38 protein-coding genes, 1 pseudogene and 1 riboswitch are annotated in these 40,627 nt (G+C 72.5%); of the genes and pseudogenes, 17 read left to right on the top strand and 22 right to left on the bottom strand.

What is annotated here, in order from left to right; all coding sequences use genetic code 11:
- A riboswitch (cobalamin riboswitch) is annotated at positions 1-129 on the bottom strand. This riboswitch is flagged as partial in the annotation.
- 128 nt (positions 130-257) lie between these two features.
- The 13 genes and pseudogenes from ACZJYS_RS05740 to ACZJYS_RS05680 all read right to left on the bottom strand — a co-directional run.
- Positions 258-494, bottom strand: a pseudogene (locus ACZJYS_RS05740) (DUF6525 family protein); the annotation flags it as partial.
- Between the two features lie 81 nt (positions 495-575).
- Positions 576-1,964 (bottom strand): FAD-dependent oxidoreductase, encoded by a 1,389-nt coding sequence (locus tag ACZJYS_RS05735; protein ID WP_493176412.1) that lies wholly within the window; start codon positions 1,962-1,964, stop codon positions 576-578.
- Positions 1,961-2,575 (bottom strand): cysteine hydrolase family protein, encoded by a 615-nt coding sequence (locus ACZJYS_RS05730; RefSeq protein ID WP_493176410.1) that lies wholly within the window; start codon positions 2,573-2,575, stop codon positions 1,961-1,963. The genes ACZJYS_RS05735 and ACZJYS_RS05730 overlap by 4 nt, the downstream gene beginning before the upstream one ends.
- 22 nt (positions 2,576-2,597) lie before the next feature.
- Complete coding sequence (locus tag ACZJYS_RS05725) at positions 2,598-4,652, bottom strand: hydantoinase/oxoprolinase family protein (protein WP_493176408.1); 2,055 nt, start codon at positions 4,650-4,652, stop codon at positions 2,598-2,600.
- On the bottom strand, positions 4,649-6,301 hold the full coding sequence (locus tag ACZJYS_RS05720; RefSeq protein ID WP_493176407.1) for a hydantoinase B/oxoprolinase family protein: 1,653 nt from the start codon (positions 6,299-6,301) through the stop codon (positions 4,649-4,651). The genes ACZJYS_RS05725 and ACZJYS_RS05720 overlap by 4 nt, the downstream gene beginning before the upstream one ends.
- A complete protein-coding gene (locus ACZJYS_RS05715) occupies positions 6,298-7,179 on the bottom strand; it encodes an isocitrate lyase/PEP mutase family protein (protein ID WP_109517446.1) in 882 nt (293 codons plus the stop codon). Before ACZJYS_RS05715 ends, ACZJYS_RS05720 begins: the two co-directional genes overlap by 4 nt.
- The gene (locus tag ACZJYS_RS05710; RefSeq protein ID WP_493176404.1) at positions 7,179-8,585 is read right to left on the bottom strand and encodes an MmgE/PrpD family protein; all 1,407 of its coding nucleotides are present in this window, start codon (positions 8,583-8,585) and stop codon (positions 7,179-7,181) included. Before ACZJYS_RS05710 ends, ACZJYS_RS05715 begins: the two co-directional genes overlap by 1 nt.
- A 7-nt stretch (positions 8,586-8,592) precedes the next feature.
- Positions 8,593-9,294, bottom strand: a complete 702-nt coding sequence (locus tag ACZJYS_RS05705) for an ABC transporter ATP-binding protein (RefSeq protein ID WP_493176402.1) — start codon at positions 9,292-9,294, stop codon at positions 8,593-8,595.
- On the bottom strand, positions 9,287-10,039 hold the full coding sequence (locus tag ACZJYS_RS05700) for an ABC transporter ATP-binding protein (protein ID WP_109517449.1): 753 nt from the start codon (positions 10,037-10,039) through the stop codon (positions 9,287-9,289). Before ACZJYS_RS05700 ends, ACZJYS_RS05705 begins: the two co-directional genes overlap by 8 nt.
- Positions 10,036-10,992, bottom strand: coding sequence for a branched-chain amino acid ABC transporter permease (locus tag ACZJYS_RS05695; RefSeq protein ID WP_493176399.1), 957 nt, complete (start codon positions 10,990-10,992; stop codon positions 10,036-10,038). The genes ACZJYS_RS05700 and ACZJYS_RS05695 overlap by 4 nt, the downstream gene beginning before the upstream one ends.
- Complete coding sequence (locus ACZJYS_RS05690; RefSeq protein ID WP_379651806.1) at positions 10,989-11,861, bottom strand: branched-chain amino acid ABC transporter permease; 873 nt, start codon at positions 11,859-11,861, stop codon at positions 10,989-10,991. The genes ACZJYS_RS05695 and ACZJYS_RS05690 overlap by 4 nt, the downstream gene beginning before the upstream one ends.
- 10 nt (positions 11,862-11,871) lie before the next feature.
- Complete coding sequence (locus ACZJYS_RS05685; protein WP_493176397.1) at positions 11,872-13,089, bottom strand: ABC transporter substrate-binding protein; 1,218 nt, start codon at positions 13,087-13,089, stop codon at positions 11,872-11,874.
- Entirely contained in the window at positions 13,086-13,916 is an 831-nt protein-coding gene (locus tag ACZJYS_RS05680; RefSeq protein WP_493176395.1) for a GntR family transcriptional regulator, read from the bottom strand. Before ACZJYS_RS05680 ends, ACZJYS_RS05685 begins: the two co-directional genes overlap by 4 nt.
- 130 nt (positions 13,917-14,046) lie before the next feature.
- Here ACZJYS_RS05680 and leuC point away from each other — a divergent pair, with 130 nt between their 5' ends.
- From leuC to mnhG, 16 genes are all read left to right on the top strand, one after another.
- Positions 14,047-15,465, top strand: a complete 1,419-nt coding sequence (leuC, locus tag ACZJYS_RS05675) for a 3-isopropylmalate dehydratase large subunit (protein WP_493176393.1) — start codon at positions 14,047-14,049, stop codon at positions 15,463-15,465.
- On the top strand, positions 15,465-16,094 hold the full coding sequence (gene leuD, locus ACZJYS_RS05670) for a 3-isopropylmalate dehydratase small subunit (RefSeq protein WP_493176391.1): 630 nt from the start codon (positions 15,465-15,467) through the stop codon (positions 16,092-16,094). The genes leuC and leuD overlap by 1 nt, the downstream gene beginning before the upstream one ends.
- 80 nt (positions 16,095-16,174) lie before the next feature.
- Complete coding sequence (locus tag ACZJYS_RS05665; RefSeq protein WP_379651804.1) at positions 16,175-17,041, top strand: HpcH/HpaI aldolase/citrate lyase family protein; 867 nt, start codon at positions 16,175-16,177, stop codon at positions 17,039-17,041.
- 216 nt (positions 17,042-17,257) lie between these two features.
- Complete coding sequence (locus ACZJYS_RS05660; RefSeq protein ID WP_109517457.1) at positions 17,258-18,193, top strand: branched-chain amino acid ABC transporter permease; 936 nt, start codon at positions 17,258-17,260, stop codon at positions 18,191-18,193.
- A complete protein-coding gene (locus ACZJYS_RS05655; protein ID WP_493176388.1) occupies positions 18,190-19,131 on the top strand; it encodes a branched-chain amino acid ABC transporter permease in 942 nt (313 codons plus the stop codon). Before ACZJYS_RS05660 ends, ACZJYS_RS05655 begins: the two co-directional genes overlap by 4 nt.
- A complete protein-coding gene (locus ACZJYS_RS05650) occupies positions 19,128-19,898 on the top strand; it encodes an ABC transporter ATP-binding protein (RefSeq protein ID WP_109517459.1) in 771 nt (256 codons plus the stop codon). Before ACZJYS_RS05655 ends, ACZJYS_RS05650 begins: the two co-directional genes overlap by 4 nt.
- Positions 19,885-20,559, top strand: a complete 675-nt coding sequence (locus tag ACZJYS_RS05645; protein ID WP_379640994.1) for an ABC transporter ATP-binding protein — start codon at positions 19,885-19,887, stop codon at positions 20,557-20,559. The genes ACZJYS_RS05650 and ACZJYS_RS05645 overlap by 14 nt, the downstream gene beginning before the upstream one ends.
- Complete coding sequence (locus tag ACZJYS_RS05640) at positions 20,556-21,014, top strand: carboxymuconolactone decarboxylase family protein (protein WP_245906389.1); 459 nt, start codon at positions 20,556-20,558, stop codon at positions 21,012-21,014. The genes ACZJYS_RS05645 and ACZJYS_RS05640 overlap by 4 nt, the downstream gene beginning before the upstream one ends.
- The gene (locus ACZJYS_RS05635) at positions 21,011-21,931 is read left to right on the top strand and encodes an NAD(P)-dependent oxidoreductase (protein WP_493176385.1); all 921 of its coding nucleotides are present in this window, start codon (positions 21,011-21,013) and stop codon (positions 21,929-21,931) included. The genes ACZJYS_RS05640 and ACZJYS_RS05635 overlap by 4 nt, the downstream gene beginning before the upstream one ends.
- A 316-nt stretch (positions 21,932-22,247) precedes the next feature.
- Positions 22,248-22,721, top strand: coding sequence for a PTS sugar transporter subunit IIA (locus tag ACZJYS_RS05630; protein WP_493176384.1), 474 nt, complete (start codon positions 22,248-22,250; stop codon positions 22,719-22,721).
- 76 nt (positions 22,722-22,797) lie between these two features.
- Positions 22,798-25,671 carry a monovalent cation/H+ antiporter subunit A gene (locus ACZJYS_RS05625; RefSeq protein WP_379651800.1) on the top strand — a complete coding sequence of 958 codons (2,874 nt, stop codon included), beginning with the start codon at positions 22,798-22,800 and terminating at the stop codon, positions 25,669-25,671.
- Positions 25,671-26,015: a Na+/H+ antiporter subunit C gene (locus ACZJYS_RS05620; protein ID WP_379641004.1), complete on the top strand. Its 345-nt coding sequence runs from the start codon at positions 25,671-25,673 to the stop codon at positions 26,013-26,015. The genes ACZJYS_RS05625 and ACZJYS_RS05620 overlap by 1 nt, the downstream gene beginning before the upstream one ends.
- 8 nt (positions 26,016-26,023) lie before the next feature.
- The gene (locus tag ACZJYS_RS05615) at positions 26,024-27,637 is read left to right on the top strand and encodes a monovalent cation/H+ antiporter subunit D (protein WP_379651799.1); all 1,614 of its coding nucleotides are present in this window, start codon (positions 26,024-26,026) and stop codon (positions 27,635-27,637) included.
- The gene (locus ACZJYS_RS05610; RefSeq protein ID WP_493176381.1) at positions 27,634-28,119 is read left to right on the top strand and encodes a Na+/H+ antiporter subunit E; all 486 of its coding nucleotides are present in this window, start codon (positions 27,634-27,636) and stop codon (positions 28,117-28,119) included. Before ACZJYS_RS05615 ends, ACZJYS_RS05610 begins: the two co-directional genes overlap by 4 nt.
- Positions 28,116-28,397, top strand: coding sequence for a K+/H+ antiporter subunit F (locus tag ACZJYS_RS05605; protein WP_109517466.1), 282 nt, complete (start codon positions 28,116-28,118; stop codon positions 28,395-28,397). Before ACZJYS_RS05610 ends, ACZJYS_RS05605 begins: the two co-directional genes overlap by 4 nt.
- Complete coding sequence (gene mnhG, locus ACZJYS_RS05600) at positions 28,394-28,795, top strand: monovalent cation/H(+) antiporter subunit G (protein ID WP_109517467.1); 402 nt, start codon at positions 28,394-28,396, stop codon at positions 28,793-28,795. The genes ACZJYS_RS05605 and mnhG overlap by 4 nt, the downstream gene beginning before the upstream one ends.
- Before the next feature lie 15 nt (positions 28,796-28,810).
- Here the strand turns inward: mnhG and ACZJYS_RS05595 are convergent, their stop codons facing one another.
- Both ACZJYS_RS05595 and ACZJYS_RS05590 read right to left on the bottom strand, forming a co-directional pair.
- Positions 28,811-29,521, bottom strand: a complete 711-nt coding sequence (locus ACZJYS_RS05595) for a metallophosphoesterase (protein WP_379651798.1) — start codon at positions 29,519-29,521, stop codon at positions 28,811-28,813.
- Entirely contained in the window at positions 29,518-30,213 is a 696-nt protein-coding gene (locus ACZJYS_RS05590; RefSeq protein WP_493176378.1) for a GntR family transcriptional regulator, read from the bottom strand. Before ACZJYS_RS05590 ends, ACZJYS_RS05595 begins: the two co-directional genes overlap by 4 nt.
- Positions 30,214-30,325: 112 nt before the next feature.
- Between ACZJYS_RS05590 and ACZJYS_RS05585 the strand changes: the two genes are divergently transcribed.
- Complete coding sequence (locus tag ACZJYS_RS05585; protein ID WP_493176376.1) at positions 30,326-31,189, top strand: fumarylacetoacetate hydrolase family protein; 864 nt, start codon at positions 30,326-30,328, stop codon at positions 31,187-31,189.
- A gap of 40 nt (positions 31,190-31,229) precedes the next feature.
- Here the strand turns inward: ACZJYS_RS05585 and ACZJYS_RS05580 are convergent, their stop codons facing one another.
- From ACZJYS_RS05580 to fliN, 7 genes are all read right to left on the bottom strand, one after another.
- On the bottom strand, positions 31,230-32,231 hold the full coding sequence (locus ACZJYS_RS05580; RefSeq protein ID WP_493176374.1) for a Bug family tripartite tricarboxylate transporter substrate binding protein: 1,002 nt from the start codon (positions 32,229-32,231) through the stop codon (positions 31,230-31,232).
- Between the two features lie 124 nt (positions 32,232-32,355).
- A complete protein-coding gene (locus tag ACZJYS_RS05575; protein WP_379652394.1) occupies positions 32,356-34,674 on the bottom strand; it encodes a methyl-accepting chemotaxis protein in 2,319 nt (772 codons plus the stop codon).
- 131 nt (positions 34,675-34,805) lie between these two features.
- A complete protein-coding gene (locus ACZJYS_RS05570) occupies positions 34,806-35,660 on the bottom strand; it encodes a nucleotide-binding protein (RefSeq protein WP_379652393.1) in 855 nt (284 codons plus the stop codon).
- Complete coding sequence (locus tag ACZJYS_RS05565; protein ID WP_493176371.1) at positions 35,657-36,766, bottom strand: flagellar biosynthesis protein FlhF; 1,110 nt, start codon at positions 36,764-36,766, stop codon at positions 35,657-35,659. Before ACZJYS_RS05565 ends, ACZJYS_RS05570 begins: the two co-directional genes overlap by 4 nt.
- Before the next feature lie 11 nt (positions 36,767-36,777).
- On the bottom strand, positions 36,778-38,859 hold the full coding sequence (flhA, locus tag ACZJYS_RS05560; RefSeq protein ID WP_109517474.1) for a flagellar biosynthesis protein FlhA: 2,082 nt from the start codon (positions 38,857-38,859) through the stop codon (positions 36,778-36,780).
- Positions 38,860-38,865: 6 nt separating this feature from the next.
- Entirely contained in the window at positions 38,866-40,266 is a 1,401-nt protein-coding gene (locus ACZJYS_RS05555; RefSeq protein WP_493176369.1) for a sigma-54-dependent transcriptional regulator, read from the bottom strand.
- Between the two features lie 4 nt (positions 40,267-40,270).
- The gene (gene fliN, locus ACZJYS_RS05550; protein ID WP_245906413.1) at positions 40,271-40,531 is read right to left on the bottom strand and encodes a flagellar motor switch protein FliN; all 261 of its coding nucleotides are present in this window, start codon (positions 40,529-40,531) and stop codon (positions 40,271-40,273) included.
- Positions 40,532-40,627 lie beyond the last annotated feature (96 nt).

The following is a 40,627-nucleotide window of genomic DNA, read 5'->3' as shown; positions in this document are numbered from 1 at the left end:
TGGCGGGCGCCGGAATGCCGCCTACAGTTGCGGGATCAGCCACCGACTTGCCCCCGGATCGGCTCCGGTGCGGGCGCACGGTGTTCCCTTTTCACCCGCTCGCGCGGGACCGTCGAAGCCTCAGCATAGGCAGGCGCGGCGGCGGCGGCAATTCGCCCGCCTGCATCCCGCAGCACCGAGGCCGCCGCCGCCTCGTGCGGCAGCGGCACGCCATGCGCCCGCCGGTAGGCGGCGGCGAACTCGGCCCGCTCCATCGCCTCGCACAGGTCGAGGTGCCGCAGCAGCCGCCGCTCCGCCCGCGCCGAGGAGCCGAGCTGGCGGCGGAACATGCGCCACAGCAGATGCGCGTTCACCGCCCAGGGGTCGTAGGCGTGTTCCTGCATCCGGCGGCGCACGGCGGGGGGCAGGGCGTCGAAGCAGGCCCACTCATCGCCGCGCCAGCGGCGCCAGCGGCCTTCGCGGGCGGTGATGTCGTTGGGGGAGGGAGATGCCATATCCGGCGTTTATGTTATGGTATAACATAACGCAAGGGGGCAGGTGCGAGGCGGGGAGGGGCGCTGCCCTCCCCGTTCCCGTCAGGCCCGGGCGGCGGCCTCGCCGGCGGCGTGGCCGAGCGCCACAGCGGTCAGCAGGCCATTGCCGGAGAGATAGCCTTCGGCCCGGCTGCCGGAGACGCCGCAGGCGGCGCCGCCCGCCGCGTAGAGGTTGGGAAAGGGCGTGCCATCGGGGCGCAGCACGCGGGCGGCCTCGTCCACCACCAGCCCGCCCTGGGTGTGGAACAGCGCGCCCGTGACCCGCACGGCGCGGTAGGGCGGCACCAGCGGCGGCTGATGGGCGAAGCTGCGGCCGAAGCCATCCGTGGCGCCGGCCTGCTTGAGCGCCTCCACCTCTTCCAGCGTGGCGCGGAGCGCCGCCCCGGGCAGCTTCGTGGCGGCGGCGAGGGCGGCCACGTCCGGCGCGCTCAGCACCACGCCGGCCGCCTCGGCCTGGCGGAAATCCTCGAACTGGCGGGCGATGGCGGCGATGCGCTCGTCGAACACGCTCCAGGCGATGCCCTCGGGCTGGCGCAGCACCACCGCCGCCTGCTCGGAATAGCCATGGCTCTCGTCGGAGAAGCGGCGGCCCTCCAGGTTCACCTGCACGCCGCCCTGGGTGATGGTGGCCCAGGAGATCAGGATGCCGATGGGGTGGGCGACCGAGCCATGCCCCTGGTGACCGGAGAGGTGCCGCGTGGCCGCCCCCAGCGCCTCACCCCAGAGCAGCGCCTCGCCCTGGTTGCCGGCATGGCCGAAATACAGCGCACCGGCCAGTTGCGGCACATGCTCGGCCACCAGCGCCGGATTGCCGCCATAGCCGTTGCAGGCCAGGATCAGCGCGCCGCAGCCGAGGCGCTCCCCGCTGCCATCCGGGCGGCGGAAGGCGAGGCCGTGGATGCGGCCTTCCGCATCGGCGTAGAGATCCGTCACCTGCGCCTCGCACAGGATCTCGGTGCCGGCGGCCTCGGTCGCCTCGCGCAGCCGGTTGACCAGCTCCTCGCCGGAGCGGCTGGGCAGGCCGTGCATGCGGCAGGCGGAATGGCCGGGGTAGCGGAAATCGGTGATGACCGAGAAATCCAGCCCGTGCCGGTCCGCCAGCCATTCCAGCACCGGGCCGATGCGCGTGGCGATGGCGCGCACCATCGCCGCATCCGGCTCGCCGCCGGCCTTGGCGAGGATGTCGGCGGCGAAGCGCTCCGGGCTGTCCGCCTCCCCCGCCGCCTGCTGCCAGCGCGTGCCGGGGGCGGGAATCAGCCCGGCGGAGAGGGCGGTGGAGCCGCGCGGCACCGGGTCGCGCTCCAGCACCAGCACCTCCTGCCCCGCCGCGCGCAGCGCCAGGGCGGCGGTGAGGCCGGCGGCGCCGGCGCCCACCACCACCACGGGCAGGCTCAGCTCGAAGGTGACGCCCTCGGCCGGAAGCACCCTCATGCCCCGCGCACCTCCGCCAGTGCCTCGGCGATGCTGGCGACGCGGCAGACGGGTCGCAGCGCGGCGATGGCCGTTGCATGAGTCTCGGCGCCGAAGGCGGCGCAGCCATCCTCCAGCACCGTCACGTCGATATCCCGCACATGCGCGTCCCGCACCGTGGAGGCGACGCCGCCATTGGTGACGATGCCGCCCACCAGCAGCCGCCGGATGCCGGCCTTGCGCAGCACCCATTCCAGCCGCGTCATGTAGAAGGCGGAATAGGCCAGCTTCTCCACCGAGAGATCGGCCGGCTGCAATGCGTCGACGAGCTGGTGGCCCCAGGCGCCGGGGCAGAAATCGCCCTTCCGCAGGAAGGGGCGCAGCGCCTTCAGGTGCGGCGAGATCATCGGCTCGCCGCCCTTGCCCGGCACCAGGGTGAACTGGGTGGAGACCACCCAGCCGCCCTTCGCGCGCAGCGCCTCGGCCAGCGGCTTCAGCCTGCCCGGCAAGGCGGCGATGGCGGGGTCGCCCTGGCCGCCCCGCGCATAGGCGCCCTCGGGGTGGATGAAGTCGTTCTGCAGATCGACGATCAGCAGGGCGGTCTCGGTGACCGGGACAGGCTCGTGGCTCATGCCGCGCGCTCCACGTCGCGGCTCATGCCGCGCGTTCCACAATGACGTTGCCGAGGCGATCGACCCGCGCCACCAGGCCGGGATCGACCACGGTGGTGGCGTCCGGCTGCTCCAGGATGGCCGGGCCGGGGATGGTGGCGCCCTCCGGCAGTTCCAGCCGGGCGTAGATGGCGGTCTCGTGCCAGGCGCCGCCGAACCAGACGGGGCGGCTGCCACGCCGTGCGCCCTCCACCGTGGCCTCCTTCTCCGGCGCCAGCAGGCCGAGGTCGAAGCGCGGCCGCCGGCCGATCGCCGCCGTGCGGAGATTGACGATGCGCACGCCGAGGCCGGGCAGCAGGCGGGAGAAGCTGGTCTGGTAGGCACGCTCGAAGGCCTCGCGCACGATGGCGCGGGTCAGCCCCGTGCTGCCGCCCTGCACCGCGACCGGCAGCGGCACGGCGACGGTGTGGGTCTGGCCGGCATAGTGCATGTCCAGTTCGAACACCGTGTCGATCCGCTCGACGGCGAGGCCGGCGGCCTCCACCACGGCGCGGGCGGCAGCGGCCTCCGCCACCATGCGGCGGTCGAGCGCCGCCTCGTCCAGCGCCTCCAGCGTCAGGTTCACCGTCTGCACCTGATCATGGCGAATGTCGGCGATGACGCAGCCCAGCGCCGAGGTGACGCCGGGGAAGCGCGGCACCAGCGCCGCCTTCAGCCCGACCTCGCGGATCAGCGCGCCCGTGTGCAGCGCGCCGCCGCCGCCGAAGGGCACGACCGCGAAGCGCGATGGATCATGCCCCCGCTCGATGGAGACGAGCCGGATGGCGCCCGCCATGCGCGCATTGGCCACCCGAAGGATCGCCTCCGCCGCCGCCATGGCACCAAGGCCGAGCGGGGTGCCCACATGCGCCAGGATGGCCGCCTTCGCCGCCTCCACATCCAGGCGCGCGAGCTTGCCGCCAATCGGCCGCTCGGCGTTGATGCGGCCGAGCACGACATTGGCATCCGTCAGCGTGGGCCGGGTGTTGCCCTGGCCGTAGCAGACCGGGCCGGGGCGGGAGCCGGCGCTCTCCGGCCCCACCTGCAACAGCCCGCCGGCATCGACATGGGCGATGGAGCCGCCGCCGGCGCCGATGGTGCTGATCTCGATCATCGGCGTGCGGATGACCAGGCCGAAATCGATGGTGGTCTGCGCCGCCAGCGCCGTGCCGCCCCCCACCACCAGCGAGACGTCGAAGGAGGTGCCGCCGAGATCGCCGGTGATGACATCGGGGAAGCCGGCCTCGCGCGCGATGGCGGCGGCGGCGATGACGCCCGCCGCCGGCCCGGAGAGCGCCGTGCGCACCGGTAGCCGCCGCGCCGTGGCGGTGGACATGACGCCGCCATTGGATTGCACGATGTGGAACCGGCCGCCAAAGCCCTCGCCCGCCAGCGCCGCGTCCAGCTTGCCGAGATAGCTGCCGACGACGGGCTGAAGGTAGGCGTTCAGCGCCGTGGTCGAGGTGCGCTCAAACTCGCGGATCTCTGGCAGGATCTGGCTCGAGCAGGCGATGGCCTCGCCGGGCCAGATGGCGTGCGCCGCCTCCAGCGCCGCCTGCTCGTTGGCCGGGTTGGCATAGGCGTTGATGAAGACGATGGCCAGCGCCTCGGCGCCCTTTTCTATCAGTTGCCGCACCGCCGCCTGCACCTCGGCCGGATCGACCGCCGCGCGGATGGAGCCATCGGCCAGGGTTCGCTCGGCCACCTCCAGCCGCATGTCCCGATCCACAACTGGAAGAAAATCGCCCCAGAGGCCCCAGGTGTGCAGGCGGTCGCGGCGGCGCATCTCCAGCACGTCGCGGAAGCCGCGCGTGGTGATGAGGCCGACCTTCGCGCCCTTGCGCTCCAGCAGCGCATTGGTGCCGACGGTGGTGCCATGCACCACCGAGGCCAGCTGCGCCACGGGGCCGAAGCTCTTCAGACCCTCGAGGAAGCCCACCGCCTCGTCGCCGCGGTTGGAGGGCACCTTGGCGGTGCGGAAGCGGCCCGCCGCCTCGTCGTAGCAGAACAGGTCGGTGAAGGTGCCGCCGACATCGACGCCGACAATGGTCGCGCTCATGCCGCGCCTCCCTCCGTCACGTAGCCAAGCCGGCGGTCGCGCGCGGCCTTTCGCGGGTCGCGCCGCGCCGGGTCGCCCCAGCCGCCGCCGCCAGGGGTTTCGAGCGTCACGCTGTGCCCCGCCTTCAGCGCGATATCGGTGATCTTGGAGACCATGGGCGGGTTGTGCGCGCCCTGCTCGTCCGTCCAGGTGAAGCGGTTCAGCGCGGCGGGCGTGCCGCCGGTGACGCCGAAGGGCGCCGCCTTGCCGCGCTCGCCCAGCAGCGAGACCCGCGCATCGGTCAGCGGCTCGATCTCGTAGACCGCACCGAGGCCGCCGCGATGCTCGCCCTGGCCGGCGGAATCCGGCCGCAGCGCCCATTGCCGGAACAGCACCGGATAGGCGGCCTCGAGGATCTCCACCGGCGGGATGGTGGCGGTGGAGATGGGGTTGTTGGCGTGGCTCAGGCCATCGCTCTCCGGGTTGCCGCCGAGGCCGCCGCCAAAGAACGAAAACATCACCCAGCGCGAGCCATCCTGGCGGTGCCCGGCGAGCGAGAGCGCGTTGATGGTGCCGAAGGGCGCCGCCGTGGCGCGGGCGGGATCGGCCTTGGCGAGCGCGCCGAAGATGACGCCGATCAGGCGCAGGATGGTCTCGGTGTAGCCGGCCACCGGGCGCGGCGCCGTGGCGCCGAGCAGCGTCGTCTCCGGCACGGTGAAGGCGATGGGGCGCAGGCACCCCGCATTGGCCGGCACCTCGGTGAAGACATGCTTCAGCGCCACGTAGCAGGCGGCGATGGCGGTGGAGCGGGCGATGTTCACCGGCCCCTGCACCGGCGGCGAGGAGCGCGAGAAATCCAGCGCCATCGTCTCGCCCTCGATGGTGAGGTCGAGCGCGATGGTCAGCGTCTCGTCGGTGATGCCGTCATTGTCCAGCACATCCTCGAAGCTGTAGCGCCCATCCGGCAGGGCACGGATGGCGGCGCGCATCAGCGCCTCGGCGCGCTCCGAGAAGGCGGCGAAGGCCTGGGCGACCGTGGCCTCGCCATACTCGTCGAGCAGCGCGGCGAAGCGCCGCCCGCCGAGGTCGAGCGCGTTGATCTGGCCGTTCAGGTCGCCCCAGTTGGAGTCCGGCACGCGGGAATTGGCGGCGAGGATGTCCAGCAGGTCCTGGTTCATCCGCCCCTCGGTCATCAGCCGCACGGGGGGGATGCGGACGCCTTCCTGGAAGCTCTCCGTGGCCTTGGGGTTGTAGCCGCCGGGCACGTTGCCGCCGATATCCAGCCAGTGGCCGACCGAGGCCATCCAGCAGAACAGCCGCCCCTCGCGGAAGACCGGCCGCACCAGGCGGAAATCGTTGAGATGCGTGCCGCCGTCATAGGGGTCGTTGAACAGGAAGGTGTCGCCCTCCCGCACGCCGCCGGAGGCCGCCACCTTGTCGATCACCGCCTTCACCGCGAAGGCCATGGCGCCGACGAAGATGGGCAGGCCATTGGCACCCTGCACCAGCGTCTCGCCCGTCTCGGCATGGTAGAAACCGTGGCAGGCGTCGCGCGCCTCGGCGATGATCGGGTTGAAGGCGGAGCGGTAGAGGGTCGCGTCCATCTCGTCCGCGATCTGCTCCAGCCGTCCCTTCAGGATGGCGAGGGTGACGGGGTCGATCGCGCTCACGCCGCGCCCTCCTTGCCTTCGAACTTCGCGTAGGTCTCGCCCAGGGCCAGCATCTCCGGCGTGCCGATCAACCCGTTCAGCGCGCCGAAATCGAACATGCGGCCGGCGAAGGGCTGGTTGCTGCCATGCGCCGCCAGCGAGGCGTAGTAGTCGCGCGCCGTGTGGGCGAGGGCGCGCACGATGCCGCCGGGGAAGATGACGAGGCGGAAGCCCATCCCGCCCAGCTCACCGGCGGTGGAGATCGGCGTGTCGCCACCCTCGACCATATTGGCCAGCAGCGGCCGGACGCCGCCCAGCTCGGCAGCGATGCGGCCGAGCTGCTCGCGCGAGCGCGGCGCCTCGACAAAGAGCACATCGGCCCCGGCCTCGGCGTAGAGGCGGGCGCGCTCCAGCGCGGCCTCCATGCCCTCCACCGCCACGGCGTCGGTGCGGGCGATGATCAGCGTCTCGCGGCTGTGGCGGGCATCGACGGCGGCCTTGATCTTGCCGGCCATCTCGCCCGCGCCGATCAGCGACTTGCCCTGCAGGTGGCCGCAGCGCTTGGGCAGGGTCTGGTCCTCGAGCTGCAGCGCCGTGGCGCCGGCGCGCTCGAACAGCCGCACCGTGCGCTGCGTGTTCAGCGCGTTGCCATAGCCATTGTCGGCATCGACGACGAGCGGCACATCCACGCGGTCGCGGATCAGCCCAACCGTCTCGGCCACCTCGGTCATCGAGACCAGGCCGATATCGGGCCGGCCGAGGCGCGTATAGGCGATGGCCGCGCCGGAGACGTAGAGCGCCTGGAAGCCGGCCATCACGGCCAGGCTCGCGGTCAGCGCGTCATAGACGCCGGGCGCCACCACGGCGGCGGGGCCGGCCAGTTCTTCTCGCAGGCTCATCAGGAAGCGCTCCGCGGCGGGGCCGCCAGCAAGGGCAGCAGGCGGGAAAGCCCACCGGGCTCCTCCACCGCCTCGACCGCCGTGATCAGGGTCTCCGCCGCGGCCTCGCCCCAGACGGGCGCGGCCATCTCGCGGAACTTGGCGAGGATGTCCTCGCGCGCATAGGGGTCCTCGGTGTCGCCCCGGTTGGTCAGCACCTCGGCGCGGTGGGTGCTGCCGTCGCGCAGCGTCACCGTCAGGCGCGCCGGGCGCAGGCCGGGGAGCTGCGCGGTCAGCGCCGCATCCTCCCGCACCGTGACGCGCGCGGCGAGGTCGCGCACCGCCTCGTCCCGCAGGGCGGGCGGGCGGAAGGCGGGCACGCTGGCGCCGCCATGCACCAGCGCCGTGGCGAGCGCGAAGGGGATGGAGAACTTGGCCGAGAGCATGTTGCGCGGCTGGGGCAGATCAAGCTGCGCGGCCCAGACATAGGTCTCCACCGCGATGGCCGCCACATCCGCGGCGCGCAGCCCGGGCAGCCTGGCGCTGATCTCGCCCAGCGCGTCCAGCGCGCCATGGGTGTAGCGGCAGGCGGCATGGCGCTTGAAGTAGTTGCGGGCGATCTCCCAGCGCGTGCCGAGCTGCTCGGTCATGGCGGCGGGCGAGAACTCCTCGGCGATGATGCCGCCATAGACGGCGCCGATGCCGTCCGTCTCGCCGGTGAAGCCGGCGGCGGCCAGGTCCCAGGCCATCAGCCCGAGCTGGTTGGAGAAGCCGGCATAGGCGTTGCGCACCGTGGCCCCCTCCAGCATCGTCCGGCGGCTGGTGGAGAGGCCGAGGCTGGAGGCGATGTTCAGCCCCTGGATGATGGTCTCCGCATCTGCGCCATGCAGATGCGCGGCCGAGAGGAAGGCGCCGACCGTGCCCCAGGTGCCGTGCGGATGCATTGTCACGCGCAGCTTGCTGGCGATGCCGATGCGCGCGCCCATCTCGTAGCCGAGGATGATGGCGCCGAGCAGGGCCCGCCCATCCTTCGGCGCGGCGGCCAGCGCCGCCGGCACCACATGGATGGCGGGGTGGCCGCGCGCATACTGGTTGCCCTCGTCCAGCTCCAGCATGACGCCGGCGGTGCCGTTGGCGAAGGCGGCGAGCAGCGGCGGCAAGGCGCGGCCGGCGCCGATGACGGCGGCCGTGCCGCCGCCCGCATAGTTCGGCCGCGCCAGCAATGCGCGCAGCTCCGGCTCCTGCATGCCGGCGGCGATGACGCCGATGCTGTCCAGCAGCACCAGCCGGGCGCGGGCGAGCACCTCGGGCGGCAGGCCAGCGGGATCGAAGCCGGCGGCGAAACGGCCCCATTCGGCCAGCCATGCGGGGCGTTCCTGGCGCAGCAGCACGGAAGCCGGCTGCACGCCGGGCGTGACAATGCTCATCGTGACCTCACATGCCGAGATAGGCGCGGCGCAGCTCAGGGTTGTCGCGCACCGCATCCGCCGTGCCGGAGAGGGCGAACTGCCCGTTCTCCAGGATGTAGGCGCGGGCGGCGACCTCGAGCGACTGCACCACATTCTGCTCGACCAGCAGGATGGGAAGCCCGTCGGCGTTGAGCCGGCGGATCAGGGCGAACATCTCCTCGACGAGCAGCGGCGAGAGGCCGAGCGAGGGCTCGTCGAGGATGAGGAGGCGGGGCTCGGCCATCATGCCGCGGCCGATGGCGAGCATCTGCTGCTCGCCGCCCGAGAGGGTGCCGGCGACCTGGGCCATGCGCTCGCGCAGGCGGGGGAAGGTGACGAAGACGCGCTCCAGGTTCCGCGCGCGGCGCGGCTTGCCACGCCGGTAGCTGCCAAGCTCCAGATTCTCGCGCACGCTCATGTTGGGGAAGATCTTGCGCCCCTCGGGCACATGGATCAGCCCGGCGGCGACGATGGCATCCGGCGCGGCGCGGTCGATGCGCTGGCCGTCGAACAGGATCTCGCCGGCGCGCACCGGCACCACGCCAGAGAGCACCTTGTTCAGCGTCGTCTTGCCGACGCCATTGGCGCCGAGCACGGCGACGATCTCGCCGGCGGAGACCGCCATGTCGAGGCCGCGCAGGACCTCGACGCCGCCATAGCCGGCGCGCAGGCCACGGATCTCAAGCATGGGCGCCTCCCTCGGCGCGCATCCGCGCCGCCGCGCCATGGCCGAGATAGGCCTCGATCACCGCCGCGTCGTTGCAGACCGCGCGCGGCGGCCCCTCGGCGATCATGCGGCCCTGCGCCAGCACATGCACATGGTCGCACAGGTTCATCACCGCCTGCATCACATGCTCGATCATCAGGATGGTCACGCCCCGCGCGCGGATGGCGCGCAGCACCGGCAGGATGTCCCGCACCTCGGAGGGGTTGAGGCCGGCCAGAACCTCGTCCAGCAGCAGCAGGCGCGGCGCGGTGGCCAGGGCGCGGGCCAGCTCCAGCCGCTTGCGGCCGGCCACCGTCAGCGCGGCGGCGGGCGTCTCCAGCAGCGGCGCGAGGCCGACCTCCTCCGCCACGGCGCGGGCCGCGTCCAGCGCCGCCTGGCGCCCGGCATGGCGAAGATAGGCGCCCACCGCGATGTTCTCGTGCACCGTCAGCCCCTGGAAGGGCTGCACGATCTGGAAGGTACGGGCGATGCCGCGGCGCGCCCGCCGATGCGGCGGCTCGGCCGTCACATCCTCCCCGGCGAACAGCACGCGCCCGGCGCTGGGCTCCAGGAAGCCGGAGGCCAGGGCGAAGAGCGTCGTCTTGCCCGCGCCGTTCGGGCCGATCAGCCCGGTGATGGAGCCTTCCGGCACCGCCATGCTGGCCTTGTCCACCGCCAGCAGGCCGCCGAAGCGCTTGCTCAACCCCTCGACCGAGAGAAGGATCATGGCGTGGCCCTCCGCATCCGCAGGCGGCGCAGCGCGCCGACCAGCCCCGCCGGCACGAAGGCGACGGCGGCGATCAGGATGACGCCGAACAGCATCAGGTCCACCCCCGTCATCCAGCCCAGCAGGCCCTTGGTGATCTCGCCCACGCCGTGCAGCGCCAGCGCGCCGACCACCGGCCCCAGCACCGTGCCGAGGCCGCCGACGATGGCGGCGATCAGCACCTCCACCGAGATCCAGGTGCCATAGGCGATGTTGGCGTCGAGATAGAGGAAGTTCTGCGCGTAGAGCCCGCCCGCGGCGCCGGTGATGGCGCCGGAAAGGGCGATGGCGCGCAGCTTGGTGGCCAGCACATCGACGCCGAGCGCGCGCGCCGCGTCCTCGTTCTCCCGCACGGCGACGAGCTGCGCGCCGAAGCGGCCGCGGTCGATCCAGAGCGTGAGCAGCGAGACGCCGAGGATGCAGGCCAGCACCACCCACAGCATGCCGGCGCGGCTGGCGAACTGGAAGTTGGCGAAGGATGGCTCCAGCTTGATCAGCAGCCCCGCCGCGCCGCCGGTGAAGCCGGCCGCATTGGCGAGGATGCGCAGCACCTCGGCGAAGGCCAGCGTCACGAGGGCGAAATAGGAGCCGCGCAGCCGGGCGCGGAAGCTGAGGAAGCCGATCATCCAGCCGGTCAGCGCGGCCAGGGCGATGCCGCAGGCGAAGCCCACCCAGGCATTCACGCCGAAGCTGGTCTGCAGGATGGCGGTGGCATAGGCGCCCGTGCCGAACAGCGCGGCGTGGCCGAAGGAGAGTTGCCCGCCATAGCCGCCGAGCAGGTTCCAGCCCTGCGCGCCGAGCGCGATGATCAGCGCCGAGACGAGGAAGTTCAGCAGCAGGTTGCTGGCGAAGAGCGGCGTCAGCGCCAGCGCGCCGAGCAGCAGCGCGAGGGGGAGGATGTCGCGCGGCTTCATGCGCGGGCTCCGAACAGGCCTGTGGGCCGGAACAGCAGCACCAGGATGAAGATGAGAAAGATGCCGAGCTGGCCCAGGCTCTCGCCCAGCAGCAACCCGCCCAGGCTCTCCACCACGCCCACGATGAGGCCGCCGAGCAGCGCGCCCGTCACCGAGCCCATGCCGCCCAGCACCACGATGGTGAAGGCCACCAGCACGAAGGCGTTGCCGACGCGGGGATTGACGTAGAAGGTGGGCAGCAGCAGGCAGGCCGCGACCGCCAGGCAGGCACAGCCGATGCCGAAGGTGACGGCGAAGATGTGCCGCGGGTCGATGCCGCTGAGCTGCGCGCCGAAGCGCTCCTTGGCCACGGCGCGGATGGCGCGCCCCGTATCGGTGCGGGCCAGCAGCAGCCAGAGCAGCGCCGCCACCAGCAGCGCCACGGCGCAGCCCACCAGCCGCGGGCGGGAGAGCAGCATGGGGCCGAGCTCCACCACGTCGAACCCCATCTCGCCGCCGAGGCTGCGCGTGTCGGAGCGGAAGGCGGCGAGCAAGGCGTTCTCCAGGATGATGGAGAGGCCGAGCGTGACCAGCAGCGTGTTGCGGTCCTCGCCATGGCTGGAGGGGCCGATGACGAAGCGCTGCAGCCCATAGCCCAGCCCGTAAAACAGCAGCGCCAGCGGCAGGATGGCGGCGTAGGGGCCGATGCCGAGCAGCTGCTCCATGCCCAGCACGGCGAACATGGCGCAGGTCAGCAGCGCGCCATGTGCGAAGTTGACGATGTGCAGCACGCCATAGACCAGGGTGAGGCCGAGCGCGACCAGGGCGTAGGCCGCCCCGGTCATCAGCCCGTTCACCACCGCCTCGGCGATGATCGCGGGGGAGTACATGAGCCCGCGGTCAGCCCTGCACCGGGAAGACCGGCTTGGCGTCGGCGAAGGCGTCGGGGAAGATCACCTTGATGTCGCCGCCCTGCACCTGGGTGTTGACCGGCGCGGCGCCCTGGTTCTGGCCGTTGACGAACTTCGTCGGGCCGTAGGGGAGGATATGTCCGGAGAAGTCGGAGGCGGCGAGAGCCTCGATCACCTTGTTGCGGTCGGCGGCGCCGGCGCGGCCCACCGCATCCGCCACCAGCTTCACGCAGGAATAGTTCAGCGGCACGTTGTAGGCCCAGAGGCGGCCATCGGCATCGACCTTGGCCTTCAGCGCCTTCGCCTCCTCGCTGCGCGGGTCGTGCCAGTGGTTGCAATCCATCACCGCTTCGGCCGCGTCCGGGAACTCCTTGACGAAGCGGTAGTTGGAGGCGGCGCCGTTCAGCACGGCATAGATGCCCTTGGGCCGGATGCGCTGCTGCCGCATGGTGCGCGCCAGCAGCACGAACTCGCCATAGTAGCTGGAGGGAATGACAAGGTCGGGCCGCAGCGAGCGGATGCGCAGCGCCACGTTGGACATGTCGCGCGCCGGCGTCGGGTGGGCGATGGTCTCCAGCACCTCGAAGCCGCGCTTCGGCAGCTCCGCCTGCAGCAGCCTGGCGAGGCCGGAGCCGAACAGCCCGTCCTCGTGTACCAGCACCACCGTCTTGCAGGGCTTGCCGGCGGCGTCGTTGAGGCGGACGAGGTTCTCGAGCGCCGTGCCCGTCACCATGCCGAAGCCGGGGGCGAAGCGGAAGGTGTTGCGCAGGCCGCGCGCGGTGATCTGGTCGGAGACGCCGACATCGACGATGTAGGGCAGGTCGTAGCGCGCCGCCGCCTGGCTGGCGGCCAGGCAGATCGGGCTGGCGAAGCCGCCGACGATGGCGACGACGCCCTCCGCCTGCAGCTTCTCCACTTCCTGCACCGCCGCTTCCGGGTTGGAGCGGGCATCGGCCACCACCAGTTCCACCTTCGCGCCGCCGAGGGCCTGGATGCCGCCCGCGCCGTTGATCGCCGCCGCTGCCAGGGTGGCGCCGAGGCGGCCGAGGTCGCCATCCTGCGCCAGCGCGCCGGTCAGCGGCTGCAGGATGCCGATCTTCACGGCGGCGGGCTGCGCGCGCAGCAGGCCCGGCATGGCGAGGGTCGGCAGCAGCGCCCCGGCCCGCAGGGCCGTGCGGCGGGTGATGGTCAGGCGGGATGTGCTCATGATGACGACTTCCTCTTGCTGCGCGGGGGCCGTGGCGTGGCGTTCTTTTCAGTGTTGGCCGCGAGCGGCGGCAATGGGCTCCAGCGCCGGGCGCCATCGGCCCCCGTGCGCTGGAGCTGCATCTCGAAGCTGAAGCGGTCGGGCCGGTAGAGCGCGTGCAGGTGCTCGACCGCGCTCCCCGCCTCGTCCTCGACAAGGCGGGTGAGGGAGAGCAGCGGCGCGCCGATCTCCACCTGCAGCGCCTGCGCCACCTCCGGCCCGGCCAGCGTGGCGCCGATGGATTGCCGCGCCCGCGCCACGCGCAGGCCGGAACGCTCGAGCAGCGCCAGCAGCGGCTGCGAGGCCATCTCCGCCTCGGAATAGGTGGTGCCGATGCGCTCGGGCACATGGGTGGTGAGGTGGGAGAAGGGCTCGCCGCCCATCAGCCGCACGCGCACCGCGCGCTGCGCGCGCTCCGCCGGCGCGAGGCCCAGCGTGGCGGCCACCGGCGCGGGCGGCAGCACATAGCCGAAGGAGAGCAGCCGCACCTCGGTGCGCCGCCCCATCTCCTTCAGATGCGTGAATACATCAGCGAAATCGACCACGGTCGGCGCCAGCACGCCGCCGCCGCGCACGAAGGTGCCGACGCCGGGGCGCCGCTCGACCAGCCCTTCATTGGATAGCTGGTCCAGCGCACGGCGGATGGTGACGCGGGAGACGCCGTGCTCGGCCGCGAGGTCCGGCTCGCCCGGCAGCCGCGTGCCGGCGGGCAGCGTGCCGCCGGTGATGCGGTCCCGCAGCAGCAGGTAGATCCGGCGCGCCTTGAAGGTCTCGACGGCGGCGTCCACGCGGTTCCTCTCCCCTTTTCCCTGTCTGGTTTTCCAGACCGGCTGCTGTCTAGCCTACGAGACAGCAGCATTGCGTCAACGGTTTTTCTGCGGCATCGTCCTGGCCACAACGCCGGGGGGAGGGCAGGGCATGGCCGAAGCGCCGCCGCGACGCACGCTGTTCGACAAGCTGTGGGACGCGCATGTCGTCCTCACGCGGGAGGACGGGCAGAGCCTGCTCTGGATCGACCGGCATTTCTTCCACGAAGGCTCGCACCACGCCTTCGCGCAGCTCCGCGCGCGCGGCGCGAAGGTGGCGCATCCCGCGCTCAATATCGGTGTCGCCGACCATTACGTGCCGACGCGAACACCGCAGCGCAGCATTGCCGATTCCGGCATCGCCGGCATGGTGCAGGGGCTGGAGGCCAATGCGCGCGCCCATGGCACGCGCCTCTATGGCCTGCACGACCCGCGCCAGGGCATCGTGCATGTGGTGGGGCCGGAGCAGGGGCTGACCCTGCCGGGCCTCACCATCGTCTGCGGCGACAGCCACACCTCGACGCATGGCGCCTTCGGCGCGTTGGCCTTCGGCATCGGCGCCTCGGAAGTGGCGCATGTGCTGATGACGCAGACGCTGTGGCAGCGGAAGCCGAAGCGCATGCGCGTCACGGTGGAGGGGAGGCTCCCCGCCGGTACCGGCGCCAAGGATCTGGCGCTCGCCATCATCGCCCGCATCGGCGCCGATGGCGCGCAGGGCCATGCGGTGGAATATGCCGGAAGCGCGGTGCGCGGCCTCTCGATGGAGGGGCGGCTGACGCTGTGCAACATGGCCATCGAGAGCGGTGCGCGCTGCGGCATGGTCGCGCCCGATGCCACCACGGTCGGGTTCCTGCGCGGCCGGCCGCTGGCGCCGCAGGGTGCCGCCTTCGAGCAGGCCGCCGAGGCCTGGCTCGCCCTGCCGGGCGATGCGGGCGCGGAATTCGACCGCGAGGTATCGCTGCAGGCCGGGGAGATCGCGCCCATCGTCACCTGGGGCGTCAGCCCCGAGGATGCGCTGCCCGTCACCGCCGCCATCCCCGACCCCGACCGCGCCAATGACCCCTCCCGCGCCGCGCAGATCCGCGACGCGCTGGACTATATGGGCCTCCGTCCCGGCCAGCGGCTCGAGGAGGTGCCGATCGACCGCGTCTTCATCGGCTCCTGCACCAACAGCCGCATCGAGGATCTGCGCGCGGCCGCGGCGGTGCTGGCGGGGCGGAAGGCGCGGGTGCCGGGGCTGGTCTCGCCCGGCTCCTCGCTGGTCAAGCGGCAGGCCGAGCAGGAGGGGCTGGACCGCATCTTCCGCGAGGCCGGGCTGGAATGGGTGGAATCCGGCTGCTCCATGTGCGTCGGCATGAATGGCGACCTGGTGCCGGCGGGCGAGCGCTGCGCCTCCACCACCAACCGCAACTTCAAGGGCCGCCAGGGGAAGGGGGCGCGGACGCATCTGATGTCCCCCGCCATGGTCGCCGCCGCCGCGCTGGCGGGGCACATCGCCGATGTGCGGCCGATGCTGGAGGGCCGGAGCTGATGCAGCCCTTCACCACCCTGGCGGCCCCGGCCTGCCCGCTGCCGCTGGCCAATGTGGACACGGACCAGCTCATCCCCGCCCGCTTCATGAAGCGGCCGCGCAGCGAGGGCTACGGGCGGTTCCTGCTGCACGACCTCCGCTTCGCCGAGGATGGCGCGGCGCGGCCGGATTCGCCGCTCGACCGGCCGGAGCGGGAGGGCGCGCGGGTGCTCGTCGCCCGGCGCAACTTCGGCAGCGGCTCCTCGCGCGAGGCGGCAGTCTACGCGCTGGTCGATGCCGGCTTCCGTTGCGTCCTGGCGCCGAGCTTCGGCGACATCTTTGCCAGCAACGCCGTCAACAACGGGCTGCTGCCGGCGCGGCTGGAGGAGCGCGAGATCGAGCAACTGCTCGCCTGGCTGGAACAGGGCGGCCGCGACCTCACGGTGGACCTGGAAGCCTGCGCGGTGCGGGCGGGCAACCACCGCTTCGGCTTCGCCATCGATCCGGTCTGGCGCACCAAGCTGCTGAACGGCTGGAACGACCTCGACCTGACGCTGAGCCATGCGGAGGCCATCGCCGCCTTCGCGGAGGCCGATGCACGTCGTCGCCCCTGGGCCGGGCTGCCGTCCCTGGGGCCGGAAGCCGGATAGACACTCCGGCACGGGGCGCGCACAAGGGACGGGTTCGGCAACCAGGATGGCGGCGAAGCACCGCCCCCGCAGGAGGATCCATGAGCCTGACCCCGCCCCGCTGGCGTTCCCTGCTCTTCGTGCCCGCCCATGTGCAGCGCTTCATCGCCCGCGCGCATGAGCGGGGGGCGGATGGCATCATCCTCGACCTGGAGGACGCCGTGCCGGCGGCCGAGAAGCCCGCCGCCCGCGCCTCCCTCGCCGGCTCCATCGCCGCCATCGGCGCGCACGGGCCGGCGGTGCTGGTGCGGGTGAACCGGGGCCTGCGCGCCCTGGCGGCCGATCTGGAGGCGGCGGTGGTGCCGGGCCTGGCCGGCCTCGTGCTGCCCAAGGTGGAGGAGCCGGGCTATGTGCGGGACGTCTCCGCCGCCGTGGCCGAGCTGGAGGCGGAGCGCGGCATTGCCCCCGGCACGGTGCGGCTGCTGCTGCAGATCGAGACGCCCGCCGCCCTCTACGCCCTGCCCGCCATTGCGGGGGCCGACCCGCGCAGCGTGGCGATGATGCTGGGGCCGGAGGATTTCTGTGCGGCGCTCGGCGCCATCCCCGGCCCGGCGGCGCTGCTCGGCCCCAACCTCGCCGTGCTGATGGCCGCCCGCGCGGCGGGGCTGATGCCGATGGGCTTCGTCGGCAGCATCGGCCAGTTCCAGGACCTCGAGGCCTTCCGCCGCACCATCGCCGAGGCGCGGCAGCTCGGCTTCCGCGGCGCGCTGGCGGTGCACCCGGCGCAGGTGGCCATCATGAACGAGGTCTTCGCGCCCGATGCCGCCGAGATCGACTGGGCGCGCCGCGTGGTGGCGGGCGACGCGGAGGCGCGCGCCGCGGGCCGTGGCGCCTTCCAGATCGACGGCAAGATGATCGACCCGCCGGTGGTGCGCCGCGCCGAGGAGATCCTGGCGCTGGCCGGATGAGGCCGCCCGGGCGGTGTCCTGGCGGCGAGGCCAAATCCTCGACCGCAAAGGCGGCCCGGCAGTAACCTAGGATTGTATGACAATATGCTGATTTGTTGACGGGCTTGGAGGCCCATGGAACAGTAGCGCAACGCTGGCAGCACATGTCAGGAAAAGGGGAGAGAGAATGAACGAGAAAGCGTGGGCCATGCTCGCGCGGCCGGAGGCGTGCCGCGCATGATGGAATGGCTTTCCGATAACGGGCTGCTGCTGGGGCTCGCGGTGCTGGACGGGCTGGCCTCGGCCGCCGCCATCTTCATGGTGGCGGTGGGGCTGAACCTGGTGTTCGGCGTGCTGCGCATCCTCAACGTGGCGCATGGCAGCCTCTACGCCATCGGCGCCTACACCGCCGCCTCGCTCACCGCCGCGATGGTCGCCGCCGGGCTGCCGGCCTGGCTCTCCTACCCGATGCTGGTCATCGCCGCGGCGCTGGTGGGCGTCATCCTCGGCCCGCTGATCGAGCGCGTGCTGCTCAAGCGGGTGGAGACGCAGGAGCCGGTGCTGCAGCTCCTCGTCACCTTCGCGCTGTTCATGATCCTGGAGGATGTGCAGAAGCTCATCTGGGGGGTGCAGCCCGTCTCCAACGAGACGCCGATGCAGCTGCTCGGCACGGTGGACGTGCCCTTCGGCGCCGATGTCATCCCCTTCACCGCCTATCAGCTCTTCGTGCTGCCGGGCATCGCGCTGCTGACCCTGGTGGGGCTCGCCTGGTTCATGCGCCGCACGCTGACGGGGCGCGTCATCGTCGCCGTCACCACAGACCGCGAGGCGGCCACCTCCCAGGGCATCGACGCGGCGAAGGTGACGATGCTCACCTTCACCTTCGGCGCCGCACTGGCGGCGCTGGGCGGCGCGCTGGCCTCGCCCATGACCTCCATGGTGCCGGGCATCGGCGCCTCCACCATCGTGCTCTCCTTCGCCGTGGTGGCGACCGCCGGCCTCGGCCAGATCGAGGGCGCGGCGCTGGCGGCGGTGATGATCGGCCTCGGCCGCTCCATCGCCGTCTATCTGGAGCCGGAGCTGGAGGTGGTGATCCCCTACCTGATCATGGTGCTGGTGCTGCTGGTGCGGCCGCAGGGCCTGTTCGGCGTGACGGAGACGCGGCGCATATGAGCAGGTCCCGCCTCGAAATTCTCGCCGGCCTGGCCGGCGCGCTGCTGCTGGTGCTGATCGCCTGGGGCGTGCCCTGGCTGCGCTTCGTGCTGACCATCGCGCTCGCCAAGGGCATCACGGTGCTCGGCATCCTGCTGCTGCTGCGCGCGGGGCAGGTGAGCTTCGGCCATGCCATGTATGTCGCCATCGCCGCCTACACCGTGGCCTTCGTGGCGCCCCGCATGCCGGAGGTGCTGCTGCTGCTGCCGCTGGCGGCGCTGGCCTCCACCGCGGTGGGGCTGGTGGTCGGCCTGTTCGTCATGCGCTACCGCGAGATCTTCTTCGGCATGCTGAACCTGGCGCTCAGCATGGTGTTCTACTCGCTGCTGGAGAAGCTCTACACCATCACCCACGGCACCGACGGCATCCGCCTGCCGGTGCCCACCTTCCTCGGCCAGACCCTGTCCGGCCCCACCTACGAATGGGCGGTGTTCGGCATCGCGCTGGCGCTGGCGGTGGGCTTCGCGGTGCTGGTGCGCACCTACCTGAACGCGCCGCTCGGCCAGGCGCTGGCCGGGATCAAGACGCGCGAGGCGCGGCTGGAGTTCATGGGCGTGCCGGCGCGCTACGTGCTGCTCTCCGCCTACGCGCTCTCGGCGCTGATGGCGGGCTGCGGCGGCACCATCATCGCGCTCACCTCCCGCCACGTGACGCCGGCGCTGGCCTACTGGACCGCCTCGGGCGAGCTGGTGTTCATCGCCATCCTGGGCGGCGCGGGCAGCGTGCTGGGCGCCTTCCTCGGCGCCGTCGTCTATGAGCTGACGCGGGTCTACGCGGCGGCCAACCTGGCCGATGCCTGGCAGCTCATCCTCGGCACGGTGCTGCTGCTGGTCATCCTGTTCGCGCCGGGCGGGCTGGTCGGCATGGCGCAGGGGCTGCGGCGGAGGAAATCGGCATGAGCGTGCTGCTCTCGGCGCAGGATCTGCGCCTTGCCTTCGGCGGCGTGAAGGCCGCCGACGGCATCAACCTCGACGTGATGGAGCGCGAGTTCCTGGCCATCATCGGCCCCAACGGCGCGGGCAAGACCACCTTCATCAACATGAGCACCGGCCACCTGCGGCCGCAGGGCGGCTCCATCACCTACCAGGGCCGGCAGGTGCTGGGGATGAAGCCGCGCGACATCGTCCGCATGGGCATCGCCCGCTCCTTCCAGCTGCCGCAGCTCTTCACCGAGCACACGGTGCTGGAGAACGCGGCCATGGCGGTGGCCGCGCGGGAGGGCACCTTCTCGCCCTTCCGCCCGCTGCTGCGCCCGGCCTTCCGGGCGGAGGCGGAGGCGCTGCTGGAGCGCTTCGGCCTTACCGCCGCCGCGCACCAGCGGGCGGATGCGCTGAACGAGGGCACCCGCAAGCTCACCGACATCGCCATGGCGGTGGCCATGAAGCCGCGGCTGCTGCTGATGGACGAGCCGACCAGCGGCGTCGCCGCCGCCGACAAGATGGCGGTGGTGGAGACGCTGGCGCGGGTGCTGCGCGAGGCCGGCGTGACGGCGGTGTTCGTCGAGCACGACATGGACGTGGTGGCGCGCATCGCCGACCGCGTGGCGGTGTGGGGGCAGGGCCGGATCGCGGCGCTCGGCCCGCCGGAGCAGGTCCTGTCCGACCCCATGGTGCAGCGCGACGTCATTGGCATCCAGCCCGGTGGAGGCGCCCATGCTGCGGCTTGAGAATGTCTCGGTGGATATCGCCGGCGCGCCGGTGCTGCGCGGCGTCAACCTGGCGGTGCCGCCCGGCGGCCGGGTGGCGCTGATCGGCCGCAACGGCGCCGGCAAGACCACCACCCTGCGCGCGCTGATGGGGCTGCTGCCGGTGCGCGGCGGCAACATCGTCATCGACGGGCAGAACTGCACGGGCGCCCCCGCGCATCGCCGCGCCGCGCTCGGCATCGGCTACGCGCCGGAGGAGCGGCGGCTGTTCGGCAGTTTCACCGTGCTGGAGAACCTCCGCCTGCCGGCCGAGGTGCTGCGGCTGCCCCAGCCCGAGATGGCACGGCGGCTGGACCTCGTCCTCACCCTGCTGCCCGAGCTGCGCGACTTCGCGCCGCGCAAGGCGGCGGGGCTCTCGGGCGGGCAGGGCAAGATGGTGGCGCTGGGCCGGGCGCTGATGGTGGGCACCCGCGCCGTGCTGCTCGACGAGCCCTTCCAGGGCCTCGCCCCCGCTCTGGCGCAACGCTACGCCGAGGCGCTGGCGCGGCTGCGCGACGCTCTGCCCGATGTCGCCATCCTGATCACCGAGAGCAGCCCGGCCCTGTTGCGGCAGCTGGTGGAGCAGACCTTCGTGATCGAGCGCGGCGAGATCCTGGACCCGGCGGATGCGCTGACGGATTGACCGACAATCTCGTTTTCCGCAAGCTGCGGCCCATCATCAGGGAGGATGGGCCGATGGCCGAGAGCGAGATGTTCGAGAAGGGCCTGGAGATGCGCCGCAAGGTGCTCGGCAGCGAGTACGTGGACGGCAGCATCGCCAGGGCCGACGACTTCATGATGGCCTTCCAGCGCATCACCACCGAATGGTGCTGGGGCTATGCCTGGAACCGCCCGGGGCTGGAGCCGAAGACGCGGAGCATGCTGAACCTCGCCATGCTGACGGCGCTCGGCAAGACGCCCGAGATCAAGCTGCATGTGAAGGGGGCGCTGAACAACGGCGTCACCGTGGAGGAGATCAAGGAGATCCTGCTGCACGCCACGGTCTATTCCGGCATCCCGGCCGGGCTCGATGCCTTCAAGGCGGCGCATGAGGTGCTGAAGGCCGAGGGCGCGCTGCCCGAGAAGCCGGCGGAATGAGCGAGGGCGCGATCCGCCGCATCGGCTTCGTCGGCATCGGCAACATGGGCTGGCCGATGGCGGCCAACCTGCTGAAGGCGGGCTTCGCGGTGACGGTGGCCGACGCCGTGCCCGGCCGCGCGCGGGACTTCGCCCGCGAGGTGGGCGGCCAGGCCGCTGCCGGCGCCGCGGAGGCCGCCGCGGAGGCCGACGCGGTCATCACCATCCTGCCCACCAGCAAGCATGTGGCGGCGGTGGTGGAGGAGATGCTGGAGAGCCTGCCCGCCGGCGCGGTGGTGATCGAGATGTCCTCCGGCGTGCCGGGCGTCACGCGGCAACTGGCGGAGCGCCTGGCCGCGAAGGGCTGCGCGATGGCCGACTGCCCCGTCTCGGGCGGCGTGCCGCGTGCCCGCACGGGGGAGCTGGCCATCATGGCCGGCGGCGAGACGGCGGTGCTCGACCGCATCGAACCGGTGCTGCAGGCGGTGGGCACCTCCGTGCACCGCTGCGGCGGCATCGGCAACGCCCAGGCGATGAAGGCGCTGAACAACCTCGTCTCGGCCGGCGGCTTCCTGATCGGCATCGAGGCGCTGCTGATCGGCCAGAAATTCGGCCTCGACCCGGCGCTGATGGTCGATGTGCTGAACAGCTCGACCGGCATGAACAACAGCACGCAGAAGAAGTTCAAGCAGTTCGTGCTGTCGCGTCGCTTCGATTCCGGCTTCGGGCTGGACCTGATGGTGAAGGACCTCTCCATCGCCCTGGAGGTGGGGCGGGAGAGCGGCACGCCGACGCCCTTCGCCGCGCTGTGCCGCGAGATGTGGGCCAGCGCCGGCACGCTGCTTGGGCCGGGGCAGGACCATACCGCCGTGGCCCAGCTTGTCGAGCAGCTCGGCGGGCAGGCGCTGGGCGGCGGCAACGGCAACAGCCAGAGCTGAGAACGCGGCCAGGAGCGGCGGCACCGCTTCTGGCCGCACCAGCCTCCCGGCGGCGTGCCCGCCCGGCCTCCACCCCCGAGACAATTCCGCCCCTGAGCCCACGGAACGAAGGCCGCGTGCCGGCGTTCCGCATCTGGCCGTGGACACGTCCTGGTGCCGGAACCGCCAGCCATTCGGTCCGGCAACACAACAGTTAAATAACTTGCAATCTTCTCGGAAAATTGCGATATACTTTAAGATAAAGAAATTATACTTCGCGCCTTCATTCTGTTGCAGACCCATATCCTCGGCCGGGGATGTATTTTCGGGAAAAGTCATGGCCATCAAAAAACTCTTCAGCGGAGAGGATTCTGTTCTTTCTCTTTCTCCAGGAGACAAGAAGGAGCTTCTCGAGATGCTGGCGCAGGAAGCCTCCGTCCGCCTGTCCTATGATGGGCCGACGGTGCTGGATGCCCTGCAGGCGCGGGAAAGGCTTGGCTCCACCGCGCTCGGCCGTGGCGTCGGCCTGCCCCACACGCGGCTGGAGGGGCTGGGCGCGCCGCTGGCCCTGCTGGCCCGCCTGACACGGCCGATCGACTTCGAGGCGCGGGACGGCGAGCCGGTCGATCTGGTCTTCATGGTCCTGTGGCCGGAGAACAGCGCGGAAGGCTTCCTGCCGGCGCTCTCGGGCATCTGCCGCGTGCTGCGGGGCAACCAGTTGCCGCGCCAGCTCCGCCAGGCACGCTCCGGCGCCGAGGCGCTCGCCATGCTTCAGGCCGCGGAGGTGGACAGTCCCGACGAGGCTGTCTGAGCCCGCCCGCCTCCTCTGCGGGGCACCCATCACTCCGCCGCCCTTCTTCCCGGCCTGAAGGAGAGAACCGCCGCTGATGCCTGATGCTCTTTACCTTTCGACGGCGATCGGCCTGCCCTATCTCGGGGCGCTGGTCACCGCGCTGCTGCCGGCCAATGCCCGCAGACTGGAATCCTGGCTGGCCGGTGCCGTCGCGCTGCTGACGCTCACCATGGTGTGGCTCTGCTACTATCCCACCATCGCCGAGGGCGGGGTGGTCCGCGCCGAGATCGCCTGGGTGCCGCAGCTCGGGCTGAACCTGGTCCTGCGGCTGGACGGCCTGGCCTCGGTCTTCGCGGTGATGGTGGCGGGCATCGGGCTGCTGGTCGTGCTCTACGCGCGCTACTACATGTCCTCGGACGACCCGATCCCGCGCTTCTTCGCCTTCCTGCTCGCCTTCATGGGCTCGATGATGGGGCTGGTGCTGTCGGGCAACCTGATCCAGCTCGTCTTCTTCTGGGAGCTGACCAGCCTCTTCTCCTTCCTGCTGATCGGCTACTGGCAGCACTCCGCCCAGGCGCGGGACGGGGCGCGCATGGCGCTCACCGTCACCGCCAGCGGCGGGCTGGCGCTGCTGGCGGGCGTGCTGCTGCTCGGCCACATCGTCGGCAGCTACGACCTGGACCGGGTGCTGGCCTCGGGCGATGTCATCCGCGCCCACCCGCTCTACCTGCCGGCGCTGGTCCTGGTCCTGCTGGGCGCCCTCACCAAGAGCGCGCAGTTCCCCTTCCACTTCTGGCTGCCGCACGCCATGGCGGCGCCCACCCCCGTCTCGGCCTACCTGCACTCGGCGACGCTGGTGAAGGCCGGCATCTTCCTGATGGCGCGGCTCTGGCCGGTGATGGCCGGCACCGACGCCTGGTTCTGGATCCTCGGCAGCGCGGGCATGATCACGCTGCTGCTCGGCGCCTATGTCGCCATCTTCCAGCACGACATGAAGGGGCTGCTGGCCTATTCCACCATCAGCCATCTCGGGCTGATCACGGTGCTGCTCAGCCTCAACAGCCCGCTGGCCATGGTGGCGGCGATCTTCCACACCATGAACCACGCCACCTTCAAGGCCTCGCTGTTCATGGCCGCCGGCATCATCGACCACGAGACCGGCACGCGCGACATCCGCAGGCTCTCGGGCCTCAACGCCACCATGCCCTTCACGGCGCGGCTGGCGATGGTGGCCGCCGCCGCCATGGCGGGCGTGCCGCTGCTGAACGGCTTCATCTCCAAGGAGATGTTCATCACCGAGACGCTGTCGGCCTCCACCGCGCCCACCATCCTGCACAGCCTGCTGCCGCTGGGCGCGGCGCTCGCCAGCATCTTCGCGGTGGCCTACTCGCTGCGTTTCATCCACGGCGCCTTCTTCGGCCCCACCACCGGCGACATGCCGCACACCCCGCACGAGCCGCCACAATGGATGCGCCTGCCGGTGGAGGTGCTGGTGTTCGGCTGCATGGTGGTGGGCATCCTGCCCGCCGCCACCATCGGGCCGTTCCTCGATGTCGCGGTGCGCTCGGTGCTGGGGGAGGCCACGCCCTATTACAGCCTGGCGGTCTGGCACGGCTTCAACCTGCCGCTGGTGATGAGCCTCATCGCCCTGGCCGGCGGCGCGCTGCTCTACCGCCTGCTGCAACGCCACCTGAACGCCGGCATCGACGGCACGCCGCTGCTGCGCCGCCTGGACGGAAGGCGCCTGTTCGACCGGGTGATGGTCTTCCTCTCCTGGCGCTTCGCCCGCACGCTGGAGCGGCTGCTCGGCACCAGCCGGCTGCAGACCCAGCTGCGGCTGATGGTCTGTGTCACCATCCTGGCCGCGGTACTGGCGCTGGCGCCGCATGATTTCGGCCTCGGCGTGCTGCAGCTGAGCCCGGCCGATCCGGTGATCGGGCTGGTCTGGCTGGCGGGCAGCCTCTGCGCCCTGGCGGCCGCCTACCAGGCCAAGTACCACCGGCTGGCGGCGCTGGTGCTGCTGGGCGGCGCCGGGCTCGCGGTCTGCATCACCTTCGTCTGGTTCTCGGCGCCCGACCTCGCGGTGACCCAGCTGCTGGTCGAGGTGGTGACGACGGTGCTGCTGCTGCTCGGCCTGCGCTGGATGCCCAAGCGCCTCGAGCTCGCCGGCTCCGGCCGGCTGCTGTCGCGGCTGCGGCGCTACCGCGACTTTGCCATCGCGCTGGGAGCGGGCCTGGGCCTGACCGCCATCTCCTACGCCACCATGACCCGCGTCTCGCCCGAGGGCATCTCCCGCTTCTTCCTGGAGCGCGCCTACAGCGAGGGCGGCGGCACCAACGTGGTCAACGTCATCCTGGTGGATTTCCGCGGCTTCGACACCTTCGGCGAGATCACGGTGCTCTGCATCGTGGCGCTCACCGTCTTCGCGCTGCTGCGCCGCTTCCGCCCGGCGCCGGAGAGCATCGGCGTGCCGGACCAGCAGCAGGGCGACGTGCGGAACTGGATGATGGTGCCCGCCGTCACCATGAAGCTGCTCTTCCCGCTGATCGGCGTGGTGGCGGTCTACCTGCTGCTGCGCGGGCACGACCTGCCGGGCGGCGGCTTCGCCGGCGGGCTGATGCTGGCCATCGCCATCCTGCTGCAATACATGGCCGGCGGCACGCGCTGGGTGGAGGACCACCTGCGCGTCCATCCGCTGCGCTGGATGTCGGCGGGGCTGCTGCTGGCCGGCGGCACGGGGCTTGCCGCCATGGCCTTCGGGCAGCCCTTCCTGACCTCCTACTTCGCCTATGCCGATCTCGGCTGGCTCGGCAAGCTGCCGGTGGCCAGCGCGCTGATCTTCGACATCGGCGTCTTCGCCCTGGTGTTCGGCGCCACGGTGCTGATGCTGATCGCCATCGCCCACCAGTCGGTGCGCAGCCAGCGCGCCGCGCCGACGCCCCCGCCGGCCCCGCAGGAGGAGCGCTGATGGAACTCATCCTGGCCCTGAGCATCGGCGTGCTGGGCGGCTCGGGCGTGTGGCTGCTGATGCGGCCGCGCACCTTCCAGCTCATCATCGGGCTTTCGCTGCTCTCCTACGCGGTCAACCTGTTCATCTTCAGCATGGGCCGCTTCCCCGTGGGGCGGCCGCCCGTGCTGGAGCCCGGCACCGCCGGCGACCCGGCGCAGTATGCCGACCCGCTGCCGCAGGCGCTGGTGCTCACCGCCATCGTCATCGGCTTCGCCACCACGGCGCTGTTCCTGGTGGTGATGCTGGCCGCGCGCGGCCTGACCGGCGGCGACCATGTGGACGGGCGGAGGCAGGACCGTTGAGCGGCTGGATGCAACACCTCGCCATCGCGCCGATCCTGCTGCCGCTGCTGGCCGGCGCCATCATGATCCCGATGGACGACCAGCGCGGCCGGCTGCGCGCGGCGCTGGGCGTCGCCTCGGCGCTCGGCCTGCTCGGCATCGCCATCGCCCTGGCCTTCCTGGCCGATGCGGGCGATGCGGCGCCGGTCTTCGTCTACCGCCTCGGCAACTGGCCGGCGCAGTTCGGCATCGTGCTGGTGGTGGACCGGCTGGCGGCCATGCTGCTGCTGCTCTCCGCCGTGCTCGGCCTCGCCGCGCTGCTCTTTTCCCTGGTGCGGTGGCAGCGCATGGGCGCGCATTTCCACGCCCTGTTCCAGTTCCAGCTGATGGGGCTGAACGGCGCCTTCCTCACCGGCGACCTGTTCAACCTCTTCGTCTTCTTCGAGGTGCTGCTGGCCGCCTCCTACGGCCTGGCGCTGCACGGCTCGGGCGTTGCGCGGGTGAAGGCGGGGCTGCACTACATCGCCATCAATCTTGCGGCCTCGCTGCTGTTCCTGATCGGCGTCAGCATGATCTACGGGGTGGCGGGCACGCTCAACATGGCCGACCTCGCCGCCCGCATCCCCGCCCTGCCGGCGGAGGACCGGCCGCTGCTGGAGGCGGGCGCCGCCATCCTGGCCATGGCCTTCCTGGCCAAGGCGGCGATGTGGCCGATGGGCTTCTGGCTCGCCCCCACCTATTCGGCGGCGAGCCCGCCCGCCGCCGCCATCTTCTCGATGATGAGCAAGGTGGGCTTCTACGCCGTGCTGCGCCTCTCGCTGCTGCTGTTCGGCGCCGAGGCGGGGGCGTCGGCCGGCTTCGGCAGCACCTGGCTGTTCCTCGGCGGGCTGGCCACCATCGCCTTCGGCGCCATCAGCGTGCTGGCCACGCAGGACCTCTCGCGCCTGGCCGGTGCCAGCGTGCTGATCTCCTCCGGCACCTCCCTGGCGGCGCTGGGGGCGGGGCAGGAGGCCGTCACCAGCGGCGCGCTGTTCTACCTGGCCAGCTCGGCGCTGGCGATCGGCGCCTTCTTCCTGCTGGTCGAGCTGCTGGAACGCGGCCGCGAGGTGGGCGCCGACGTGCTGGCGGTGACCCAGGAAGCCTATGGCGGCAAGACCGAGGAGGATGAGGAGGAGGTCGAGGTGGGCACGCCCATCCCCGCCACCATGGCGGTGCTCGGCGGCTGCTTCCTCTGCTGCGCCCTGGTGCTGGCGGGGCTGCCGCCGCTCTCCGGCTTCATCGCCAAGTTCGCCATGCTGGACGGCATCCTCAACCCGCAGGGGCTGGGGCAGGGCGCGGCGGCGGTGCCGCCCGATGGCTGGGCGCTGCTGGCGGCGCTGATCCTCTCCGGCCTCGCCACGGTGCTGGCGATGACGCGTGCCGGCATCCGCAGCCTGTGGGCGGCCACCGACCGCGCCGTGCCGCGCGTCGGCGTGGTGGAGATCGCCCCCATCCTGCTGCTGCTCGGCCTGTGCATCGGCATGACGGCGGGGGCGGGGCCGGTGCTGCGCTACATGCAGGCCACCGCCAGCGCGCTGCACACGGCGCCGAGCTACATGGGCAGCGTGGTGCCGGTGGATGGCACGACGGAGGCCCGGCCATGAGGTGGCTGCTGCCGCACCCGGTCGTCTCGGCCGGGCTGTTCGTCTTCTGGCTGCTGGCCAGCCGCAGCGTGGCGCCGGGGCCGGTGGTGGTGGGCGCCATCATCGCCGTGCTGGGTGGCTGGGCGCTGGCCCTGCTGGACCCGCCCCGGGTGCGCATCCGCCGCCCCGGGCTGATCCTGCGGCTGCTGGGGCGGGTCTTCGTCGACATCATCCGCTCCAACATCGCCGTGGCGCGGATCGTGCTGAGCCGCAGGCCGGCGCGGCGCGCCGGCTTCATGCACATCCGACTGTCGCTGCGGGAGCCGCACGCGCTCGCCGCGCTGGCCTGTATCCTCACCGCCACGCCCGGCACCGCCTGGCTGGAATTCGACCCGGAGGAGGGCTGGCTGCTGCTGCACGTCCTCGACCTGATCGACGAGGCGGAGTGGATGCATATCGTCAAGGAGCGCTACGAGGCGCCGCTGCTGGAGATCTTCCGATGAGCCTTGTGGTGCTGAGCTGGTCGCTGTTCGCCGCGCAGATCATGCTGGGCCTGGCCTTCGGCTGCACCGCCTGGCGCGTGCTGCACGGCCCGCGCGCGCAGGACCGCGTGGTGGGGCTCGACATCCTCTACATCAACGGCATGCTGCTGCTGCTGACCTTCGGCATCCGCACCGGCACCGACCTCTATTTCGAGGCGGCGCTGGTGGTGGCGCTGCTGGGCTTCGTCAGCACCGCGGCGCTGGCCAAGTTCCTGATGCGCGGCGAGGTGATCGAATGAACCATCTGGCGGAGCTTCCCGCGCCGGTGGCGCTGCTGGCCTCGGCGCTGGTGCTGGCGGGGGCCTTCCTGTCGCTGGCCGGCTCCTTCGGCCTGCTGCGGCTGCGCACCTTCTACGACCGGCTGCACGCGCCCACCATCGCCACCTCCATGGGCATCAGCTGCGTGCTGCTGGCCTCCATGGTGGTGTTCACCGCGCTGCAGTCGCGGCTGGTGATCCACGAGGTGCTGGTGGGCGCGCTGGTGGTGCTGACCACGCCGGTGACGCTGATGCTGGTGGCGCGCACCGCGCTGCACCGCGACCGGCTGGAGAACAACCCCGGCGTGCCGCGCGCCGCCGCGCCGGACGAGACCGCGGAACACCCGGAGGCGGCGCGGCCGGAGGGGCCACCCGCCTGAGCCTGCCGCCGCGCCTCAGGCCTGGAGGAAGCCCAGCCGGTCCTCCTCCAGCACGGCGCAGGTGAGGGGTCCGCCGGACCAGGCGGCGGTGTCGAGATTGATGCGGTTGTGGCGGATCTCGGGCTCCGCCCGCGCGGTGTGGCCATGCACCACCACGACACCGTGCACCGCCTCGCTGGAGAGGAAGGGCTGCCGGATGCGGATCAGGTCCTCCGCCGACTGCGCCTCCAGCGGCAGGCCGGGCCGGATGCCGGCATGCACGAACAGATACCCCCCCGCCCGGTGCCAGCGCCCGAGGCGCCGCATCCACGCCAGATGCGCGGCCGGAATCGCCTCGCGCCACAGCGCGGGCGCGGCCTCGGCCGGCAGGCCGTAGCTTTGCAGGGTGGGGCGGCCGCCGCACCACAGCCAGTCCGCCACGTCGCCCGGCGCGCCCTCCAGCGCCGCCAGCATTGTTGCCTCGTGGTTGCCGCCCAGGTCGATGCGCCGCGCCGGCAGGGCCGGGGGGGCGCTGAGCCAGTCCAGCACGCCGGCGCTGTCCTCGCCCTTGTCCACATAATCGCCGAGATGCAGCAGCGTCGGCCGCGCGACGGGGCGGGCGGCGAGGTCGTCCGCCACCAGCGCGTGCAGCCGCCGCAGCCGGGCCGCGCAGCCATGGATGTCGCCCACGGCATAGATGCGCTCCTCCGGCGGCAGCCGGGCCGGGGCGGGGCGGAAGTCGATCATGCCGCGCCGCCCTCCAGCCCGGCGCCGACATAGGCCCCGGTCTGCTCGTAGTGCCGGGCCAGCAGGGCGGTGGCCTCCTCGGCGTCGCGCGCCAGCACCGCGCGGGCGATGGCGGCGTGCTCGGCGGCCACGTCCCGGCCCGGATAGGCGCGGAGGCTGGAGATCGCCCGGTAGCGCTGCGCCTCCTCGCGCAGCTTCTCGCAGAAGGCCAGGAGCTCCGGCGCGCCGCAGGCTGCCAGCAGCGCCCGGTGGAAATGGCGGTGGCATTCCTCCCACTCCGGATTGGCGACGAGCCGCTGCGGGTCGAGCGAGCGCGCCAGGCGTTGCAGCCGGTGCCCGGACAGCAGCACCGCCTCCTCCCACGCGGCATCGCCGCAGCGCAGGGATTCGCGCAGCGCCGCGCACTCGGCCAGCACGCGGCTGCGGATCAGCCCGGCAAGGGCACCCGGCGGCGCCGCCGCAACGCGGAAGCCACGATGCTCCGCCTGCTCCGCCAGCCCTTCCGCCGCCAGCCGCGAGAGCGCCTCCCGCATCGGCGAGGCACCGGCGCCGTAGCGTTCCGCCAGCGCGCGCAGTGTCAGGCGGCCGCCGGGCGGCAGGGCGCCGGAGAGGATATCGGCGCGCAGGCGGCGGTACATGGCACGCGCCAGCGTGGTGTCCGGCAGGTCAGGCGGGGTGTCGGAAGGTGGCATGGGCGCCGCATGATCGTCATTCCTGGGGAGCAATGCAAGGATTGCCGAAAATGCGGATTGACGGCAGCGGATTTTCGACAAGACTCCCGGAAACCCCGGAAGGAACTTCCCCATGCGCCTGATCGCATTCCAGCACGAGGGACGTGCGGCCCTCGGTGCCCGGCTGGGCACGGAGGTCGTTCTCCTCGCCGACGTGGTGCCGGGCCTGCCGCAGGACCCTGCCCTGGCCCTGGCCGCGCTCGGGCTGCCGGAGGGCGCCCCCGCCCTGGCCGCGCGCCTCGCCGATGCGCCGCGCCGGCCGCTCGCCGGGCTGACCCTGCTGCCCGTCATCCCGCGCCCCGGCAAGGTCGTCTGCATCGGGCTGAACTACGCGCTGCACGCCAAGGAGGGGAACAACCCGATCCCCGACTATCCGGCGGTGTTCTTCCGCGGCCCCACCTCGCTCGCCGCGCATGGCCAGGCGCTGCTGCGGCCGAAGGCTTCCGACAAGTTCGACTACGAGGCGGAGCTGGCCATCGTCATCGGCAAGCGCGCGCGGCACCTCAGAGAGGCCGAGGCGCTCTCCTGCGTCGCCGGCTACACCTGCATGAACGAGGGCTCGGTGCGCGACTACCAGCGCAAATCCACCCAGTGGGGCATGGGCAAGAACTTCGACCGCACCGGCGGCCTCGGCCCCGAGATCGTCACGCCCGACGAGCTGCCGCAGGGGCCCAACGCGCTGCGCATCACCGCCCGCCTCAACGGCGAGACGATGCAGGACAGCAACACCTCCGACATGATCTTCTCCGTCCCGCGCATCCTCGCCATCCTCTCCGAGGCGATGACGCTGGAGCCGGGCGACGTCATCGCCACGGGCACGCCGAGCGGCGTCGGCTATGCCCGCAAGCCGCCGGTCTTCATGAAGGGCGGCGACACGATGGAGATCGAGATCGAGGGCATCGGCATCCTCGTCAACACCGTCGAGGACGAGGCCTGAGCGGGCGGCCGCCGCGCCATCGGGCGTGGCGGCCACGACCTCATTGCACGGTGATGTTGCGGCTCCGGATCACCGCGCGCCACTTGGCGTTCTCGGCCGTGTGGTAGGCCGGCCATTCGGCGGGCGTCTGGGTCTCGGGCGTCACCGCCAGGGCGGCGAGCCGCTCGCGCGTCTCGGGCGCCGTCATGGCGGCGCGGGTCAGCGCGTGCATACGGGTGACGATCTCGGCCGGGGTGCCGGCCGGGGCGAGCAGGGCGATGTGCTCCTCCGCCTCGTATTCGGGGAAGCCCTGCTCGCGGAAGGTCGGGATCTCCGGCGCCACGGCGCTGCGCTCGCGTGAGGAGATGGCGAGAGGCCGCAGCTCCCCCGCCTGGATCAGCGGCAGCAGGCCCGAGGCGGCCTGGATGACCATGGAGACCTCCCCCTGCATCGTGCCCTGCACCGCCTGCGCGCCGGAGCGGTAGCCGACATCGCCGAGCCGCAGCCCGGCGGCCTGCAGGAACAGCTCGGTCGCCAGATGGGTGGAGCTGCCGGTGCCGGAATTGGCGAAGGTCATGGTGTGGCCGGGCTGCTTCGCCAGGGCGACGAACTCGGCCAGGCTGCGGGCGGGCGAGGCCTTCGGCACCACCAGGATCATCGGCTGCGCGGCGATGAGGCCGACACCGGTGAAGGCCTGCGCGTTGTCATAGGGCAGGTTGTAGAGGTGCGGCGCCATGGCATAGGTGCTGACGGTGCCGACCAGCAGCGTGTGGCCGTCCGGCCGCGCCCGCGCGACGGAGGCGAAGCCGATCGTGCCGTTCGCCCCCGCGCGGTTGTCGATGACGAAGCTCTTGCCGGTGTCCTGCGAGAGGCGTGCCGCCAGGATGCGGGCCACCGCGTCGGTGGAGCCGCCGGCGGCCCATGGCACCACCATCGTCACCGTGTGGGCGGGAAAGCCGGCGGCGCCCTGGGCAGCACCTTGGGCAGAGCCCGTGCGCGGGAGGGCGAGGGAGAGGGCGGGCAGGGCCAGGGCGGCCCTGCCGAGATCGCGGCGGGTGAACATCGGGCGTTTCCTCATGGCCCGCATCCTCCGGGCCTTGCGGAATTGTCACGACCGAGGCGGCGGAGACAAGAGGCTTCCGCACCGGCGGGCACCGTGCCCGCCGGCCTTTCCAGGATCCCGCGCCTCAGGCGCGGATCGCCACCAGGAACTCGCTGGAGCGGGTGCGGAGCTGCCCGGCCTGGCTGGCCAGCTCCTCCGTGGCGCCCAGCATCCCCGTCGCCGCCTGGCGCGTCTCCTGCGCCACCTGCCGCACGCTGGCGATGCGCTGCGTCACCGTGCCGGTGGCCTCGGCCACCTGCGCGGCGCTGCGGGCGATCTCCTGCGTCGCCGCCCCCTGCTCCTCGACGGCGGCGGCGATGGCGGTGGAGATCTCGTTGGTCCGCTCCACCGTGTTGCCGATGCCGCGGATGGCCTCCACCGCGCGCGTCGTCACCGCCTGGATCTCGGCGATCTGGCTGCCGATCTCCTCCGTCGCGCGGGCGGTCTGTCCGGCCAGGTTCTTCACTTCGGAGGCCACCACGGCGAAGCCCTTGCCCGCCTCGCCGGCGCGGGCGGCCTCGATCGTGGCGTTCAGGGCCAGCAGGTTGGTCTGCCCGGCGATGTTGCCGATCAGCTTCACCACATCGCCGATGCGCGCCGCGCTCTCGGCCAGGCTGCGCATGGTCTCGTCGGTCGCGCGCGCCTCAGCCACCGCCTGGCGCGTCACCGAGGCGGCCTCGGAGACGCGGCGGGTGATCTCGACGATGGAGGCCGCCATCTCCTCGGAGGCGGCGGCGACCGCCTGCACATCGGCATTGGCGCGGCCGGCGGCGTCGGCCACCAGCCCGGCCTGCTGGTCGGACTGCTCGGCGCTGGCGGAGAGATGGCGGGCCGCCGTCTCCATGTCGCCGCTGCGGGCCACCACGGTCTCGACCACGCCGCCCACCTCGCCCTCGAAGGTGTTGGCGAGGCGCGCCTGCTCCGTGACCACTGTCCAGACCATCATCGGGCCGACATAGCCGCCGGCATTGTCGCGGATGGCGGAGACGTTGAGGTCCATCACCTCCGCGCCCACGCGGATGCGGGTGCGGTAGGGCAGGCGCGAGCCATCGGCCAGGATCTCCTGGATGGCGCCGGGCTGGCGGTGGAAGATGTCGATGCTGCGGCCCACCACCTCCTCCACCGGGCAGGGCAGGATCTGCGGGATGCGCTCGGTCAGGATCTCGCGCATGCGGGCGTTGAGGTAGGTGATGCGGAAGCCGTCCTCCGGGTCCGCCATCACCACGCCCGTCGGCATCTGCTCCAGCATCTGGCGCTGCGCGAAGGCCTCGGCCACCGTGCCGCGCAGCGCCTCGACGGCGCCGGCGATGGCGCCGATCTCGTCACGCCGGTCACGGTCGGTCACCTCCACCTTGGCGTCGCCGCCGGCGATGCGGGCGAGGATGCCGGAGAGGCGGCGGAGCGGGGCGGAGATGGCGCGGGTGGTGCCCCAGCCGGCCAGCACCGCCACCAGCCCGACCAGCACGCCGGCGATCAGCGTGTTCTGCCGCACCGTCTCCATCGCCGCCTCGGCGGCGGCGATGGAGGATTGCGCGCGCAGCGCCAGCCGGTCCTTGACGCCGTCCAGCGCCTCCTCCAGCTGCGCCATCGCCGGCCGCACCTGCTGCTCGCGCAGCGTGCGGATGGCGTCGAGCGCATTCACCGACTCATCCGACGCGCTGGCCAGAGTGGTGCTGGCGCGGCCCAGCACCTCGACGCTCTGGCGCAGGGAATCGTTGAACGGCCCGGACTGGAAGCCGCGCAGGTGCACGCGCTGCTGCGCGATGGCGCGGCGCAGCCGGCGGGACTGGTCCTCATCCTCCGTGCTCAGGAAGCGCTGGATGCTGGCGCGCATCTCGCCCACGGCGGCGTGGTAGGACATCAGCCGCTGGCGCATCTCGTCCACCCGGCCCGGTTCGGTCAGGTCGAACTGCAGGCTGGCCTGCACCGCCTCGAAGCGCTGGTCGTACTCGCCCATCGCGGGGAACAGCACCTCGTCGCGCCGCTGCAGCAGCATGCGGCGCTGCTGGATCACCGCCTCCAGGGCCTTGGCATAGGCATCGATGCGCGGCAGCACGGCCTCGGCCTGGGCGCGGTCCTCGCCGGAGAGCATCGCCAGGCTCTCCTGCACCCGGCCGCGCAGCCCCTCGAGGGCAGCCTGGTTGCTGGCCCAGGCGGTGTCGAGCGCGGCGGCCGACTGCGCGTTCTCCGCCGTGCTGTTGGCGAGCGCCGCGCGCGCCGCCTCGGCGAGGGCGCTGCGCAGGGTGGTGTCCGCCGTGGAGGCCGTGTGCAGGTCGCTCACCCGCTCGTCGATCTCCGACAGGCCGAGATTGGTGCGCACCACCAGCACCGTCAGCAGGATCAGGGTGAGCGTGACCGAGAGGCCCAGCTTCATCCCCACAGACAAATTCTTCAGAAGGCGCATCGGGGCAGGGTCCTGGAGCAAGAAGACTGCCTATCTTCTCCTCAGGTCTTAACAGCCTGTTTCCCTGCCGGCCGGATGGTCGTCCGGCCGATCCGGCAAGCCCCCTTGCGAGGAGAGATTTTGTAAACCCTTCACCGCACCGCGGCGAAGGCGGCACGCAGGCCGAGCCCGCCGGCCAGAGCCTCCACATCGGCCGCCGCGGCGCTGCCGGGGTGGCGTGTCAGCAGCGGGGTCTGCCGGCGGATGGCATCGCGCACCTTCTCGTCGCGCCGCACCACGCCGGCCAGCGGCACCTGCCGGCGCAGGAAGGTGACGCAGGCGCGCTGCAGGGTGGCGGCGGTGCGGCGGCCGCGCGCCGCGTCCATCGCCTGGTTCACCACGATGCGCGCCTCGGCACCAGGCCGGTCCTGGCCGTGCAGCTTCAGCACGGCATAGGCGTCGGTCAGGCTGGTTGGCTCGTCGGTGGCCACCACCAGCAGCAGGTCCGCGCTGGCGGCGAGGCGGCGCGTCGGCGGCGCAAGCCCCGCGCCGAGGTCGAGCAGCACCACGTCCCAGAAGGTGGCGCCGTCGCGCAGCAGGGCGGCGACGCGCTCCACCGTCGCAGCCTCCATCGCCGCCAGCGCGCCGCTGCCGGAGCGGCCGGCCAGCACGTCGAAGCCGCCTGCCGGGTGGCGCAGCACCGCCTGGCGCAGGCTGAGCCGGCCGGTCAGCAGCCCGTGCAGGTCCCGCTCCGGCTGCAGGCCGAGCTGCACATCGACATTGGCGAGGCCGAGATCGGCGTCCACCAGCAGAACCTGCAGGCCGCGCCGGGCCAGCGCCTGGGCCAGGGTGATGGAAAGCCAGGTCTTGCCCACGCCGCCCTTGCCGGAGGCGACGGCGACGATGCGGCCCGGCGGCAGCAAGGGCTCCGGCAACAGCGGCTCGGGCAACAGCGGTTCGGGCAGCGGCGGCTCCGGGGAGAAGGCCGCGCGGGGTTCGATCATCATGCGAAGTCTCCGGCCGGAAGCGTGGCAGGGGCACGGAACAGGGCGTTGCGCGCCGCCGTCGCGGCGGGCTGATGGGCGGCCGTGGAGCCGGGCGGGCCGGCATGGGTGCGGCGGCGCAGGCGCTCCGCCATCCAGGCGGGCGAGAGCGGCAGCAGCCCGTCGGCCAGGCGGTTGCCGGCGCCGGCCTCGGCGATGACCAGGCTGGCGGCGGCGGCGGCGGAGAGCAGCCCCCCCATCCGCCGCGTGGCGTCCAGCCGCGTCGGGATCATGTGGGTGGCGCCGAGGGCGCGGAAGGCGCGGGCCAGGTCGGCCGCCTCGGCGCTGTCCAGCCCGGCGGGCAGCACCAGCGCGACATGGGCGCGGGTGGCCTGGATCAGCGCCAGCAGGGCGCGCGCCTGCTCGGGGTCGAACGGGTCCGTGCCGGGGGTGTCGATCAGCACGCCGCCGGGCGGGCGCAGCGCCACGGCCTGCAGCGCGGCGGCCGGGCTGGCGGCGTGGCTGAGCGGCGCGCGCAGCAGGGCGGCGACGCCGACGAGCTGCGCCGCCGCGCCGGGGCGCTGCTGGTCGGTGTCGACGATCAGCGGCGGCGTGGCGCCGGAGAGCACCTGGCGCGCCGCCAGCTTCACCGTGGTCAGCGTCTTGCCGGCGCCGGGGGGGCCGGCCAGCAGCAGCGGGCGCTCCTCCGGCGGCGGCAGCCGGCCGAAGCGCAGCGTGGCGGCCAGCATGGCCTCCAGCGGGCCCGACAGCAGCCGTTCGCGCAGCGCCCCGGGCACGCCATGGAAGGCCAGCGCGGCCGCAGCCTCCTCCGCCGCCCCGCCCGGCAGGGGGGGGCCAGCCGTGGAAAGGGCGGGCAGCGGCAGGGCGAAGCTTTCCGGGAGCGGCGCCTGCGCGGGGGAAAAGGCGGGCATCAGCGGCTCCTCCAGGAATTCCTTGGGCAGCGGTTCCTCGGGCGGCCCGTCGGGCGGCTCCGGCTCCACCCCGCCGGTGACCTCATAGCCCTCGCCGACGCGGCGGGAAGCGAGCAGCACCGCCTCCGGCCCCAGCTCGGCGGCGAGCAGGCGCATGGCATCGGCCATGCTGCGGGCGCGGACGACGCGGATGCGCATGCCGCCGCGCCTCAGACGCTGCCGAGCACGCGGATGCGCGCGCGGGGGTGGATCTCGGCCTGGGCCAGCACCGGCGTGGCGGGGCGGAAGCGCTCCACCACCGCGCGCAGATGCGGCCGCAGCGCGCCGGAACAGACCAGCGCCGGCATCTCGCCGCCCGCCGCCGCCTGGTCCAGCGCCTGGCGCAGCCGCTGGATGAAGTCGGAGAGCTGCGCGGGCGGCATGGCGAGCTGGCGGTCCTCGGCGGGGCCGACCAGCGCCTCGGCGAAGGCGGCCTCCCAGGAGGCGCCGAGGGTGAGCAGCGGCACGTCGCCGCGCGGGCCGCGCAGCGCGTCGGTGATCTGCCGCGCCAGCCGGGCGCGGACGATGGCGGTGATGCCGGGGATGCTCCGCCCGCCGCCCGAGGTGGCCTCCTGGATGCCCTCCAGGATGGTCGGCAGGTCGCGGATCGAGACGCGCTCGGCGAGCAGGGATTGCAGCACGCGCTGCACGGTGCCGATGCTGGCCTGGGCCGGGATCAGGTCGCCCACCAGCCGGCGCTGCTCCTCGGGCAGGCCGTCCAGCAGGCGGCGGGTCTCGGAATGGGAGAGCAGCTCGGCCATGTTCTCGCGCACCACCTCGGTCAGGTGGGTGGCCAGCACGCCGGCGGCGTCCACCACCGTGGCGCCGCGCGCCAGGGCGAGGTCGCGCCGGCTCTCCTCGATCCACAGCGCCGGCAGGCCGAAGGCCGGCTCCGCGCAGCGCTCGCCCGGCAGGTCGCGCAGCGCCTCGCCCGGGTCGATCGCCAGCACCAGGGGCGGGCGCAGCTCGCCGCGCGCCGCCTCCACATCCTTCACGCGCATGACGTAGGTGTTGGCGCCGAGCTGCATGTTGTCCTGCACCCGCACGCTCGGCAGCACGAAGCCCATCTCCTGCGCGATGCTGCGGCGGAGCGCCCGGATCTGCTCTGTCAGCCGCGGCGCGTCGCCCGAGGCGAGGGACAGCAGGCCGTAGCCGATCTCGAGCTTCAGGGCATCGAGCCGCAGCGCCTCGGCCACGGGCGCGTCGGCGGCGGCGGCGCCATCGGGCGTGGCGGCCTCGGGCGGCGGCGCGGCGGCGGCGGCGCGCTCCGCCTGGCGGCGCGACCAGGCGGCGGCGCCGGCCGCGCCGGCCAGCGCCAGGAAGGGCAGCGCCGGCATGCCCGGCAGCAGCGCCATCACGCCCGCCGCACCGGCGGCGATGCCGAGCGGCTTGGCGCCGCTGCCGAGCTGCCCGGCGATGAGCTGGTCCGCCCGCCCCTCCGAGGCGCCCTTGGTGACGACGATGCCGGCGGCGACCGAGGTGAGCAGCGAGGGGATCTGCGAGACCAGCCCGTCGCCCACGGTGAGGGTGAAGAAGGTCTCCGCCGCGTCGCCGAAGCCCATGCCATGGCGGCCGACGCCGATGGCGAGCCCGCCCAGCAGGTTGACGAAGGTGACGATGAGGCCGGCCACGGCATCGCCGCGCACGAACTTCGCCGCGCCGTCCATGGCGCCGAAGAAGGCGCTCTCCTCCTCCAGCTCGCGGCGGCGCAGCCGCGCCTGGGTCTCGTCGATGGTGCCGGCGGAGAGGTCGGCGTCGATCGCCATCTGCTTGCCCGGCATGGCGTCCAGGCTGAAGCGCGCCGAGACCTCGGCGATGCGCCCCGAGCCCTTGGTGACCACCATGAAGTTGACGACAAGCAGGATGGCGAAGACGACGAAGCCGATCAGCACGTCGCCGCCCATCAGGAAGCTGCCGAAGGCGGCGATGACGCCGCCCGCCGATTGCGGCCCCTCATGCCCGTGCGTCAGCACCATGCGGGTGGTGGCGATGTTCAGCGCCAGCCGCAGCAGGGTGGTGAGCAGCAGGATGGTGGGGAAGCTGGTGAAATCCAGCGGCCGGCGCAGCATCAGCGCCACCACCAGCACCAGCACGGAGGCGGTGACGGAAACGGCCAGGCTGAAATCCAGCAGCATCACCGGCAGCGGCACCAGCATGATGCCGACCAGGGCGACGACGCCGACGGCCAGCGCGATGTCGCTGCCCGGATTCAGCCGGTTGAGGCTGGCGGAAAGGGTGAAGCCGGCGGCCATGGCGGCTTACCGCGCCGCCATGGCGTAGCCGGCCGCCGCCGTCACCGGCAGGCCCATGCCACGGTAGTCCTGCAGCTTGTTGCGCAGGGCGCGGATGGAGATGCCGAGCACCTCCGCCGCGCGGGTGCGGTTGCCGAGGCAGTGGGCGAGGGTGCGCAGGATCAGTTCGCGCTCCACCTCCTCCATGCTGCGGCCGACCAGCGCGGCGATGCCATCCGCCGCCGCGTCCGGCGCGAGGCCGGGCGCGGCGGGGACGGTGATCTGGGGCAGGGGCGGCGGCGGCGCGGCGGGCGCCGGCGTGGCGCCGCCCAGCTCGATCGCCTCGGCGCCGATCTCGGTGCCGCAGGCCATCAGCACGGCGCGGTGCAGGGCGTTCTCCAACTCCCGCACATTGCCCGGCCAGGCATGCGCCAGCAGAGCGGCGCGGGCGGCGGCGGAGAGCGGGCGTGGCGGCAGCCCGTTCACCGCCGCGAAGCGGGCGGCGAAGCACTCGGCGAGCGGCAGGATGTCGCCCGGCCGCTCGCGCAGCGGCGGCAGGCGCAGCCGCACCACGTCGAGCCGGAAGTACAGGTCCTCGCGGAAGCGCCCGGCGCGCACCTCGGCCATCAGGTCGCGGTTGGTGGCGGCGAGGATGCGGACATCGACCCGCACGGGGCGCGTGCCGCCGAGCCGGTCGATCTCCCGCTCCTGGATGGCGCGCAGCAGCTTGGCCTGCAGCCGCAGGTCCATCTCGCCGATCTCGTCGAGCAGCAGCGTGCCGCCGGCGGCCTGCTCGAACTTGCCCTTGCGCGCGGCGACGGCGCCGGTGAAGGCGCCCTTCTCGTGGCCGAACAGCTCGCTCTCCAGCAGCGTCTCCGGCAGGGCGGCGCAGTTGAGCGCGACGAAGGGGCCGGCCGCGCGGCGCGAGCCCGCATGGATGCGCCGCGCCACCAGCTCCTTGCCGGTGCCGCTCTCGCCGGTGACGAGCACCGAGGCCTCGGCCCGCGCCACCTGGTCGGCGCGCGCCAGCATGGCCAGCATGGCGGGGTCGCGCGCCACCATGGCGTTCCGCTCATCCGCCTCGCCGGCGGCGGCCTGCAGCATGGTGGCGATCAGCTCCGCATCCGGCGGCAGCGGCAGGAAGTCCCGCGCCCCCTCGCGGATGGCGCGCAGCGCGGCGGGCGCCTCGGATTCCGGGCCGCAGGCGATGAGCGGGCAGAGGATGCGCTCGGCCAGCATGGCGCGGATCAGCCAGCCGGCATCGTGCACCACCTCGCACAGCACCACGTCGGCGCCCTCCTGGCGCAGCCGGGCGAGCGCCGCAACCACGCCGGAGGCCTGCGCGACCGTGGCGCCGCGCGCCTGCGCCATCCGCGCCGCCTGGCCGAGCGGCCCTTCCAGCGCGCCCACGATCAGCACCCGCGGCATGGCGTCACGTCACCCGGTCGGTCTTGACGATCTCGGTCATGGTGACGCCGAGCCGGTTCTCGCCCACCATCACCACCTCCCCGCGCGCGACGAGGCGGTTGTTGACGTAGATGTCCACCGCCTCGCCCAGCTTGCGGTCCAGCTCCACCACCGCGCCGCGGCCGAGCTTGAGCAGCTGGCTCACCTGCATGGTGGCGCGGCCGAGCACGGCCGAGACCTGCACGGGAATGTCGTAGATGGCGCCGAGCCCCTCGGCGCCGGGCATGGCCGGGCGGGCGGCGTCGGGCTCGAGCTCCTCGAGCGGGGGCAGGGCGGCGTAGGTGGGGTCGGGCATCTTGCCTCTCTCGCGGTCTCAGCGTGT

Source organism: Roseomonas sp. TS2 (assembly GCF_058833935.1).
This window is presented reverse-complemented; position numbering and strand designations above follow the sequence as displayed.

Bases quoted from the DNA above. Each gene is read 5' to 3' on its own strand.
- ACZJYS_RS05580 (WP_493176374.1), bottom strand. From the start codon at position 32,231: ATGTTCACCCGCCGCGATCTCGGCAGGGCCGCCCTGGCCCTGCCCGCC.
- ACZJYS_RS05700 (WP_109517449.1), bottom strand. From the start codon at position 10,039: ATGATCCTTCTCTCGGTCGAGGGGTTGAGCAAGCGCTTCGGCGGCCTG.
- ACZJYS_RS05690 (WP_379651806.1), bottom strand. From the start codon at position 11,861: ATGTACTCCCCCGCGATCATCGCCGAGGCGGTGGTGAACGGGCTGATG.
- ACZJYS_RS05650 (WP_109517459.1), top strand. From the start codon at position 19,128: ATGAGCGTGCTGCTCTCGGCGCAGGATCTGCGCCTTGCCTTCGGCGGC.
- ACZJYS_RS05665 (WP_379651804.1), top strand. From the start codon at position 16,175: ATGAGCCTGACCCCGCCCCGCTGGCGTTCCCTGCTCTTCGTGCCCGCC.
- ACZJYS_RS05565 (WP_493176371.1), bottom strand. From the start codon at position 36,766: ATGCGCATCCGCGTCGTCCGCGCCCGCAGCATGGCCGATGCCATGCGC.
- ACZJYS_RS05660 (WP_109517457.1), top strand. From the start codon at position 17,258: ATGATGGAATGGCTTTCCGATAACGGGCTGCTGCTGGGGCTCGCGGTG.
- ACZJYS_RS05705 (WP_493176402.1), bottom strand. From the start codon at position 9,294: ATGCTTGAGATCCGTGGCCTGCGCGCCGGCTATGGCGGCGTCGAGGTC.
- leuC (WP_493176393.1), top strand. From the start codon at position 14,047: ATGGCCGAAGCGCCGCCGCGACGCACGCTGTTCGACAAGCTGTGGGAC.
- ACZJYS_RS05610 (WP_493176381.1), top strand. From the start codon at position 27,634: ATGAGGTGGCTGCTGCCGCACCCGGTCGTCTCGGCCGGGCTGTTCGTC.
- ACZJYS_RS05730 (WP_493176410.1), bottom strand. From the start codon at position 2,575: ATGAGCCACGAGCCTGTCCCGGTCACCGAGACCGCCCTGCTGATCGTC.
- ACZJYS_RS05735 (WP_493176412.1), bottom strand. From the start codon at position 1,964: ATGAGGGTGCTTCCGGCCGAGGGCGTCACCTTCGAGCTGAGCCTGCCC.
- mnhG (WP_109517467.1), top strand. From the start codon at position 28,394: ATGAACCATCTGGCGGAGCTTCCCGCGCCGGTGGCGCTGCTGGCCTCG.
- ACZJYS_RS05715 (WP_109517446.1), bottom strand. From the start codon at position 7,179: ATGAGCCTGCGAGAAGAACTGGCCGGCCCCGCCGCCGTGGTGGCGCCC.
- ACZJYS_RS05695 (WP_493176399.1), bottom strand. From the start codon at position 10,992: ATGAAGCCGCGCGACATCCTCCCCCTCGCGCTGCTGCTCGGCGCGCTG.
- ACZJYS_RS05575 (WP_379652394.1), bottom strand. From the start codon at position 34,674: ATGCGCCTTCTGAAGAATTTGTCTGTGGGGATGAAGCTGGGCCTCTCG.
- leuD (WP_493176391.1), top strand. From the start codon at position 15,465: ATGCAGCCCTTCACCACCCTGGCGGCCCCGGCCTGCCCGCTGCCGCTG.
- ACZJYS_RS05555 (WP_493176369.1), bottom strand. From the start codon at position 40,266: ATGCCGCGGGTGCTGATCGTGGGCGCGCTGGAAGGGCCGCTCGGCCAG.
- ACZJYS_RS05585 (WP_493176376.1), top strand. From the start codon at position 30,326: ATGCGCCTGATCGCATTCCAGCACGAGGGACGTGCGGCCCTCGGTGCC.
- ACZJYS_RS05630 (WP_493176384.1), top strand. From the start codon at position 22,248: ATGGCCATCAAAAAACTCTTCAGCGGAGAGGATTCTGTTCTTTCTCTT.
- ACZJYS_RS05615 (WP_379651799.1), top strand. From the start codon at position 26,024: ATGCAACACCTCGCCATCGCGCCGATCCTGCTGCCGCTGCTGGCCGGC.
- ACZJYS_RS05570 (WP_379652393.1), bottom strand. From the start codon at position 35,660: ATGATGATCGAACCCCGCGCGGCCTTCTCCCCGGAGCCGCCGCTGCCC.
- ACZJYS_RS05625 (WP_379651800.1), top strand. From the start codon at position 22,798: ATGCCTGATGCTCTTTACCTTTCGACGGCGATCGGCCTGCCCTATCTC.
- fliN (WP_245906413.1), bottom strand. From the start codon at position 40,531: ATGCCCGGCGCCGAGGGGCTCGGCGCCATCTACGACATTCCCGTGCAG.
- ACZJYS_RS05685 (WP_493176397.1), bottom strand. From the start codon at position 13,089: ATGAGCACATCCCGCCTGACCATCACCCGCCGCACGGCCCTGCGGGCC.
- ACZJYS_RS05655 (WP_493176388.1), top strand. From the start codon at position 18,190: ATGAGCAGGTCCCGCCTCGAAATTCTCGCCGGCCTGGCCGGCGCGCTG.
- ACZJYS_RS05605 (WP_109517466.1), top strand. From the start codon at position 28,116: ATGAGCCTTGTGGTGCTGAGCTGGTCGCTGTTCGCCGCGCAGATCATG.
- ACZJYS_RS05620 (WP_379641004.1), top strand. From the start codon at position 25,671: ATGGAACTCATCCTGGCCCTGAGCATCGGCGTGCTGGGCGGCTCGGGC.
- flhA (WP_109517474.1), bottom strand. From the start codon at position 38,859: ATGGCCGCCGGCTTCACCCTTTCCGCCAGCCTCAACCGGCTGAATCCG.
- ACZJYS_RS05595 (WP_379651798.1), bottom strand. From the start codon at position 29,521: ATGATCGACTTCCGCCCCGCCCCGGCCCGGCTGCCGCCGGAGGAGCGC.
- ACZJYS_RS05645 (WP_379640994.1), top strand. From the start codon at position 19,885: ATGCTGCGGCTTGAGAATGTCTCGGTGGATATCGCCGGCGCGCCGGTG.
- ACZJYS_RS05590 (WP_493176378.1), bottom strand. From the start codon at position 30,213: ATGCCACCTTCCGACACCCCGCCTGACCTGCCGGACACCACGCTGGCG.
- ACZJYS_RS05725 (WP_493176408.1), bottom strand. From the start codon at position 4,652: ATGAGCGCGACCATTGTCGGCGTCGATGTCGGCGGCACCTTCACCGAC.
- ACZJYS_RS05635 (WP_493176385.1), top strand. From the start codon at position 21,011: ATGAGCGAGGGCGCGATCCGCCGCATCGGCTTCGTCGGCATCGGCAAC.
- ACZJYS_RS05710 (WP_493176404.1), bottom strand. From the start codon at position 8,585: ATGAGCATTGTCACGCCCGGCGTGCAGCCGGCTTCCGTGCTGCTGCGC.